General features: G+C 71.2%; 52 protein-coding genes and 1 pseudogene (2 of these 53 running past the window's edge). 31 read left to right on the forward strand and 22 right to left on the reverse strand.

What is annotated here, in order from left to right; translation table 11 throughout:
* Together OG385_RS18660 and OG385_RS18665 are read left to right on the forward strand one after the other, a co-directional pair.
* Window positions 1-552, forward strand: partial view of a transcriptional regulator gene (locus OG385_RS18660; protein ID WP_266855793.1) — the final stretch only. It extends 837 nt beyond the left edge of the window; 552 of the gene's 1,389 nt are visible here — the last part of the coding sequence; its start codon lies off the left edge, out of view; it ends in the stop codon at window positions 550-552.
* 400 nt (window positions 553-952) lie between these two features.
* Complete coding sequence (locus tag OG385_RS18665; RefSeq protein WP_266855795.1) at window positions 953-2,638, forward strand: hypothetical protein; 1,686 nt, start codon at window positions 953-955, stop codon at window positions 2,636-2,638.
* A gap of 75 nt (window positions 2,639-2,713) precedes the next feature.
* On the opposite strand, the gene OG385_RS18670 is transcribed toward OG385_RS18665, so the two are convergent.
* Entirely contained in the window at window positions 2,714-4,042 is a 1,329-nt protein-coding gene (locus tag OG385_RS18670) for an ABC transporter substrate-binding protein (RefSeq protein WP_266855797.1), read from the reverse strand.
* 170 nt (window positions 4,043-4,212) lie between these two features.
* On the opposite strand from OG385_RS18670, the gene OG385_RS18675 reads away from it, so the two are divergent.
* Window positions 4,213-4,659, forward strand: coding sequence for a hypothetical protein (locus OG385_RS18675; RefSeq protein ID WP_266860982.1), 447 nt, complete (start codon window positions 4,213-4,215; stop codon window positions 4,657-4,659).
* A gap of 28 nt (window positions 4,660-4,687) precedes the next feature.
* On the forward strand, window positions 4,688-5,539 hold the full coding sequence (gene purU, locus OG385_RS18680; protein WP_266855799.1) for a formyltetrahydrofolate deformylase: 852 nt from the start codon (window positions 4,688-4,690) through the stop codon (window positions 5,537-5,539).
* A gap of 16 nt (window positions 5,540-5,555) precedes the next feature.
* Here the strand turns inward: purU and OG385_RS18685 are convergent, their stop codons facing one another.
* Together OG385_RS18685 and OG385_RS18690 are read right to left on the reverse strand one after the other, a co-directional pair.
* Entirely contained in the window at window positions 5,556-6,722 is a 1,167-nt protein-coding gene (locus OG385_RS18685) for a zf-HC2 domain-containing protein (protein WP_266860983.1), read from the reverse strand.
* 53 nt (window positions 6,723-6,775) lie between these two features.
* Complete coding sequence (locus OG385_RS18690) at window positions 6,776-7,366, reverse strand: sigma-70 family RNA polymerase sigma factor (RefSeq protein WP_266855801.1); 591 nt, start codon at window positions 7,364-7,366, stop codon at window positions 6,776-6,778.
* Window positions 7,367-7,712: 346 nt separating this feature from the next.
* On the opposite strand from OG385_RS18690, the gene OG385_RS18695 reads away from it, so the two are divergent.
* Entirely contained in the window at window positions 7,713-8,108 is a 396-nt protein-coding gene (locus OG385_RS18695; protein ID WP_266855803.1) for an STAS domain-containing protein, read from the forward strand.
* Window positions 8,109-8,174: 66 nt separating this feature from the next.
* Here OG385_RS18695 and OG385_RS18700 read toward each other — a convergent pair whose 3' ends face one another.
* Entirely contained in the window at window positions 8,175-9,704 is a 1,530-nt protein-coding gene (locus tag OG385_RS18700; RefSeq protein WP_266855805.1) for a class I adenylate-forming enzyme family protein, read from the reverse strand.
* 215 nt (window positions 9,705-9,919) lie between these two features.
* Between OG385_RS18700 and OG385_RS18705 the strand changes: the two genes are divergently transcribed.
* From OG385_RS18705 to OG385_RS18715, 3 genes are all read left to right on the forward strand, one after another.
* Window positions 9,920-11,125 carry an acyl-CoA dehydrogenase family protein gene (locus OG385_RS18705; RefSeq protein ID WP_266855807.1) on the forward strand — a complete coding sequence of 402 codons (1,206 nt, stop codon included), beginning with the start codon at window positions 9,920-9,922 and terminating at the stop codon, window positions 11,123-11,125.
* The gene (locus OG385_RS18710) at window positions 11,125-12,006 is read left to right on the forward strand and encodes an acyl-CoA dehydrogenase family protein (RefSeq protein WP_266855809.1); all 882 of its coding nucleotides are present in this window, start codon (window positions 11,125-11,127) and stop codon (window positions 12,004-12,006) included. The genes OG385_RS18705 and OG385_RS18710 overlap by 1 nt, the downstream gene beginning before the upstream one ends.
* A 444-nt stretch (window positions 12,007-12,450) precedes the next feature.
* A complete protein-coding gene (locus OG385_RS18715; RefSeq protein ID WP_266855811.1) occupies window positions 12,451-13,047 on the forward strand; it encodes an ATP-binding protein in 597 nt (198 codons plus the stop codon).
* A 269-nt stretch (window positions 13,048-13,316) separates the two neighbouring features.
* On the opposite strand, the gene OG385_RS18720 is transcribed toward OG385_RS18715, so the two are convergent.
* Window positions 13,317-14,243, reverse strand: a complete 927-nt coding sequence (locus OG385_RS18720) for a cyclase family protein (protein WP_266855813.1) — start codon at window positions 14,241-14,243, stop codon at window positions 13,317-13,319.
* Between the two features lie 85 nt (window positions 14,244-14,328).
* On the opposite strand from OG385_RS18720, the gene OG385_RS18725 reads away from it, so the two are divergent.
* The 3 genes from OG385_RS18725 (at window position 14,329) to OG385_RS18735 (ending at window position 17,596) form a co-directional block, all read left to right on the forward strand.
* On the forward strand, window positions 14,329-15,243 hold the full coding sequence (locus OG385_RS18725; protein WP_266855815.1) for an SDR family oxidoreductase: 915 nt from the start codon (window positions 14,329-14,331) through the stop codon (window positions 15,241-15,243).
* 122 nt (window positions 15,244-15,365) lie between these two features.
* Entirely contained in the window at window positions 15,366-16,550 is a 1,185-nt protein-coding gene (locus OG385_RS18730) for an acyl-CoA dehydrogenase family protein (RefSeq protein ID WP_266855817.1), read from the forward strand.
* Window positions 16,547-17,596, forward strand: coding sequence for a Zn-dependent alcohol dehydrogenase (locus OG385_RS18735; protein ID WP_266855819.1), 1,050 nt, complete (start codon window positions 16,547-16,549; stop codon window positions 17,594-17,596). The genes OG385_RS18730 and OG385_RS18735 overlap by 4 nt, the downstream gene beginning before the upstream one ends.
* Window positions 17,597-17,656: 60 nt before the next feature.
* On the opposite strand, the gene OG385_RS18740 is transcribed toward OG385_RS18735, so the two are convergent.
* Complete coding sequence (locus OG385_RS18740; RefSeq protein WP_266855820.1) at window positions 17,657-19,192, reverse strand: MFS transporter; 1,536 nt, start codon at window positions 19,190-19,192, stop codon at window positions 17,657-17,659.
* A 296-nt stretch (window positions 19,193-19,488) separates the two neighbouring features.
* Here OG385_RS18740 and OG385_RS18745 point away from each other — a divergent pair, with 296 nt between their 5' ends.
* Window positions 19,489-21,102, forward strand: coding sequence for an alkaline phosphatase (locus OG385_RS18745; RefSeq protein ID WP_266855822.1), 1,614 nt, complete (start codon window positions 19,489-19,491; stop codon window positions 21,100-21,102).
* Window positions 21,103-21,185: 83 nt separating this feature from the next.
* Here OG385_RS18745 and OG385_RS18750 read toward each other — a convergent pair whose 3' ends face one another.
* Window positions 21,186-22,178: a GlxA family transcriptional regulator gene (locus OG385_RS18750; protein WP_266855824.1), complete on the reverse strand. Its 993-nt coding sequence runs from the start codon at window positions 22,176-22,178 to the stop codon at window positions 21,186-21,188.
* Window positions 22,179-22,401: 223 nt separating this feature from the next.
* Between OG385_RS18750 and OG385_RS18755 the strand changes: the two genes are divergently transcribed.
* A complete protein-coding gene (locus tag OG385_RS18755) occupies window positions 22,402-23,709 on the forward strand; it encodes an MFS transporter (RefSeq protein ID WP_266860984.1) in 1,308 nt (435 codons plus the stop codon).
* 69 nt (window positions 23,710-23,778) lie between these two features.
* On the opposite strand, the gene OG385_RS18760 is transcribed toward OG385_RS18755, so the two are convergent.
* The 5 genes from OG385_RS18760 to OG385_RS18780 all read right to left on the reverse strand — a co-directional run bounded on the left by OG385_RS18760 (window position 23,779) and on the right by OG385_RS18780 (window position 30,101).
* The gene (locus OG385_RS18760) at window positions 23,779-24,369 is read right to left on the reverse strand and encodes a flavin reductase family protein (RefSeq protein ID WP_266860986.1); all 591 of its coding nucleotides are present in this window, start codon (window positions 24,367-24,369) and stop codon (window positions 23,779-23,781) included.
* 125 nt (window positions 24,370-24,494) lie between these two features.
* Complete coding sequence (locus OG385_RS18765; RefSeq protein WP_266855826.1) at window positions 24,495-25,310, reverse strand: enoyl-CoA hydratase/isomerase family protein; 816 nt, start codon at window positions 25,308-25,310, stop codon at window positions 24,495-24,497.
* A 97-nt stretch (window positions 25,311-25,407) separates the two neighbouring features.
* Window positions 25,408-27,633, reverse strand: a complete 2,226-nt coding sequence (locus tag OG385_RS18770) for an acetate--CoA ligase family protein (protein ID WP_266855827.1) — start codon at window positions 27,631-27,633, stop codon at window positions 25,408-25,410.
* Between the two features lie 165 nt (window positions 27,634-27,798).
* Entirely contained in the window at window positions 27,799-29,202 is a 1,404-nt protein-coding gene (locus tag OG385_RS18775) for an MFS transporter (protein WP_266855829.1), read from the reverse strand.
* 236 nt (window positions 29,203-29,438) lie between these two features.
* On the reverse strand, window positions 29,439-30,101 hold the full coding sequence (locus OG385_RS18780; protein ID WP_266855831.1) for an O-methyltransferase: 663 nt from the start codon (window positions 30,099-30,101) through the stop codon (window positions 29,439-29,441).
* Window positions 30,102-30,173: 72 nt separating this feature from the next.
* On the opposite strand from OG385_RS18780, the gene OG385_RS18785 reads away from it, so the two are divergent.
* Window positions 30,174-30,803 (forward strand): TetR/AcrR family transcriptional regulator, encoded by a 630-nt coding sequence (locus OG385_RS18785; protein WP_266855833.1) that lies wholly within the window; start codon window positions 30,174-30,176, stop codon window positions 30,801-30,803.
* Window positions 30,804-30,942: 139 nt separating this feature from the next.
* Here OG385_RS18785 and OG385_RS18790 read toward each other — a convergent pair whose 3' ends face one another.
* On the reverse strand, window positions 30,943-32,082 hold the full coding sequence (locus OG385_RS18790; RefSeq protein WP_266855835.1) for an NAD(P)/FAD-dependent oxidoreductase: 1,140 nt from the start codon (window positions 32,080-32,082) through the stop codon (window positions 30,943-30,945).
* A 158-nt stretch (window positions 32,083-32,240) separates the two neighbouring features.
* On the opposite strand from OG385_RS18790, the gene OG385_RS18795 reads away from it, so the two are divergent.
* Complete coding sequence (locus tag OG385_RS18795; RefSeq protein WP_266855837.1) at window positions 32,241-32,690, forward strand: DoxX family protein; 450 nt, start codon at window positions 32,241-32,243, stop codon at window positions 32,688-32,690.
* Window positions 32,690-33,136 carry a Zn-ribbon domain-containing OB-fold protein gene (locus OG385_RS18800; RefSeq protein ID WP_266855839.1) on the forward strand — a complete coding sequence of 149 codons (447 nt, stop codon included), beginning with the start codon at window positions 32,690-32,692 and terminating at the stop codon, window positions 33,134-33,136. Before OG385_RS18795 ends, OG385_RS18800 begins: the two co-directional genes overlap by 1 nt.
* Window positions 33,137-33,143: 7 nt before the next feature.
* Here OG385_RS18800 and OG385_RS18805 read toward each other — a convergent pair whose 3' ends face one another.
* The gene (locus tag OG385_RS18805) at window positions 33,144-34,073 is read right to left on the reverse strand and encodes a LysR family transcriptional regulator (protein WP_266855841.1); all 930 of its coding nucleotides are present in this window, start codon (window positions 34,071-34,073) and stop codon (window positions 33,144-33,146) included.
* 119 nt (window positions 34,074-34,192) lie between these two features.
* Here OG385_RS18805 and OG385_RS18810 point away from each other — a divergent pair, with 119 nt between their 5' ends.
* The 4 genes from OG385_RS18810 to lepB all read left to right on the forward strand — a co-directional run bounded on the left by OG385_RS18810 (window position 34,193) and on the right by lepB (window position 37,573).
* A complete protein-coding gene (locus OG385_RS18810) occupies window positions 34,193-35,107 on the forward strand; it encodes an alpha/beta hydrolase (protein WP_266855843.1) in 915 nt (304 codons plus the stop codon).
* Between the two features lie 2 nt (window positions 35,108-35,109).
* The gene (locus tag OG385_RS18815) at window positions 35,110-36,054 is read left to right on the forward strand and encodes an NADP-dependent oxidoreductase (protein ID WP_266855845.1); all 945 of its coding nucleotides are present in this window, start codon (window positions 35,110-35,112) and stop codon (window positions 36,052-36,054) included.
* A gap of 170 nt (window positions 36,055-36,224) precedes the next feature.
* On the forward strand, window positions 36,225-36,812 hold the full coding sequence (locus tag OG385_RS18820) for a GNAT family N-acetyltransferase (RefSeq protein WP_266855847.1): 588 nt from the start codon (window positions 36,225-36,227) through the stop codon (window positions 36,810-36,812).
* A 137-nt stretch (window positions 36,813-36,949) separates the two neighbouring features.
* Window positions 36,950-37,573, forward strand: coding sequence for a signal peptidase I (gene lepB, locus OG385_RS18825; protein WP_266855849.1), 624 nt, complete (start codon window positions 36,950-36,952; stop codon window positions 37,571-37,573).
* On the opposite strand, the gene OG385_RS18830 is transcribed toward lepB, so the two are convergent.
* The gene (locus tag OG385_RS18830) at window positions 37,522-38,181 is read right to left on the reverse strand and encodes a pyridoxal 5'-phosphate synthase (protein WP_266855850.1); all 660 of its coding nucleotides are present in this window, start codon (window positions 38,179-38,181) and stop codon (window positions 37,522-37,524) included. The genes lepB and OG385_RS18830 overlap by 52 nt on opposite strands.
* Before the next feature lie 44 nt (window positions 38,182-38,225).
* Window positions 38,226-38,633: a hypothetical protein gene (locus OG385_RS18835; protein ID WP_266855852.1), complete on the reverse strand. Its 408-nt coding sequence runs from the start codon at window positions 38,631-38,633 to the stop codon at window positions 38,226-38,228.
* 108 nt (window positions 38,634-38,741) lie between these two features.
* Between OG385_RS18835 and OG385_RS18840 the strand changes: the two genes are divergently transcribed.
* Both OG385_RS18840 and OG385_RS18845 read left to right on the forward strand, forming a co-directional pair.
* On the forward strand, window positions 38,742-39,554 hold the full coding sequence (locus OG385_RS18840; RefSeq protein WP_266860988.1) for a helix-turn-helix transcriptional regulator: 813 nt from the start codon (window positions 38,742-38,744) through the stop codon (window positions 39,552-39,554).
* On the forward strand, window positions 39,551-39,790 hold the full coding sequence (locus OG385_RS18845) for a DUF397 domain-containing protein (RefSeq protein ID WP_266855854.1): 240 nt from the start codon (window positions 39,551-39,553) through the stop codon (window positions 39,788-39,790). The genes OG385_RS18840 and OG385_RS18845 overlap by 4 nt, the downstream gene beginning before the upstream one ends.
* A 60-nt stretch (window positions 39,791-39,850) precedes the next feature.
* Here the strand turns inward: OG385_RS18845 and OG385_RS18850 are convergent, their stop codons facing one another.
* Window positions 39,851-40,798, reverse strand: coding sequence for a LysR family transcriptional regulator (locus tag OG385_RS18850; protein ID WP_266855856.1), 948 nt, complete (start codon window positions 40,796-40,798; stop codon window positions 39,851-39,853).
* Window positions 40,799-40,901: 103 nt separating this feature from the next.
* Here OG385_RS18850 and OG385_RS18855 point away from each other — a divergent pair, with 103 nt between their 5' ends.
* From OG385_RS18855 to OG385_RS18865, 3 genes are all read left to right on the forward strand, one after another.
* Window positions 40,902-41,795, forward strand: a complete 894-nt coding sequence (locus OG385_RS18855) for an NAD(P)H-binding protein (RefSeq protein ID WP_266860990.1) — start codon at window positions 40,902-40,904, stop codon at window positions 41,793-41,795.
* 86 nt (window positions 41,796-41,881) lie between these two features.
* Entirely contained in the window at window positions 41,882-42,247 is a 366-nt protein-coding gene (locus OG385_RS18860) for a darcynin family protein (RefSeq protein ID WP_266855858.1), read from the forward strand.
* A 169-nt stretch (window positions 42,248-42,416) separates the two neighbouring features.
* Window positions 42,417-43,322 (forward strand): class I SAM-dependent methyltransferase, encoded by a 906-nt coding sequence (locus tag OG385_RS18865; protein WP_266855860.1) that lies wholly within the window; start codon window positions 42,417-42,419, stop codon window positions 43,320-43,322.
* Between the two features lie 187 nt (window positions 43,323-43,509).
* Here OG385_RS18865 and OG385_RS18870 read toward each other — a convergent pair whose 3' ends face one another.
* On the reverse strand, window positions 43,510-44,700 hold the full coding sequence (locus OG385_RS18870) for an acetyl-CoA acetyltransferase (RefSeq protein ID WP_266855862.1): 1,191 nt from the start codon (window positions 44,698-44,700) through the stop codon (window positions 43,510-43,512).
* Window positions 44,701-44,825: 125 nt separating this feature from the next.
* On the opposite strand from OG385_RS18870, the gene OG385_RS18875 reads away from it, so the two are divergent.
* Window positions 44,826-46,001: an acyl-CoA dehydrogenase family protein gene (locus OG385_RS18875; protein ID WP_266855864.1), complete on the forward strand. Its 1,176-nt coding sequence runs from the start codon at window positions 44,826-44,828 to the stop codon at window positions 45,999-46,001.
* Window positions 46,001-46,537 carry a nitroreductase family deazaflavin-dependent oxidoreductase gene (locus tag OG385_RS18880; protein WP_266855866.1) on the forward strand — a complete coding sequence of 179 codons (537 nt, stop codon included), beginning with the start codon at window positions 46,001-46,003 and terminating at the stop codon, window positions 46,535-46,537. Before OG385_RS18875 ends, OG385_RS18880 begins: the two co-directional genes overlap by 1 nt.
* Before the next feature lie 237 nt (window positions 46,538-46,774).
* On the opposite strand, the gene OG385_RS18885 is transcribed toward OG385_RS18880, so the two are convergent.
* Window positions 46,775-47,422: a TetR family transcriptional regulator gene (locus tag OG385_RS18885; RefSeq protein WP_266855868.1), complete on the reverse strand. Its 648-nt coding sequence runs from the start codon at window positions 47,420-47,422 to the stop codon at window positions 46,775-46,777.
* Window positions 47,423-47,918: 496 nt separating this feature from the next.
* On the opposite strand from OG385_RS18885, the gene OG385_RS18890 reads away from it, so the two are divergent.
* The gene (locus OG385_RS18890; RefSeq protein ID WP_266855870.1) at window positions 47,919-50,324 is read left to right on the forward strand and encodes a PQQ-binding-like beta-propeller repeat protein; all 2,406 of its coding nucleotides are present in this window, start codon (window positions 47,919-47,921) and stop codon (window positions 50,322-50,324) included.
* Window positions 50,325-50,339: 15 nt separating this feature from the next.
* On the opposite strand, the gene OG385_RS18895 is transcribed toward OG385_RS18890, so the two are convergent.
* Entirely contained in the window at window positions 50,340-51,041 is a 702-nt protein-coding gene (locus tag OG385_RS18895; protein ID WP_266860992.1) for a hypothetical protein, read from the reverse strand.
* A 109-nt stretch (window positions 51,042-51,150) separates the two neighbouring features.
* Here OG385_RS18895 and OG385_RS18900 point away from each other — a divergent pair, with 109 nt between their 5' ends.
* The gene (locus tag OG385_RS18900; RefSeq protein WP_266855872.1) at window positions 51,151-51,669 is read left to right on the forward strand and encodes a hypothetical protein; all 519 of its coding nucleotides are present in this window, start codon (window positions 51,151-51,153) and stop codon (window positions 51,667-51,669) included.
* A gap of 13 nt (window positions 51,670-51,682) precedes the next feature.
* Here the strand turns inward: OG385_RS18900 and OG385_RS18905 are convergent.
* Both OG385_RS18905 and OG385_RS18910 read right to left on the reverse strand, forming a co-directional pair.
* A pseudogene (locus OG385_RS18905) lies at window positions 51,683-52,012 on the reverse strand (enoyl-CoA hydratase/isomerase family protein); the annotation flags it as partial.
* The gene (locus OG385_RS18910) at window positions 52,009-52,182 is read right to left on the reverse strand and encodes a hypothetical protein (RefSeq protein ID WP_266861330.1); all 174 of its coding nucleotides are present in this window, start codon (window positions 52,180-52,182) and stop codon (window positions 52,009-52,011) included. The gene OG385_RS18910 and the pseudogene OG385_RS18905, both read right to left, overlap by 4 nt.
* Window positions 52,183-52,905: 723 nt before the next feature.
* On the opposite strand from OG385_RS18910, the gene OG385_RS18915 reads away from it, so the two are divergent.
* Window positions 52,906-53,079: a hypothetical protein gene (locus OG385_RS18915; RefSeq protein WP_266855874.1), complete on the forward strand. Its 174-nt coding sequence runs from the start codon at window positions 52,906-52,908 to the stop codon at window positions 53,077-53,079.
* 47 nt (window positions 53,080-53,126) lie between these two features.
* Window positions 53,127-55,985, forward strand: the 5' portion of a protein-coding gene (locus OG385_RS18920; RefSeq protein ID WP_266855876.1) for a hypothetical protein. The gene runs 1,443 nt beyond the window's last position; the window shows 2,859 of its 4,302 coding nt (coding positions 1-2,859); the start codon lies at window positions 53,127-53,129; its stop codon lies beyond the right edge, outside the window.

The raw sequence follows: 55,985 nt of genomic DNA on the forward strand, positions 1-55,985 counted from the left end.
ATCGCGCAGCTCGCGCGGGCGGCCCAGGAGGGCGCGCGCGGGCGGGTCACGCCGCGCGCCGAGTCGATGTTCTACGCGGCGGAGGCGCGCGGCCATGCGCTGATGGGCGACGCACGGGCCACGGAGGCGGTGGCGGGCCGGGCCCTGGCGGCGATGGACCGCGCGGAGTCCGGTACGGACGCGGGCGACGACCCGGAGTGGATCGCCCACTTCGACGGCGCGTATCTCGCGGACGAACTGGCGCACTGTCACCGCGACCTGGGCCAGGGCGCGGCGGGCGCGAGCCGCGCCGAGGAGGCCCTGGCGGGCCTTCCGGAGACGAAGGCCCGGCGCCGGGGGATCGGTCTGGTCCTGCTGGCCACGGCGCAGCTCCAGCAACGAGAGGTGGAACAGGCCTGCCGGACGGGGACCCGCGCGGTGGAGCTGCTGGGCACGGTGCGGTCGGGCCGGGGGGCGGACTATCTGGACGACCTGCGGGGGCGGTTGGAGCCGTTCGGGGAGGAGACGGCGGTCCGGGAGCTGGGTGCGCGGATGGACATCCTGGCGGCGTAGTGGCTCAGGCGCTGGAGGAACTCGGGCGCTGGAGGAAGGAAAGGAGGGGTGGTACGGGCCGGCCGGTGCCCAGGAAGGGGAAGGTGCGCGCCGGCCCGTACTGTCCCCGCGCATCCCGCATCCCGTATCCCGCAGTCCCCGTGCCTGCCCCGCCCCTGCCCGACCGTGTCCGTCCGTGTCCTGTGCGCGGGCTGTGGAGACCCGCGTACGGGCAGGGGCGGGAGGGGCGAGAACAAGCCACCCGGACCCGTACGTGTACCTCCGACGCCCCAAGAACAGCGCCGGGCACCCCACATGTGTTACATCGCACACCCCCATCCGCCGCCCCGTGGCAGACGCGTCCGTTCACCCGGTAGCGTGAACCGACGATTCCGTAGGTCCACGTGCAGTAGGAGTCCCGGTGACGCAGAACGGACAGGGCGACGAGCCGCAGCTTCCAGCTGTGCGGCGCGCGCACGAAGGTGTCGTACTGCCGTCCGACGGGAGTGGTCCGTGGATCCCGGAAGTCGCGGGCGAGCACACGATCCCGGCAGGTGGCCAGCCGTGGGGCCAGCCCTGGGGGCCGCAGGACGGCGGGCCCCAGCCGCCCCAGCAGCAGCCTCCGCACATACCGCAGCAGCCGCACCAGCAGCAGCTTCCGCAGCCGTACCAGCAGCAGACGCAGCAGCAACCGCACCAGCAGCAGTTCCAGCAGCCCATGCCGCCGCAGCAGTTGCCGTACCAGCAGCAGCCACCCGCGGCGCAGCCGCTGCCCCCCGCCGCGCAGTCGTCCGGGGGCGGTCACCGGCTCCCGCAGCACGGCGCGCCCGCCCCGCAGGCACAGCAGTATCCGTCGCACGGGCAGCCGCAGAACATGGCACAGCCCCCGGCGCAGATGCCGCAGCAGATGCCGCAGCAGAACTCCGTGCACCACCCCGCACACGGTGCACCCGGTTCATCGCAAACCCCTTCGTTCGCACAGCCGTTGCCCCCCGAGGCCGTTCCGGGCGCGGGCGACAGCGACGCGACGCAGTTCATCGCCCCCATCCCCGCGCAGCCCGAGAACCAGGCGGAGTCCACCCAGTACCTGGGCTACCACCAGCAGTCCGGGCCCGCCCCGGCCGCCCCCGGGTCCGACGCGGACCCCACGCAGTTCCTGCCGCCGGTCCCGCCCGCGCCCTCCGGTGCTCCGTACGGCATCAGACCCGGCGCCCCCGAGGACCGGCAGCCGCCCGCCGAGTTCGACAACCTCTTCCGTACGGACAACGCGGCCGGGCCGCAAGCTGCCGGTGAGACGCAGCAGTTGCCGCGCTTCGACTCGCAGCCCCCGTACGGCAACGCCCCGTACGGCGGCGGCGCCCCGCACAACGCCCCGCCCGGCAACGACCCGTACGGCCGGCCGCAGCAACCCGGCGCGCAGCCGCCGCAGTACGCCCCGGAGCCGGTCTCCCGGGCCGGCGCGGGGGCATCCCGGCGCAAGTCCCGTACGCCGGTCATCGCCGCTGTCGTCGTCGGCTGCGCCGTCATCGGCCTCGGCGCCGGCGCGCTGCTCAGCGGGGGCGGATCCGACAAGAAGGACGACCAGCAGCCCGCGGGCGCCACATCGACCGCCGGTTCGACCGCGCCCGAGGCGGCGAAGGCGGACCCCGCTCAGCCGCAGGCCGTGGCGCTCGACAAGCTGCTCGCCGACAGCAACAACAGCCGCTCGGCGGTGATCGCGGCGGTCGGCAGCATCCGCTCCTGCCAGAACCTGCCGAAGGCGGCGTCGGACCTGCGCGGCGCGGCCAAGCAGCGCCACGATCTGGTGACCAAGCTCGGCACGCTCTCGGTCGACAAGCTGCCGGACCACGCCAAGCTGACGTCCGCGCTGACCACGGCGTGGAACGCCTCGGCGACCGCCGACGAGCAGTACGCGGCCTGGGCCCACGCTGTCGCGGCCAACGGCAAGAAGGAGTGCAAGCACGGCCACGCCAAGCGGACTGCGGCGGCCGGCCGCGGGGACGCGGCCAGCGGCCAGGCCACCGCGGCGAAGAGAGAGGCGTCGACCTTGTGGAACGCCATCGCGGACAAGTACCACCTGACACAGCGCAGGGGCGACCAGCTCTGACGGCCGGGAGACGGCGGGAGACGCCAGGGTGGCCGGGCGGCAGCCGCAAGGCAGCCCTGCCGCCGCCCAGCTGTCTCACTCCGACCGTGACGCCTTCTCCAGCGTCGGCCCCACATCCACCGCACCCTTCCGCAGCGCCACCAGCCGCCCCCCGCGCACCACTTGGTAGGTCACCCGGTGGTTCACCAGCCGGGGGAAGTCCCGCGAGGCCAGCATGTCCTGGAAGCGCCACCGCAGGGTGGGGGTGAGCCCGCCGGTCCGTACGGCGAGCCCGCCGTCGAGCGTCCGGGTCAGGTCGTCCGCCGTGATGTGGTCCTTGCCGAGCGACTCGATGACCTCCTTCAGCGCGGTGTACGCGATCCAGGTGGTCTCCACGCCGGCGTCGGCCGGATCGATCCTGTTGTCGTTGAAGGCGTACGTGTCGATCACGTCACGCATCGGCCGCCAGCGCGGATCTCCCGCCACCGGGTACCAGCCGGTGACGTACGCGCCCTCGTACGGGCCGTCCTTGCCGCCCGTGCTGTCGACCAGCCCCTGCCCGACGCTGCCCAGCACCGAGGTGATCCGCACCTGCCGGCCCGGCCCCTCCGGCGGGCCGGCCCCCTCCTGCCGCCGGAACGAGTCGACGAACGTCTGCGTACGGTCACCGAGCACCGCACTCACGCACCCCGTGCCGCCGCCGTTCCCACTGCCGGAGGACAGCGCGCCCGGCGCCTCCGTCCCCGGACCCACGGCCCTGAGCGCCGCGGCGGCCTGCGCGCCGTACTCACTGGCGTCCTCGGTGGTCGGGATGTCGGTGGCCGGGCCCCGGCCGCCCTCGCCGAGACCGGCGTTGAGGAGGATCGGCAGCTCGTCGCCGTCGACGGTCTCGGGCCTGACCAGCGAGACCCGTTCGCAGTCCCGGGCGAGCTGCCGCCCGCTGCCCGCGAGCAGGGCCGCCTGGCCGCCGTTGACCGGGTAGGAGAGCGCGGAGTTGAACTCCTCGCTGGAGACGCCGTATCCGCCGATGTACGGGATGCCGGCCGCTTCGAGCGGCGGCATGAACGACTGCCCGTAGACGCTGTACGAGCCGACGACCGCGACCACGCCCTCCTTGACCGCCCGCTCGGCGCAGTTCCCGGCGCCGATCAGGTCGTTGTGGTCGTTGCAGGTGAGGACGCGGAGCCGGTGGCCGTCGATACCGCCCCTGGCGTTGACCCAGCGGGCATAGGCGGCGGCCATGGCGGGCATTCCCGGCATATTGGTCGCCCGGGTGGACTCGGGGGCCCAGGTCATGACGGTGACGGTGCCCCGGGACCCGCTCCGCTCCCCGGGCAGTGACCCGCAGCCGGCGACCAGCGATGAGGAGGCCCCGACGGCTGTGCAGAGCGCGAGGACGGTGAGGGGACGTCGCCAACCGGTCATGGTCAGGAACCCTGCCGCCCCGCGGGTAACGCGGCGGTGGTCCGTCCTCAACGCTGGGTGACGGCAGGGTGAATTACGGGGGTCCGGCAGACTCCGTCCGGCGGGAACGTACGATCGAAATCGTGCAAGGTTCCCCGAACGCTTCCCGCCGCGGCCGTCGCTCCACCACCATGGACGGCATGCCGTTGACTGACATGCCGTGGTGGCGCTGGCGCGCCAATGTGCGCTCCGCGCTGCATATGCTCTCCGATCCGGCCTTCCACCAGGAGTGCTGGCTGGCGGGCCGTGCGGAGTACGGGGACATCACCGACGCCGTGTACCGGCTGGTCGAGGACACCTGGCTCGACAACTGGTCCGCCGAGAAGTACGTCGGGACGGTCTTCCGGGACTCCGGGGAGGCCGCACTCGTCGACGTGGCCGTGCTCCGTGTGCTGCGCATCATGCATCAAGTCGGGGCAGATGCTCCCGTATCGGTCTATATGGAGCACCACGGCTGGCCGGAGGCGGTACGGGCCGCGCGCGAGGCCCATGTCCGGCTGGCGGCCGCCGACGGCGACGACCCGGATGTGGCACCGCGCACCCTGGAAGTGCTCCGCATCGTGACCAGGGCCGCCTGACCGCGGACGGTTGTGGCACCCTGCTGTCATGACCGACCAGTACGTCCTCACACTCTCCTGCCCGGACAAACAGGGCATTGTTCATGCCGTGTCGAGCTACCTGTTCATCACGGGGTGCAACATCGAGGACAGCCAGCAGTTCGGGGACCGGGACACCGGCCTCTTCTTCATGCGGGTGCACTTCGCAGCCGAGCAGCCGGTGTCCCTGGAGAAGCTGCGCGCGAGCTTCGCCGCCGTCGGTGACGCCTTCGACATGGACTGGCAGCTGCACCGCGCCGAGGACCGGATGCGGATCGTCCTGATGGTCAGCAAGTTCGGCCACTGCCTGAACGACCTGCTCTTCCGGTCCCGTACGGGCGCGCTCCCCGTCGAGATCGCCGCCGTGGTCTCCAACCACCCGGACTTCGCCGAACTGGCCGGGTCGTACGGCATCCCCTTCCACCACATCCCGGTGACCAAGGACAACAAGGCGGCGGCCGAGGCCGAACTGCTCGACCTGGTCCGCAGGGAGAACGTCGAGCTGGTGGTGCTCGCCCGCTATATGCAGGTCATCTCCGACGACCTCTGCAAGGCGCTGAACGGCCGGATCATCAACATCCACCACTCCTTCCTGCCGAGCTTCAAGGGCGCGAAGCCGTACCACCAGGCGCACGCACGGGGCGTGAAGGTGATCGGGGCGACGGCGCACTATGTGACGGCCGACCTCGACGAGGGCCCGATCATCGAGCAGGAGGTCGAGCGGGTGGGCCACGAGGTCACCCCCGACCAGCTGGTCGCGATCGGGCGCGACGTGGAGTGCCAGGCGCTCGCCCGGGCGGTGAAGTGGCATGCGGAGCACCGGATCCTGCTGAACGGGCGCCGCACGGTGGTGTTCACGTAGGCGCTCGGGAGCGCCGTTACATCCGGCTGAGCGACGCCGCGGCGAACAGCACGTCCCGGATCGCCTCGCGGTCGCCCTCCTGTCCGGCGACCGCCTCCTCCGGCTCCACGTGCCCCGCCGCCAGCTGGCAGAACTCCACGCCGTCCAGGGCGACATGTGCCACCGTGTGGTCCGGTGAGCCCTGCACGGCCGGCGAGTCCAGTGAGATGTACCAGTCGCCGCCGCCCGCGCCCTCGATCTCCAGCCGCAGCGAACGGCCCGGCGGGCCTTCCGGCACCGGTCCGCGGGCCGTGCTCGCCAGTCCGGAGCGGCGGCGGCCCGCCAGCGTGGCGGGCAGCGTCCGGGCCGCCAGGTCGATCATGAGGTGGAGATGGGCCGAGGTCGGCGGGTCGTACGGATAGTCCACGGCGTCCGCGATGTCCCCGGCGTGCACCCAGCACTCGAAGGCCCGGTCCAGGAGTGAGTCCCGCAGCGCCAGGCTGAAATCCCCGTACGGTACGGAGATCTCCGGGACGTCCTGGCCCGCGAAGGAGACCGTACGGATCAGGGTGTGGCTCTGGTCGCGCCACGGCTCGCGGATCGTACGGCCCGGGGGAGCGGCGAGCGCCCGCCAGTACTGCCGGGTGCGCTCCGTGGGGGAGGACGGCGGCTCGCTGCCCAGGATGCCGTCCAGCCCGTCATCGAGGCCGAGCGCGGTCGAGACCAGGCCGTCGACGGTCAGCAGATGCCCGATGACGCCGGCGACGGTCGTCCGCTGGGAGGTGGCGTGCTCCTCCTCGTACCACTTCAGCCGTACCGGGGCGTGCCACTCGGCGTGGCCGAAGTCGTTCAGCAGGGAGTCCAGCCTGGCGGTCTCCGCGTCGTACGGCGCCGCCCACTCCGGGACCGGGATCCGGGCCGGCCTGCGGCCCAGGCAGCCCTGGAGGACCCGGGACCGCAGCAGCGGGTCCAGGTCGAGGTTCCGCTCGGTGTGCAGCAGCGCCACGGCGTCCCGCAGCCGCAGCGCCTCGTCCGCACAGGGCGCGCAGTCGGTGAGGTGGTCCTCGACCGCCTCGGTCTCCTCGGGGGAGCAGGCCGACAGCGCCCAGGCGCCGAGCAGCGACTTCAGGACCTTGTGCGAGAGCTTCACCGGCGGCGCCGGAAGGAAGGCCAGGTCGTCGGCGGCCTCGCGCGGTCCCGGTATCCGCGCCGGAAAGTCCTCATCGGGGCAGCCGGCCGGCTCCCCGGCGGCCCCCGTCACAGGGCACGGCCGTATCCGGGCGGAGAGGCCCCTTCGGCGGGCCGGGTGTTGGCCGTGGAGAGCAGCTGGAGCCCGAGCCGGAGCCGCCGCCGGGCCTCGTCCTCGGTGACTCCGAGGTCGGCCGCGGTCTGCCGGTAGTCCCTGCGCTGGAAGTACGCGAGCTCCAGCGCGGCGCGCAGCGGTGCGGGCATGGAGGTCACGATGTAGTCGGCGCGGGCCGCCGCTGATGCCTTGCGCACCTTCTGCTCCAGCTCTTCCGTCTCCTCCGTGGTGGATTCACCCCGGGCGGCGAGGGACGCCGTCTCGGCCTGGCGCAGCCGCTTGACGGCCTGGCGGTGGGCGAGTGTGGCCACCCAGGACCGCATGGAACCGTGCTTCGGCTCGTACTCCTCCGGGTTCTCCCAGACGTGCACGAAGACCTCACGGGTGATGCGGTCGGCCGCGTCGTCGTCGTCCAGCACCCGGTGGGCCAGGCTGTGCACGAGGGAGGCGAACCGGTCGTACAGCTCGCCGAGCGCGGCTGCCTCACCCCGCGCGAGCCGCTGCTGCATCCTGCGGTCCCAGCGGGGTGGCGCGTCCTTCGGCATGAGTCCCCCAAACATCTGCCCCTCGTACCTTTCGACAGTAACCGCAGGGCCTGCCGAGTGCGCCTGTTTGCACCAAGTGCGGTCGCGGAGGGGGTGGGGGTGGTAGAGCGGTGCCAGGTCCGGCGCTCGGTTCGGCGCCTGGTCCGGCGCTCGGTTCGGCACTTGGCTTCACGCTGCTGATCCGGCCCCGATGTGATCTCTGATCTGATCTTTTCTGTGCGAAATCGTCCGGGTGTTTATGGTGGGGACGGTGTTTCATGAGGGATCGCTGGGGCAGCCGCCCGTGTGGAACGCAAACTTCCGGATCTTCCGGACCGGCAGACCGACAGCGGAGAGGTCCAGTCCCGTGATGCTGAACGTGATCGAAGCCGAACGCGGTGCATGGCTCGTCTTGCGCATATCGGGCGAAATGGACCTGGTGAGTTCCCCCGAGGTCCGGCAGCGGGTCCATGACGCGGTGGCTGTCGGCTGTCACGACGTGGTGCTCGACCTGTCGGACGTGGTGTTCTGCGATTCGAGCGGAGTCGGCGTCCTGATCGCGGCCCGCAGACTGATGCGCTCCTGCCAGGGCCGGCTGCGGCTGATCCTGCCGGGCAGCGGCGGAGTGGACGGCATGTCGGGCCAGGGCGGCGCCGCACACGTGAACAAGGTGCTGGCAGCGCTGGGCGTCCGGCGGCTCTTCGAGGTGTACGCGGACGTGTACGACGCCACGGCGGACGACGCGCAGCCGATCTCGGCCTAGGTCCTGTCCGGCCGTGACGCGGCAGCCACCGCCGCGCCCCGACGGTCACGACCGTCGCCGAGCCCCTCAGCCGTACAACTCCCGCAGCTTGTACTTGAGTACCTTCCGCAGCGCGTCGTTGCGCGGCAGGGCGTCCACCACCTCCAGCTGTTCCGGCAGCTTGTGTACGGAGAGGCCCTCGCCGCGCAGGAACGCCGACATGGCGGCCGGCGTGAGGTCGTCGGTGCCGGGCCGCCGCTCGATCACCGCGCACACCCGCTCGCCGCGCTCCTGGTCCGGGAGGCCGATGACCGCGGCGTCGGCGACCGCCGGATGCTGGTGCAGCAGGTCCTCGATCTCCTTGGCCGAAATGTTCTCGCCCTTGCGGATGATGATGTCCTTCATCCGCCCGGTCAGCACCAGATGGCCGGTCTCCCTGAGGTGGCCGACATCGCCGGTGACCAGGAAGCCCTCGGCGTCGAAGACGCCCGCCGCCTGGCCCGGGTCCGCGTACCCCTGGCAGACCGCCTCGCCGCGCAGCCGCACCTCGCCGTCGACCCCCGCGGGCACCGGCTTGCCCTCCGGGTCCACGATGCGGATCTCCATCCCGGCCGGTGGACGGCCCTCCGTGGTGGCGAGGTTCTCGGCCGTATCGTCGGGGGCGCCCATGGTGATCATGGGGACTTCGGTCATCCCGTAGCCGTGGGTGAGCTGGACGCCCATCTCCCGTACCACCGCGTGGTAGATCTCCGGCGGCTTCGGCGCACCGCCGCCGGCCAGCAGCCGCAGGGTGGGGACCAGCCGCTGTCCCGGCGCCTTGCGCTGCTCGGTGAGGAACATCGAGTAGAACGCGGTGGAGCCGCCCGCGACCGTCACCCCGTGCCTGCGGTACTCGGGCAGCGCCGTGTCCATCGCGAAGTGCTCGAACAGCACGGCCGGGAAGCCGTACAGGAGCAGCATCACCGTGTAGTCCGGGCCGCCGATGTGCGCGAAGGGGAAGGCCATCGAGCCGACATCGTCCGCCGTGAGGTGCAGGGCGTGGGCCAGGCAGGAGCCGCCCGCGATCAGTGAACGGTCGGTGTGCAGCACGCCCTTGGGGTCGGACGTGGTGCCGGACGTCCAGTAGATCCAGCGGACCGCCGTGCCGTCGGCGGGCGGCGGCGGGAGTACGGCGGGATCGCCGTCCGGGAGCGTTCCGTACGCCTCGAACACGCCCCGGGCGCCCAGCCGTTCGGCCATGGCGGTGTGGTCATGACCGCGCCAGGTGCCCGGTACGGCGAAGAAGTCCGCCCGGGACTCGCGCAGCGCGAAGCCGACCTCGCGGTCCCGGTAGAACGGGATCACCGGCGACTGGACGGCGCCGAGCCTGGCCAGGGCGAACGAGAGCAGCACCGTCTCGATCCGGGTCGGCAGCTGCCAGGCGACCACGCTGCCCGGCCGCACCCCCATCCCGTACAGACCGGCGGCGACGCGCTCGGCGCCGTCCCGCAGCTCTCCGAAGGTCAGGGTGCGGTCGCCCTGGAGCAGCACGGGCCGGTCCGGGGTCAGTCCGGCGCGGCGGTCGACCAGCTCCCACAGCGTGCGGGATGCGCCCAGTGCGTGTGCGGTCTCGTCCATGCCCCGAACTCCCTCATGCTCACGAGTGAGCTGTAGTCGGCGGGTGGTGGCTGACGTACCTGACGGTTAGTCAGATCGTGTCGAGAGCGTAGAGCCCAGCGCCTTGTCGGTCCAGAGGGTCGGGGCTAGCCTGGATTCTGACGGCCCATCAGATGTGCGTCGGATGCCTGTTCTGCCGGACATCGGGCCACCGGACAGCCGGAAGGGACACCCTGATGGACCTCAGGTACACGGAGGACGAGGAGGTCTTCCGCGGGCAGCTGAAGGAGTGGCTCGCGAAGGCCCTCCCGGCGCTGCCGCCCGCGCCGGACCCGCTGGACTGGCCGGGACGGCGCGCGTACGACACCGCGTGGCAGCGGATGCTGTACGAGGCCGGGTACGCGGGGCTGCACTGGCCGGCCGACGCGGGCGGGCGCGGCGCCACCCCCACCCAGCACCTGATCTTCCTGGAGGAGACGGAGCGGGCCGGGGCACCGTACGTCGGGGCGAACTTCGTCGGGCTGCTGCACGCGGGCCCGACCATCGCGGCCGAGGGGACGGCGGAGCAGCGGGCGCGCTGGCTGCCGCCGGTGCTGCGCGGGGACGAGATCTGGTGCCAGGGGTTCAGCGAGCCCGGCGCCGGTTCGGACCTGGCGTCGCTGCGGACCAGGGCGGTACGGGACGGCGATCACTATGTGGTCAGCGGATCCAAGATCTGGACCTCGCACGCCGAGGTCGCCGACTGGTGCGAGCTGCTCGTCCGTACGGAACCGGTCAGCGACACGGTGCCCAAACACCGCGGGATCACCTGGCTCGCGATGCGGATGGACGCCCCGGGTGTGACCGTACGGCCGCTGCGGACGCTCGCCGGGTCCACCGAGTTCGCCGAGATGTTCCTCGACGACGTGCGGATCCCGGTCACCGACCGGGTCGGCGCCGAGAACGACGGCTGGCGCGTCACGATGGTCACCCTCTCCTTCGAGCGCGGCACCGCCTTCGTCGGCGAGGTCGTCGCCTGCCGCCGCACCCTGGGCGAACTGGCCCGTACGGCACGGGACAACGGCCGCTGGGACGCCGACCCGGCGCTGCGCCGCAGACTGGGCCGGCTCGGCGCCGAGTTCGCCGCGCTGTGGCGGCTCACCCAGTGGAACGTGAGCGAGTCGCAGGGCGGGAGCAGCGGGGACAGCGGGAGCGGCGGAGGCGGGGGCGGTTTCGGGGTGCCGGGGATCGGCGGCTCGGTCTTCAAGCTCCGCTACTCGCAGGCCCGTCAGGAGCTGTACGAGACGGCCGCCGATGTGCTGGGCCCCGACGCCCTCGACCTCGCGCACCCCTGGAACCAGGACCGGCTGTCCTCGCTCTCGTACACGATCGCCGCGGGCACCTCGCAGATTCAGCAGAACATCGTCGCCGAGCGGATCCTCGGCCTCCCCAAGGAGCGCTGATGGAGTTCCGGCTCACCGATGACCAACTGGCCCTGCGTACCGGCTTCCGCGCCCTGCTGGACGGCCGCTTCGGCCGGGACGAGCTGCGGGCAGCCGTGGAGCGGCCCGTCATCGACCGCGCCCTGTGGCGGGAGCTGGGCGACGCCGGGCTCTTCTCGCTCCGGCTGCCCGAGGCGGACGGCGGGGTGGGGCTCGGGCTGCCCGAGGCCGTCCTCGTCTTCGAGGAGGCGGGGCGGGCACTGCTGCCGGGCCCGCTGATCGCCACGCATCTCGCGGCGGGCACGGTGCCGGGCGCCGACACCGGGCGGACCGTCGTCGCGGCATCGGACGGGGCGCTGGTCGAGTGGCTGGCGGAGGCCGACGAGGTGGTGGGCGAGGCCGGCGACGCCCGCCCCGTACGGTCGGTGGACCCGCTGACACCGCTGCACCGGGTGTCCGGCGAACGCGCCGACCGCCCCGCCGCCGCCCTGCTCACGGCGGCTCTCCAGCTCGGCAGCGCGGCGCGCACCACCGAACTGGCCGTCCAGTACGCGAAGGAGCGGGAGCAGTTCGGCCGGCCGATCGGAGCCTTCCAGGCCGTCAAGCACCTCTGCGCCCGGATGCTCGTACGGACCGAGCTCGCCAGGGTCGCGGTGTACGCGGCGGCGGTGACAGCCGAGGGAGGGGACGGCGTGAGGGCGCCGGATACCGATGTCGCGGGGGCCAAGCTGCTCGCCGACGACGCGGCCGTCCGTAACGCCCGGGACTGTATCCAGGTACACGGCGGCATGGGATTCACCTGGGAGTCAGATGTTCATCTTCATCTGAAACGGGCCTGGGTGAGGGCCAACCAGTGGATCACCGAGGCCGAGGCCGAAGAGCTGATCGCCGCCGCGCTGTGAGAGCTGCTGTGCGGCCTGCCGCTGGGGTCACCGGGGTGTCACCGAGCGTTGATACCTGGTTGTGTCCTTCGACAGGGCCGTCACGGGCCGGAGTCGGCGTCGCGCTCCGGTACGCTCCGTGAGATGCGAATGACCGTGTTGCGCGGATGCCCCGTTGGCACCTCTGAGGTGACAGCGGGCCGGGGAATGCGCGCCGTTCGCACCGTACGTGGGTGCGAGAGGCGCCTTCGTTCGACTGTCCGCAGCAGGCGTCGCACAGTATGCACCACGCCTACTCCTTCGCGCTGGAATATGCCTGAAGCGCTTGTTGCGGTGACTGTACGTCAACCATGCTGTCTCTCAAGGGAATCACGTTCCGTGACCCCTGAGAGGCGCTAGGCGATGTTCCCCCGGTGCTTGGAAAGCCCTGGGGGGTACCCCCGGCCGGTTCGGATGGTGTGAGCGGTGCAGGTGCTTCAGGTTCAGCTGGAGGTCGGACCCGATCCCGCGGAGGTGGGGCGGGCCCGCAGATGGGCGCGGTCCAGGCTCGTGGGATCCGGGATAAGGGTTGACGAACCACTCGCCGAGACGCTGATTCTGCTGATCTCGGAACTGGTGACCAACGCCGTGGTGCACACCGGGTGTCCGGCGGTGCTGCGGATGCTGTTCGGCCCGTCCGACGACGCCGGCACGGTCCGGGTGGAGGTGGCCGACACCAGCGCCTGCCCGCCCCGGCCCCGGCACGCGGAGGGCGAGGACACCAACGGCCGTGGTCTCGAACTGGTTGACGGGCTCGCCGACCGTTGGGGCTGGCAGCCCGAGGGGCACGGCAAGTCCATCTGGTGCGAGGTCGACCGGGGTGCGTGTCCGGCCGATCAGGGCGGGTGCGAGGCCGGACTGGGGGCGTGCGAGGGCGATGCGGGTGTGCGCGAGACGGACCGGGGCGTGCGCCAGAGGGAACGGGGTGTGCGCGAGATCGCCGGAAGTGCGCCGGAGCGCATGGAGGTTGTTCGCGAGACCGGGGCATATGACCCCTCGCGCGCCGTCACATTTCGGGTGTAACTCGCAAAGCCCTGCCCTGGTGTTGACGCGGAGTGGTGACCTGATCACTCTTGCAGGAGCGGTCCACCTGTCGGGGGACGGGACACCGAGGATGCCGGGGGGTGTGGGGGCTCGGATCTCGGTGCGTACGGATCGCGTTCGGCGCCGGCCTCTCTCGGGCAGGGAGGGGCGGGCGCCCAGGCCGTTCCGGGTGGCGGCTGCCGTGACGCCGCCACCCGGAACTCAGGCCCTGGCCCGGCGGGGTGGCCGGGCGAGCGCGCGGGCTCGGTTCAGAGAAGCGCCACCGGTGCGACCGGCGCCCCCGTGCCACCCGTGAAGGGCTCGGGGGTCGCGGAGAGCAGGAAGCTGTACCGGTCCGCTTCCGCACAGGCTGTGGACAACTCCTCAAGATTCCAGTTCTGCCCCTGCGGCATCCCCATCTCGACCAGATGCAGGGCGTGTACGGGCATCCACAGATCCTCGTTCTCGGGCGGGAAGATCTCGAAGGTCACCGTGTCGTTGGCGACCGCCGCCACATCCCTGGCGTGGAACCACTCCGGGGTGCGGATCGAGAGCCCGGGTGACGGATAGGTGTAGCCGTTCCGGTCGCCGCTGAGGTACACCTGGATCTGCCCGGTCCGTACGAGCACGATGTCCCCGGCGCGCACCTCCGTCCCCGCGAGTTCCTGTGCCGCCTCCAGGTCCTCCGGTGTCACCGCCCGGTCGCTCTCCAGCCGGTCCACGCCCCTGGCGCGCGCCACGTCGAGCAGCACCCCCCGCGACACGATGTGCCGCACCGTGCCGATCCCGCTGAACTCCGCTCCGCCGTGGGCCGTGATCGAATCCGCCGGGCGGCCGTTGTAGAGCTTCCCGGAGTGCGACGCGTGGGTGAGCGCGTCCCAGTGGGTGCCCGTCTGCAAGCTCATGGTCACGATGTCGTCGCTGGTGGCCACCGTGCCCGGACCGAAGAGCTCCTGGTTGATCTGCACCATCGCGTGCAGCGGATTCACCCGCCCCGGGATCATCCCGGTCTGTACGCCGTCCTGTTTCAGGGCTATCGCCAGCGGGATGCGGCGGCCGCTCCGCACCGTCGCCGCGGCCTCCCGTACGACCTCGTCGGTGATGAGGTTCAGGGTGCCGATCTCGTCGTCGGCGCCCCAGCGGCCCCAGTTGTTCACGCGTGTGGCGATGTCGTGGAATGCGGCCGGCAGTGACATCGGGCCCTCCGGGGGTCTTGTGCTCGGCTGTCTGACTACCCGTAAAATCTAACGGACCGTCAGAAACCGCGGGAAGGGGCCGGACATGGGGAACTTCTTGGCAGGCAAAGTCATCGCTGTGACAGGCGCGGGGCGTGGCATCGGCAGGGCGGTCGCCCTCGCGGCCGCGGCCGAGGGCGCCCGGGTCGTCGTCAACGACTACGGCGTACCCATCGAAGGCGGTGAACCGGAGAGCGAAGTCGCGGCGTCCGTCGTCAAGGAGATCGTCGCGGCGGGCGGCCAGGCGGTCGCGGTCGCCGACGACATCTCGACGATGGCGGGCGGACAGCGGATCGTCGATGTCGCGCTGGCGCAGTACGGGCGGATCGACGGGGTCGTCTGTGTCGCCGGGATCCTCCGGGAGCGGATGCTCTTCAATATGTCCGAGGAGGAGTGGGACCCGGTGGTCGCCACCCATCTGAAGGGCACCTTCACCGTCTTCCGGGCGGCGTCGGCCGTGATGCGCAAACAGGGCAGCGGCACACTGATCGGCTTCACCAGCGGCAACCATCAGGGCAGCGTCGCGCAGGCCAACTACAGCGCGGCCAAGGGCGGCATCATCTCGCTGGTGCGCAGCGCCGCGCTCGGCCTCAACAAGTACGGCGTGACGGCGAACGCGGTGGCCCCGGTGGCCAGGACCCGGATGTCGGCGAACGTCCCCATGGAGCTGAAGGAGATCGGCGAACCGGAGGATGTGGCCGCGCTCGTCACGTACCTGCTCTCCGACCGAGCCCGCGCGGAGAAGATCACCGGCCAGGTGTACACGATCGCGGGCCCGAAGATCGCGGTCTGGGCCCAGCCGAGGGAGCTGCGCGCCGGGTACGCGGAGGGCGCGGCGTGGACACCCGAGCGGATCGCCGACTTCCTGCCGGGGACGGTGGGGGTCGACCCGATGCCGATGCTCGCGCAGCTGGAGGCGATGGCGCGGGCGGCGGCGGCCAAGGAGCGGCCCAATGGGTGACGGCCGGTGTGCAGTTGGCGCTGCCCGTCCCGGCCCCGGCCCTCAGGTGGCCGCCCGTCCCGGCCCCGGCCCTCAGGTGGCCGCCCGTCCCGGCCCCGTCCCTCACGCAGGGGAGGCGCGGCGTGGATTTTTCCCCCGGGCCTGACGACGCCGCGTTCCGGGCCGAGGCGCGGGACTGGCTGGCGGAGCACTTCACCGGCGAGTTCGCCACCGCCGGAGCCACCGGCGGCCCCGGCAGCGAGCACGAGGGCGCGGAGCTGCGCCGGGCCTGGGAGCGGGAGCTGGGCAGCGGCGGCTGGATCGGCATCGGCTGGCAGGGCGACTTCGGCAACCGCCGGGCCACCCTGACCCAGCAGGTCGTCTGGGCCGAGGAGTACGCGGCGGCCCGCGCCCCCGGCCGGGTCGGCCACATCGGCGAGAACCTCCTCGCGCCCACCCTCATCGCCTTCGGCGACGACGAGCAGCAGGCCCGCTTCCTGCCGCCGATCGCGCGCGGCGAAGCGCTCTGGTGCCAGGGGTACAGCGAGCCGGGCGCCGGCTCCGACCTGGCGGCGGTGCGTACCGCCGCCGTCCGCGACAGCGACGGCACATACAGCGTCACCGGCCAGAAGATCTGGACCTCGCTGGCGAAGGAGGCCGACTGGTGCTTCGTGCTGGCCCGTACGGAGCCGGGCACGCGCGGCCACCACGGGCTGTCCTTCCTGCTGGTCCCGATGGACCAGCCGGGCCGGATCGACGTACGGCCGATCCGGCAGATGTCGGGCACCAGCGAGTTCAACGAGGTCTTCTTCGACGGCGCGCGGGCGGAGTGCGTGGTCGGCGGCGAAGGCAACGGCTGGCAGGTCGCCATGGGCCTGCTCGCCCTGGAGCGCGGGGTGTCGACCCTGGTCCAGCAGATCGGCTTCGCAAGGGAGTTGAAGGAGGTCGTGAACGCGGCGGTCGCGTCGGGCGCCACCGGCGACCCGGTGCTGCGCGACCGGCTGGTACGCCAGTGGGCCGAGCTGCGCACCATGCGGTGGAACGCGCTGCGCACCCTGGGGCGTACGGACGACGCGGGCGCCCCGAGCGTCGCCAAACTGCTCTGGGGCGGCTGGCACCAGCGGCTCGGAGAGCTGGCGGTGCAGGTGCGCGGGGCGGGCGGCGCCGTCGGGCCTTCCGGCTGGACGCCCGGGAGTCCGTACGAACTCGACGCACAGCAGCGGCAGTTCCTGTTCAGCCGGGCCGACACGATCTACGGCGGCTCCGACGAGATCCAGCGCACCATCATCGCCGAGCGGGTGCTCGGCCTACCGAGGGAGCCGAGATGAGGGGTGTCGTCTTCGACGGCAAGCAGGCCCAGGTGGTCGACGACCTGGAGATACGTGATCCGGGACCGGGCGAGGTCCTGGTGGACGTCGCGGCGGCCGGTCTCTGCCACAGCGACCTGTCGGTGATCGACGGGACGATTCCGTTCCCCGTCCCGGTGGTGCTCGGCCACGAGGGCGCGGGTGTGGTCGAGGCAGTGGGGGCGGGGGTGAAGCATGTGGCCCCCGGTGACCATGTGGCGCTCTCCACGCTCGCCAACTGCGGGGCGTGCGCCGACTGCGACCGTGGCAGGCCCACCATGTGCCGCAAGGCGATCGGGATGCCGGGTCGGCCGTTCTCACGGGGCGGGAATCCGCTCTACCAGTTCGCGTCCAACTCGGCATTCGCCGAACGCACCGTCGTCAAGGCGGTGCAGGCCGTGAAGATCCCCGCCGGCATCCCGCTCACCTCGGCTGCGCTGATCGGGTGCGGGGTGCTGACGGGGGTCGGAGCGGTACTGAACCGGGCGAAGGTCGACCGCGGCGACTCGGTGGTCGTCATCGGCACCGGCGGTATCGGCCTCAACGTCCTGCAAGGCGCGCGGATCGCCGGTGCGGCGGTGATCGTGGCGGTGGACGCGAACCCGGAGAAGGAGGCGGTGGCCCGGCAGTTCGGGGCGACCCACTTCCTCACGTCGGCGGAGGGCGTCCGGGACATCCTCCCGAAGGGCGCCGACCACGCCTTCGAGTGCGTGGGCCGGGTGGAGCTGATCCGCCAGGCCATCGACCTCCTGGACCGCCACGGCCAGGCCGTCCTGCTGGGCACCCCGCCCGCGACGGCGGAGGCGTCGTTCCTGGTGTCGTCGATGTTCCTGGACAAGTCCATCCTGGGTTGCCGGTACGGGGCTTCGCGGCCGCAACGGGACATTCCGCTGTACGCGGGGCTGTACGAGCGGGGGGCGCTGCTGCTGGACGAACTGGTGACGCGGACGTATCCGGTGGAGGACTTCGCGGGGGCGGTGGCCGACGCGGAAGGGGGGAAGGTGGCGCGGGGGGTGCTGACGTTCTGAACGGTGACGCACCGTTCCACGGGGCTCCGCCGGAGTGCTGGGCGGAGCCCCCGCGAACGGTCAGCCGTCCTCGACCGGCGCGCGCAGCGTCCGTACCTGGGGCGACAGCAGCGCCCCGAACGTGGCCAGCACCGTAGCCCCCGCGCACCCCGCAAGCGCTGCCCTGGTGCCCACGGCCGCCGCGATCGGACCCGCCACCAGGAGTCCCAGCGGCGCCAGGGCGAGGGAGCCGAACCAGTCGTAGGAGCTGACCCGGGACAGGACCGCCTCGGGGATCTCCCGCTGCATCGTGGTCTCCCAGAGCGCCCCGAACACATCGGTGGACAGGCCCGAGCAGAACATCGCCAGGCAGATCACCCAGACCGGCGCATGGGCGGCGAGCAGCGCCATCGGCACCGCCACCGGGAAGATCGCGACCACGGCGACGAGAAGGGGGCGGCGCACCCGGATCCGTACCGCGAAGGACGCCCCGGCGACCGTACCCACCGCCTGCGCGGCGACGATCGCGGACCAGGCACCGGCCCCGCCGAGGTGCTCCTTCGCCTCCAGCGGTCCGAGCACCCCGGACGTCGAGGCGACCGCGGCCACCATGACCGCTGCCTGGCAGACCACGGCCCACAGCCACTGCCGGGAGATGAACTCCTTCCAGCCATCGCGGAGATCGGCCCAGCCGGATGACGCCGCCCGCACAGCTGTCGTCAGCCGCAGCCCCCTGATGAGACCCGCGCTCACCACGAAGGACGCGGCGTTCAGGGCGAGCGCCCAGCCCGCGCCGAACGTCGCGACGGTCACGCCGGAGAGCGCGAGCCCGAGCACCATCGAACCGTTCATACCGACTCGCAGCAGGGCGTTGGCCTGCTGGAACTGCGCGGCGGGGACGATCTGCGGGACGACGCCCGACATCGCGGGGGCGAACAGCGCGCTGGCTGTTCCGGCCACCACCGTCAGCAGGCACATCGCCGTCAGCGGCGCGTGCCCGGTGAGCACCATCGCGGCGAGGACCCCGTACGCGGCGGCCCCCAGACAGTCCGAGATCATCATCAGCCGGGAGCGGGACATCCGGTCGGCGATCACTCCGCCGACCAGGATGAGCACCAGCTGCGGCAGCGCCTGGCAGGCGAGCACCAGCGACAGCCGCCCGGGGGTGGCGCCCGGCAGCGAGAGCACCGCGAACGCCAGCGCCACCCGGGCGAAGCCGTTGCCCAGGACCGAGATGGTCCGCGCGGACGCGAGCAGCACGAACCGCCGGTCGTGCCAGAGCGACGGCAGCGGTGCGGCCCCGGGCGGGGCAGCCGCAGGGCCGGGCGTGGGTCCGGTGCCGGCGTCGGTGCCGGTTTCGGAACCGGCTCCGGAGTCCGCGCGGGTGGGGGCCGGGATCGTGCCGGAACCAGCCGCGCCGGAGGCCGGGACGCCGGCAGCGCCGGGGGCCGCGGCAGCGGCAGCGACCGGGCCCGCGGGGGATTCGGCAGCGGAGCCCGCGGGGGGTCCCGAAGCCGCGCCGGCAGCCGAACCCGCAGGGGGCCCCGAAGCCGCGCCCGCCGGAGACTGCGCGGTCGGGTCCGCGGTGGTTCTGGAAGGGTCAGAGGGAAGCGCCATGGGCGGTCACCTTACGAGAGCCGGGCGGCCGGGGCGGCCCTTCCCGCTGCCCATTCGGGCCAACTTTCCCTCTCGTACGGAGCAGTCGCGATCCGGCCGGAATTCAGCTGGCCGCCACCGTCCGGATCCCGTACAAGCCAGCTGCCCCAAGGGCTCTGGCGCTTCCCGGCGCTGACGGTCCGACGCTTTCGGCAACTGTCATGCGCACGATGCGTGGCGTTCAGCCCCACGGCCACCTCGCCCTGTGAACCTCAAGCGCGACAAGAGACCCCATAGGAGCCAGGGAGTCAATCCGTATGTCCGCAGACGACGCAGCACGCTCCGCTCTCACCGGCCGCCGCAGGTTCCTCGCAGGATCGGCCGCCGCGCTCGGCGTGGCCGCCGCCGCCCAGCTTCCGCTCTCCGGCAGCGCGTCCGCCGCAACGCCCGCCCCGGCCCGCACCGCCGTGTTCACCGGATCCGCCGCGGCCCCGAAACTTCCTGCCGGACTCTTCAGACTCGGCGTCGGATCGGGCGATCCGCTGCCCGACGCGGTCGTGCTGTGGACCCGCCTCGCGCCCGACCCGCTGAACGGCGGGGGTATGCCCGACGCCCCCGTCACCGTCGAGTGGCAGGTCGCCGACGACGCGAAGTTCACCAAAATCGTCCGGAGCGGCACCGAGCAGGCCGTGCCCGCACTGGCCCACAGCGTGCACGCCGACGCCAAGGGCCTGCAGCCCGGCCGCAAGTACTGGTACCGCTTCCGCTGCGATGGCCAGATCTCGCCCGTCGGCCGCACCCACACCGCGCCGTCGCCGCTCTCGGCCGGCGGCACCCTGCGTATCGCGCTCGCCTCCTGCCAGAACTGGCAGCACGGCTATTTCACCCCGTACGCCGACATGCGCGCGCAGGACCCCGACCTGGTCCTCTTCGTCGGCGACTACATCTACGAGTCCGCTCCGGCGGCCGGCTCCGTGCGGCTCCACACCGGCAAGGGCGAGCCGTACACACTGGACGAGTACCGCAACCGCTACGCCCAGTACCGCACCGACCCGGACCTCCAGGCCATGCAGGCGTACGCGCCCTGGGTGGTGACCTTCGACGACCACGAGGTCGACAACGACTTCGCGGGCGAGGTGCCGCAGGACCCGGCGAAGCAGTCGCACACCGCGTTCGTCGCCCGGCTGACCGCCGCGTACCAGGCGTACTACGAGCACATGCCGGTCCGGGCCACGGCGGTGCCGCACGGCCCGCACATCCAGATGTACCGGCGCTTCGACTACGGCGGGCTCGTCCGGCTGAACGTCCTGGACACCCGCCAGTTCCGCACCGACCAGGCGGCGACGCAGGCGGGCGCCGAGGACCCGTCCCGCACGATGCTGGGCGCGGCCCAGAAGGAGTGGCTGCTGAAGGGGCTGACCCGGTCACCGGCCCGCTGGAACGTCATCGCCTCCCAGATCATGATGGCCGAGACCGATCTCATGCCCGGCAAGGGCAAGCTCTGGTACTACGACGCGTGGGACGGCTACCAGGTCGAACGGAACGCGCTCATGCGGCAGTTCCAGTCGGTGCGCAACCCGCTGGTGCTCTCCGGTGACCGCCATCTGACGATGATCAGTGACCTGAAGAAGGACTTCGCCGATCCGAAGTCCGCCGTGGTGGGGGCGGAGTTCGTGGGTACGTCGATCTCCAGCAACGGGGACCAGGACCAGACCGTGTTCCACGAGCAGTGGGACCCGCTGAAGAAGGACAACCCGCACTGGAAGGTCATCGACGCGCACCGCGGCTACCACCTCTTCGACATCGGGGAGTCGTCGGTGGACGCCCAGGTCCGGGTGGTGGACACGGTCCTCAGCAAGAAGGCGAAAGCCAGCACGCTCGCCCGGCTCCAAGTGCGGTCGGAGCGGCCGGGGGTGCAGGTGGTGAGTTAGGGCCTTCCGTTCGGGTCAGGCCGGATCAGGGAGCGGGGGCGATGTCCGGTGGCGCGCGGGGCCGTCCGGTCCGCCCCGGCGCGTCACACGGTGGTCCGTGCCCGGAACGTACGCCGGTAGACCGTCGGGGGAACCCCCAGTGCCGCCGTCAGGTGCTGGCGCATGGACTGGGCCGTACCGAAACCGGCGTCCCTGGCCACCTGGTCGACCGACAGGTCCGATGACTCCAGCAGGTACCTGGCCCGCTCGACCCGTTGCCGGGTGAGCCACTGGCCGGGGCTGATGCCGGCCTCCTCGCGGAAGCGGCGGGTGAAGGTGCGTACGGACATCGACTCCTGCTCGGCCATGTCCCGCAGCTGAATCGGCTCGTGCAGCCGGGCGAGCGCCCAGGCACGGGCGGCGGTCGTCGTCGCCGACCGGTCCTCGGGCAGCGGCCGTTCGATGTACTGGGCCTGGCCACCGTCCCGGTGCGGCGGTACGACCGTCTTGCGCGCCACGTCGTTCGCCACCGCCGTTCCGTGGTCGCGGCGCACGATGTGCAGGCAGAGGTCGATTCCCGCCGCCACGCCCGCCGATGTGAGGACGTCCCCGTCGTCGATGAACAGCACGTCCGGGTCGACCAGGACAGCCGGGAACAGCTGCTGGAAGTGCGCGGCGGACGCCCAGTGCGTGGTGGCGGGCCGCCCGTCCAGATATCCGGCGGCGGCCAGCACATAGCCGCCGGTGCAGATGGAGACCAGCCGGGTGCCGGGCCGGATGCGGGCGAGCGCGGTGGCCAGTTCGTCCGTCAGCCTGCCTTCCTCGTACACCGGGCCCAGTTCGTACGAGGCGGGGACGACGACGGTGTCCGCGGTGGCCAGTGCCTCCGGGCCGTACTCGGCGACGATCGAGAAGTCGGCGTCCGTACGGACCGGGCCCGGCGGGCGCACCGAGCAGGTCACCACCTCGTACAGCGGGCGGCCCGCCGGGTCGCGGGGACGGCTGAAGATGCGGTGCGGAATGCCGAGTTCGAAGGGGAGCAGCCCGTCCAGGGCGAGCACGACGACGCGGTGCGGGCGCGGGTTGGGGCGGGGCACGGGGTCCTCCCTGGGACAGAACGGGCGGCACTGGCCTGTCCGGCCTCTCCGGACGGGGCGGTGGCCCGATCATAGCGAAGGCTGTCCTCCGGGCCACTCGTACGACCGGTGCTGCCCCGGTGATGCTGGCGGAGTGACACAGACATCGGAACCACTGGGCCCTGTCCCGCAGCCCGTGCAGCAGGAGCAGCGGTCGCAGCCCGTGCAGCAGGAGCAACGGCCTGTGCCGCAGGCGGGGTTGGCGCCGTCATCGCTGCCCGGCGGGCGCCGGCCGCGCCTGCACCGCGCCTGGTTCGTGGCCGCGGTCACCTTCGTGACGATCATCGGCGCCGCGGCCTTCGCCTCGCTGCCGGGCCTGCTGATCGACCCGCTGCACGAGGAGTTCCACTGGTCGCGCGGCACGATCGGCCTGGCGATCTCGGTGAACCTCGCGCTGTACGGGCTGACGGCGCCGTTCGCGGCGGCGCTGATGGACCGCTTCGGGATCCGCCGCGTGGTGGCCGTCGCGCTCACCGTCATCTCGGTGGGCTCGTTGCTCACGGTGTGGATGACCACCGCGTGGCAACTGGTCCTCTACTGGGGCGTGCTGGTCGGCATGGGCAGCGGCTCGATGGCGCTGGCCTTCGCGGCGACGGTGACCAACCGCTGGTTCGTCGCCAAGCGGGGGCTGGTCACCGGCGTCCTCACGGCGGCGAGCGCCTCGGGCCAGCTGGTCTTCCTGCCGGTCCTCTCCTGGCTCGTCGTGCACCATGGCTGGCGCCCCGCGGCGGTCACGGTGGCGCTCGCGGCGCTGGCCGTGGTGCCGCTGGTGTGGCTGCTGCTGCGTGACCATCCGGCGGACGTGGGCCAGTCGGCTTACGGGGCAGCGGAGTTCGTACCGAAGCCGCCCCCGCTGACCGGCGCGGCCCGGCGGGCGGTCGGGGTGCTCGCCAGGGCTGTCAGGACGGGCCCGTTCTGGCTGCTCGCAGGGACGTTCGCGATCTGCGGCGCATCCACCAACGGCCTGGTGAAGACCCACTTCGTCCCGGCGGAGCACGACCACGGGATGCCGGTCACGGCCGCTGCCTCGCTGCTCGCGGTGATCGGGATCTTCGACATCGTGGGCACGATCGCGTCCGGCTGGTTCACGGACCGCTTCGATCCCCGCCGCCTGCTGGCGGTCTACTACACGCTGCGCGGCATCTCACTGCTCTTCCTGCCGATGCTGCTCGCGCCGTCCGTCCATCCGCCGATGGTCCTGTTCATCGTCTTCTACGGCCTGGACTGGGTCGCCACGGTCCCCCCGACGATCGCCCTGTGCCGCGAGCACTACGGCGAGGACAGCGCCATCGTCTTCGGCTGGGTACTCGCCTCCCACCAGGTGGGCGCGGCGCTGGTCGCGTACCTGGGCGGCGTGGTGCGGGACGTCTTCGGCTCGTACGACGTGATCTGGTACGCGTCGGGTGCGATGTGCGCGGCGGCGGCACTGATGGCCCTGGTGCTGAGGCCCCGGGCGGCGGGAGTCGTGCGGGTGGCGGGCGCCGGGGGCTGAGCAGCCGGTTGCGGCGGTCCCGGCCGGATGAACACACGTGTCCTGTGCGGGAGATGCCCCCGGGGTTGCTCAGGCCGTGAACCGGCCGAACGCTCCCCGGTGGAACAGCAGCGGTGCGCCATCGGCCGAACCGCCCAGCGTCTCCACCCGGCCGACCACGATCAGGTGGTCGCCGCCCGTATGGACGGCGTGGATGCGGCAGTCGATCCAGGCCGGTACGCCGGTGAGCAGCGGCGCACCGGTCGCGGGGGCCGGTTCATGGGTCACCCCCGCGAACTTGTCGGCGCCGCTCACCGCGAAGGCGCGGCACAGCCCGCCCTGGTCCGCGCCGAGGATGTTGACGCAGAAGGCCCCGGCGCGGGCGATGCGCGGCCAGGTCGTCGACGTACGGGCCACCATGAACACGACGAGCGGCGGCTCCAGTGAGAGCGAGGCGAAGGACTGGCAGGCGAAGCCGGCCGGGCCCTCTTCGTCGTGCGCGGTGACGATGGTGACGCCGCTCGCGAAGTGGCCGAGTACGCGGCGGAATTCGCCCGGGTCGACGGGCATCCGTTCGTCGTCGCCCACCGCCCGCAGATCCGGGCGCGGGAGTGGATCGACCGGCCCGGTGGCCGTCGGGGCGCCTACCGACCTGAGGTATCGGACGGCGGTGGCCGCCATCCCTGCGTGTCCCATCATCACCCCATTGAAGCTGACGGAGCGTCAGATAGGAAGGGTGTCACCACCTTCTTCCGGCCTGGCCTGCCGCCCTCGGCGCTCCCGCATACCGCCCCCGGCACTCCGGCCTACCGCCCCCGGTACTCCGGCGTCCGGCGCTCCACGAAGGCCGCCACGCCCTCGTTCGCGTCGGCCGTCGTCATGTTGATCTCCTGGGCGGCGGCCTCGGCCGCGAAGGCGGTGCTGCGGTCCGACTCCAGTGAGGCGTTCACCAGTTGCTTGGTGAGGGCCAGGGCCCGGGTGGGGCCCTGGGCCAGCCGGGCGGCCCACTCGTGGGCCGTCTTCAGCAGGTCCTCGTCCGGGACCACCCGGTTGATCAGGCCGATGCGTTCGGCTTCCGGCGCGGGGAGCGCGTCGCCGAAGAACATCAGCTCCTTGGCGCGGTGCGGGCCGATCAGGCGGGGCAGCAGATACGCGCCGCCGCCGTCGGGGACGAGGCCGCGGCGGGCGAAGACCTCGATGAACCTGGCCGATTCCGCGGCCAGTACGAGGTCGCAGGCGAGGGCGAGCTGCGCGCCCAGGCCGGCGGCGGTGCCGTTGACCGCGGCGATCACCGGCTTCTCGCAGTCGAGGACGGCCGCGATGAGGCGCTGCGCGCCGAGCCGGATCGTACGGGCCACGTCGCCGGTGACGCGCTCGGCCGGGGCCTGCGGGCCGCCGCCCCGGAGGTCGGCGCCCGCGCAGAAGCCGCGGCCGGTGGCGGTGAGGACGACCGCGCGGATGTCGGGGTCGGCGGACGCGGCGGCCAGGAGGCCGATGACCTGTTCGCGCTGGTCCCAGGTGAGGGCGTTCATCGCGGCCGGGCGGTTGAGGGTGATCGTGGAGACGCCGTCGGTGGTGGTATGGAGGATCGCGTCTTCTTCGGCTTCGGGCGAAGGGGTCATGGGGTCGCCTTTCGGAGCTGAGGAGGCTCTCAAGCCCCTGCTGGGGGTCCCCCGGACGAGGTCCGGGGGGAGTTTGAGGAGCGGGGGTCCGGGGGGCTCAGCGGCAGACCGCCAGTGCGTCCAGGGCCACCGCGCCCTGCCCGCGGCCCAGGACCATCAGGGGGTTCACATCCAGTTCGGCCAGCTGGTCGCCCAGTTCCAGGGCCATCCGCTGGATCCGCAGCACCACCTCCACCAGCGCGTCCACATCCGCCGGCGGCGCGCCCCTGACGCCGCCCTCCAGCAGGGCGTGGCCCCGGAGTTCGGTCAGCATGTCGCGGGCCTGGTCCTCGCCGAAGGGCGGGACCCGTACGGCCGTGTCGTCCAGCAGCTCCACCAGGACGCCGCCGAGCCCCACCGTCACCGTCGGGCCGAAGAGCGCGTCGGTGGTGACGCCGACGACCATCTCCACGCCCCGCTCCACCATCTGGCAGACCAGGATGCCGTCCAGGTCGACCGATTCGTACCGGGCGATGTCGGTCAGCTCCCGGTACGCGTCCCGCACCTGGCTCGCCGAGGTCAGGCCGACCTTCACCAGGCCCAGTTCGGTCTTGTGGCCGAGCTGGGCGCCGGACGCCTTCATGACGACCGGGTAGCCGACCTGCCCCGCCGCCCGGACCGCCGCTGCCGCGCTGGTCACCAGCTGTTCGCGCGGGACGCGGATCCCGTACGCCCGCAGCAGCTGCTTCGCCGCGTGCTCGCTCAGCTGCTGGTGCGGGCGCATCAGGGCCTGGGCCTTGCGGAACGAAGGGGACGGGGTCCGGGGGGCCTCGTCGAAGGGGGAGCGGTAGCCGGTGGTGAAGCGGTGGTGGTCCAGGTACGCCTTGACCGCTGTGACGCAGTTGCCGAACGTACGGAAGGTCGCCACCCGTTGCGAGCCGAGCAGCGTCGTGCGGTACGCCTCCTCCGTGCCCACCGGCGACCCCCACACCACGCACACCAGCTTGTCCGTGGCCTCCGCCGCGTCCACCAGGTCCTGGGCCAGCTTGTCGCTCATCGGCGGGAAGGGGCCGGTGATCGGACAGATCAGGACCCCCACACCGGGATCCGCCAGAATCGCGTCGATGATCTTGCGGCCGCGCCAGTCGCCCACCGGGTGACCGCCGTTGTCGACCGGGTTCGCGACGTTGAGGTACTCCGGTATCCAGGTGTGCAGTTCGGCCTGTTTCGCCTCCGAGAGGACCGGAAGGCCGATCCCGGCCGCCGTCGCCAGGTCCGCGAAGTGCGCCCCCGTGCCGCCGGAGATCGAGTACACCACCACGCCGTCGGCCTGCGGCTTCTTCGCCCGGGCCAACAGGGCCGAGGTGTCCTGGAGTTCGTCCAGGCCGTTCACCCGGATCACCCCGTACTGCCGCATGGCCGCGTCGACCACCTGGTCCGCGCCGGTGAGCTTCCCGGTGTGCGAGGCGGCCGACCTGGCCCCCGTCTCCGTACGGCCCACTTTCACCGCCACGACCGGCACCCCGGCCCGCGCCGCACGGTCCGCGGCCAGCAGGAAGGACCGGCCGTCCTTGAGGCCCTCGACATAGCAGGCGATCGCGCCGACCTCGGGGCGCCCGGCGAAGTACGAGATGAAGTCGGAGGTCTCCAGGTCGGCCTCGTTGCCCGTGGGGGCCCAGTGCGACAGCCGGATGCCCAGTTCCTGCATGGCGAAGACCGGGCGGCCCTGGTGTCCGGACTGGGTGATCAGGGCGACCGCCGGGCCCTCCAGGTCGTCGCGGAACTTCTCGAAGGCGTTCAGGTTGGTGTTGGGGCCGAGCATCCGCAGCCCGGAGCGTTCGACCGCCGCCGTCAGCCGGGTCTGGGCGTCGGCGCCCTGCTCGCCCGTCTCGGCGAAGCCCGATGCGAAGGCCACCGCGAACTTCACCTTGGCATCGGCCAGTTGGGGGATCAGCGGCAGCGGATCCGCGACCAGGAGTACGGCGAGGTCGACCGGTTCGGGCAGGTCGGCCACGGTGGGGGAGCAGGGGAGGCCGAAGACGGCCGTACGGGTCGGATGCACCGGGTGCAGGGTCGCGCCGACCCGCTCCGACCAGGCGATCAGCTGACGGGTGATCCCGGTGTTCGGGCGGCCCTCGGCGTCGGACGCGCCGATGACGGCCACCGAGCCGGGCCGGAAGAACCGGTCGAGATCCGGCACGGAGGCGTATACCGGGCGTCCGCTGACGTCCAGATCGCCTTCCGCTGCCGCTGTGCCGTGAACGGCGGCGGGTGGCTGCTCCCCGCAGGCCACCACGCGCGCATGGAAGTCGGTGGTGAGGGTGCCGTGAGTCGATCCAAGCATCGTTTCCGCCCGCTCCTGCTCGATGGCCGAAGTACCTGACACCTAGTCAGATTACTGAACTGACGGCCCGTCAGGAACACTGCTGCAAGCAAAGACTCGCGATACGGCACTTCCCACCGCGTCACCGGCCGATACCGCCGCAGGGCGCTGTCGGCCGGTTCTCGCCTACCCGGCGTCGGCCGGAGCCGCCCGCCGGTGCCCGCGCAGGGCGTGCAGGCCGGCCAGGACGGTGCCGACGCAGAGAGCGGTGGCGCTGAACCCCAGGGACGCGTGGACGCCGATGGCGGCGCCCAGCAGACCGACGGTGAAACCGCTGCCCGCGCGCAGTCCGTTGGCGGACATCCCGTACACCCCGAGGACCCGGCCGCGGTCGGCGGCGGGGGCGAGCAACTGCACGACCGTCTGGCCGATCGACATCGACGCGAGGTTGGCGACGCCGCCGACGAGCAGCAGCCCGAGCGCCAGCGGATAGCTGGTGGTGAGGGCGAAGAACAGGCTGGTCACGCCGTAGATCGCCGTACTGATGACGGCGGCGGGCACATGCGGTTTGACCCACCCGGTGGCCTCCAGCACGATGCCGCCGACGACCCCGCCCGCGCCGTTGGCGAACAGCAGGACCCCGTACGCGGTCCCGGCGCCGCCCGCGCCGAGGTCATGGGCGAAGATCGGCATCGAGGACTGGAGCGAGGAGCCGACGAAGAACGAGCCGAGGCCGCCCAGGATGATCATGCTGACCAGGGTGCGGTTGGAACCGATCTCCCGCAGGACGCGCAGCGACTCCAGCACCCCCACCCGTGGCCTGCTGTGGCGGTCGCGGGTGTGGCCGGTGAACCGGGTACGGAAGAGGAAGAGCGTCAGCGGCAGGTAGAAGGCGACGTTGGCGAAAATACCCGCCGTGGGGCCGAGCCCCAGCAGCAGCGCGGACCCGACCACGGGGCCGAAGAGGACGCCCAGACTGCGGAAGGTGGCGTTCAGGCGTACGGCGCTGGGCAGTTCGGCCGGTCCGACGAAGTCGTGCAGCATCAGCTGCTCGCCGGGGCCCCACAGTGACCCGGCAAGGCCGTGCAGGACGAGCAGGACGCACGCCTCCCACATGTGCAGCGAGTCGGTGAGGAACAGGACGCCCCAGGTCACGGAGACGGCCATGAACAGGACCTGCGCGGCCTGGATGATGCGGCGGCAGTCGTAACGGTCCGCCAGGGAGCCGAACCACATCGAGAGCAGCAGGAACGGCACCCAGTGGCTGATGACCTGGAAGCCGGTCAGGGCCGGGGAGTGGAACGTCTGCCACAACACCCAGTAGGTGATGACGTGTTCGATGTTGTCGGCCATCATCGCCAGGGCCGCACCGAACAGGTACGGGCGGCAGTCGCGATTGCGCAGCGCGGCGAACCTCGGAGGCGGCGGGGCGACGGGCGGGCCGCCGGACGTCTCTGGAGCAGCGCCGGCGGAAGGGCCGGTGGGTGGGGTGGTGGTTGGGACGGTGGCCGGGGTCGCGGGCTGCGCCTCGGCGGGCGCGAACGCTTCAGCGTCGGCCAGGTGGGTGGGTATGCCGCAGGCTGCGCACATCCTTGATCTCCCCCTCTTCGGTACGGTCGCCGGGCCGGGGGTTCCGGCTCGGGGAGAACCCCGGCCCCCGGCCCGTGCGGTGAGCTGTGAGTCCGTGCGGTGAGCCGTGACTCCGTGCGGTGAGCCATGGCCCCGACCACGGCAGTGTGCACCGTGAGCCACGTGGCTGAGGACTCAGGTGGTCGTGACTCGGGTGGCGACGCGCGTCGTGACGTAGATCGTGACGCGGGTCGTGCTCAGAGGCGGCAGCTGATCTCCATGCCGTCCTCGACGGGGAAGGGCACGCTCCGGTAGCCGTTCGCCGGGGTGCGTACGTACTCCAGGTACGGGCGCAGGCTGCTGAGGTTCACGTCGTCGGCGACCACGAGTGTGCCCGGCGCCAAGTGCGGTTCGAGCAGGCGCAGTACGGGCAGGCACAGGTCCTTCCAGCCGTCGAGCAGGACGAAGTCCGCGGGGGCGTCGAGGCTGCCGAGTGTCTCCCGGGCGTCCCCCTCCAGCACGGTGATCACATCGTCCAGGCCGGTCTCGGCGAAGGTGCGACGGGCCGCGGCCGCCTTGTCCCTGTTCAGTTCCGTGGTGACGACGCGCCCGGCGCCGTTGTCCCGCACGGCGGCGGCCAGATACAGGGTCGAGATGCCGAAGGACATGCCGAACTCCACGACGGTGGCGGGCCGGGTGGCCCGCACCAGGTTGTAGAGCAACTCGCCGCCCGCTGCGGAGATCGGCATGTAGATCTCGGCGGTGGCGTCGGCGAGTTCCTGCGGTGTCGTCGGCTCGGGGCGGTCGGGGTGCTCGGCCCGGGTGCGCGCCGAGGTGGCTTCGTCGAGCGCGGCGAGGTCGAACATCCGGCTGAGTGCGGTCTCGACCCTGGGGTCGGCGAGCGTGTGGGTGAAGGTCATGCCGTTTAGAGTAGACGCACCGTTGCGTTTAGTCTAGAACGGCTGACTATCCTGGGGGCAGAGGGAGGCACCATGGGAGCTGAGGCAGGAACCGCTGAGGAAGGGGCCGTCGGCGCGCCGGGCCGACGGCACCACGGCAACCGGCACGGGCGCAGCGAAATCGCCCGGTTCGCGGTGCTGGAGGCGGCCGACGATCTGCTCGCCGAGAAGGGCTTCACGGGCGTCACGATGGAAGGCATCGCGGCGCGGGCCGGTGTCGCCAAGCAGACCATCTACCGCTGGTGGAGCACGAAGACCGACGTCCTGATGGATGCCTTCCTGCAGGACGTGGCCGAGGAGCCGCCCTCGCCCGATCACGGCGATGTGGCGCGCGACCTGAGCGACCACCTGGGCCGCCTGGGCCAGTTCCTCAGTGGGTCGGACCCCGGAGCCGTCTTCAAGGCGCTGATGGCCCAGACCCAGCACGATCCGGCGTTCGCCGAGGACTTCCGGGCCAGGTTCCTCGACGAGCAGCGCCGCCGCGACCAGTTGCCGCTGGAGCGTGCCGTGCGGCGGGGAGAACTGCCCGCGGACCTGGACGTGGCGGCCGAGACCGACCAGATCGTGGGTCCGCTCTACTACCGGGTGCTGGTGACGGGCGAGCCGATCGGCCGGGACTTCACCGACCGGCTGGTGCGGTCCTTCGTGAGCCGCCTGGGCTGACGCCGCCGGGGGGTCGCCGCGCGCGGCGGCCGGTGGCTCCGTGCGATCGCCGCGTCCACCCTCGCGGTCAGCGCCCCGCTGGCTTCCCTGCTCAGCACACTGCTCACTGCCCTGCTCGCTGCCGTGCTCAGCACACTGCTCACTGCCGTGCGATGACCGCGGCGATCTTGCGTGCGTCGATCGCCAGCTCGCGGAACATCCCGCTGATGGGGTTGGTGAAGCCCGTGAAGAACAGTCCGGGCGCCTGTGCGGGGGTTCGGCCGCCGTGCACCACGGGTTTGCCCCGCGCGTCCAGGACGTCCAGGTGTCCCACCAGCGGCTCCAGCGCCCGCCGGTACCCCGTCGCCGCGATCACCGCGTCCGGTGAGATCCGGGTGCCGTCGGCCAGGACGACCTTGCCGTCGTCGAAGGAGTCCACCGCCGCGACCGGCTCGACCCGGCCGGTGCGGACCGCGTCGATCAGACCCACGTCCTGTACGGGGATCGCGCCCTCGCGCACCCGGGAGTAGAGGCCCGTGTCGGGGCGCGGCAGGCCCTGCACGGAGAGGTCGGGCACGGAGATCTTGCACAGCGCCTCACCGGCCCGGTCCACCAGCCGGGTCGGCAGTCTGCGGACCAGGATGCCGGTGCGCTGCGCGGGCCAGCCCGCGGTGGAGCGCCGGATGATGTGCGGGACGGTGCGGATGGCGATGCGTACCCGCCCGGCGCCGCCCTCGACCAGGTCGACGGCTATCTCGGCGCCGGTGTTGCCGGCCCCGACCACGAGCACGTCCCGGCCCGCATACGGCGAGGCGTCGCGGTACGCGCCCGCGTGCACCAGGTCCCCGTGGAAGGTGTCCGTACCGGCCCAGTCGGGCAGCCTGGGCGTGTGGTTGTACCCCGTGGCCACGACCACCGCGCTGCCGGTCAGCTCCCGCCCGCCGGTCGCGTGCAGCAGCCAACCCGGGCCGTCGGCGCGGGCGATCCGGGTGACCTCGACCCCGGTGACGATCTCCAGGCCGTGGTACTCCGCGTACTTCTCCAGATACCGCACGACGTTGTCCCGCGACACCCAGCGCCCGAAGGAGCGCGGCATCGGCAGCCCCGGCAGCCCCGAGAGACGCCGGGTGGTGTGCAGATGCAGACGGTCGTAGTGGTGGCGCCAGGAGGTGCCGACGTCGTTGGACTTCTCCAGGATGACGGCCCGTACGCCCCGCTCACGCAGCGCGGCGGCAGCGGCCAGTCCGCCCGGTCCCGCACCGATGACGTAGACGGGCCGGTCGTCCTTCGTGTCGTCCATGGAACGGAGCGTAATGGCCCGTTCGCTTGATAGGTCTCGGTCAAGGCCAGAAGCGATTGCGAATTGATCACGCCTGCACACCTCTTGCGCACAGTGGCTTCCATCCGCTGAACTGACGTACCGTCAGAAACCTATGGGGCAACGAGCGAGGGGACCCGATGCATTCGATCTGGCTCAGTGGCGCCGAGTGGCTCGCCGTCCTCCGAATCGGACTCGGCCTGTGGTGGCTGGAGAGCTGGCGCCACAAGGACAAGAAGGCCTGGTTCGAGCGCGGTACGGGCATCACCTGGGCGGCGGACGTGGCGGGCAAGCACAAGTGGCCGGTGGTGAAGCGCGGCTTCGAGCGCTTCGTGGCGCCCCGGCCCCGGCTCATGGCCCATGTCGTCGTCTACGCCGAACTCGCCCTCGGTCTTGGCCTGGTGGTCGGATTTCTGACCCCGGTGGCGCTGGTCGCCGGGTTCCTGCTCAACCTCCTCTACTTCGTGCTGATGATCCACGACTGGGCCGAGCAGGGGCAGAACGCGATGATGGCGCTGATTTCCCTGGCCGCCTTCGGCGCGATGGCCTGGCAGACCTGGTCACTCGACCACGCGATCGGACTCTTCTGATGACAGATCCCGCACCCGTCACTGCTGCCCCTGCCGCATCCCCGAGGTTCGATCTGCCGGAACCGGATGCCTTCACCGCGCCCTACTGGGCGGCCGCCGCCGAGGGCCGGCTGCTGATCAGGCGCTGCGGCGGGTGCGGAAAGCCGCACCACTACCCGCGCGAGTTCTGCCCGCACTGCTGGAGCGACGACGTCACCTGGGAGCAGGCGAGCGGCCGGGCCACGCTCTACACCTGGTCGGTGGTGCACCGGAACGACCTGCCGCCCTTCGGGAAGCGTGTCCCGTACGTCGCGGCGGTGGTGGATCTGGCCGAAGGGCCGCGCCTGATGACGGAGATCGTCGACTGCCCGGCGGACGGGCTCCGTATCGGGATGGCGCTCGGCGTCACGTTCCGCGAACTGACCCCGGGAGTCAGCGTGCCGGTGTTCCGCGCCGACAGGCCCTAGGGCCGGGTCACAGGCGGAAGTCCGGGGACACCTCCGGTAGTTCAGCGGTGACGGCGCGGATGGTGTCCCGGAGCCAGCGCTGTCCCAGGTCGCCGTCCAGCCGGGGGTGCCAGGCCATCTGGTAGTGCAGCGGGCGGATCTCCTCGGGGGCGGGCAGGATCCGGATCCCGGGGTCCGGGCGCTGCTCCGCGAGCAGCCGCGCGGGCAGCGTGAGGATCAGCCGGGTGCCCAGGACCGAGAGCGCGGCCAGCGAGTGGTAGGGCACGGTCAGTCCGGCCCGGCGGGGCGTTCCGAAGTCCTCCAGGCGCCCCTCGATCGCGGTCTGGCGCTCGTCGGTGGTGCCGACGATCACGTGGGTGGCGTCCAGGTACTCCTCCAGAGCGATCTCCGGACGCCCGGCCAGCGGGTGGTCGGCGGAGAGCACACACATGAACCGGTCGTCGAAGAGATGCTCGGTGTGCAGCGCGGTGACCGGCTCCGACCTGGCGTAGAACATCAGGTCGACGACGCCCCGGTCGAGGTCCTCGTGGATGGCGTCGTGCCAGGTGCGGAAGTGCACCGTGGAGCGGGGCGACTCCCGGAAGACGCGCTGGAAGACCGCGGGGGCGAACACCCGGGCGTAGTCCGTCCCGGCAACCCGGAAGGCCTCGGCGGCCTCCGCGGGGTCGAACTCCTCCGGGGCGAACAGGCCCTCCAGCCGCGGCAGGACCGCCCGCAGCTGGCGCTGGACGCGCTCGGCCCGCGGGGTGAGCCGGTATCCGCGCGGCGTGCGCACCAGCAGTTCGTCGCCGAGCGTGTCCCGCAGCCGCTGCAGCGCCCGGCTCATCGCCGGCTGGCTCATCCCGGCGACTTCGGCGGCGTGCGAGACATGCCGCTCCTCCAGCAGCGCGGCCAGCGGGGCGAGCAGATTGAGGTCGACCCGTTCAATATGCGCCATGTGGATAACCTAGATAGTTGTGATGCATTAGACAAATAATCACACGCGGCGGAGGGTTGATCCCGTCGCCGGGCGGACCGCCCGCGAACTCGCCCACCGCACCCGATCGGAAATCCCCCATGACCCGCCGCCAGCTGGACGCCGTATCCGACCTGTTGCTGAACTCGCCTCTGGACCTGGGCGGCGACGTCGAGAAGATGCGCCGCGTCTTCGACGAGATGCTCGGCGGCGCGCCGCTGCCCGCCGACGTCCGCACCCGGACCACCGAGCTGGGCGGGGTGCCCGCCGTGGAGGTGCGCGCCGGCGCCGCCGAGCCGACGGGCCGCACCGTGCTGTACTTCCACGGCGGCGCCTACGCGATCGGCTCGGCCGCCGCCAGTGTCGGCCTGGCCTCCGAGATCGCCCGGCGCACCGCGGCCGACACCTTCTCCGTCGACTACCGGCTCGCCCCCGAGCACCCCTTCCCGGCTGCCGTGGACGACGCCCTCGCCGCCTACCGTGCGCTGCTCGACCGAGGCGTCCCGGCCGGATCGGTCGCCGTCACCGGCGAGTCGGCCGGCGGCGGTCTCGCTCTCGCCCTGCTGCTGGCGATCCGGGACGCGGGGCTGCCGCAGCCGACGTCCGCGACCGTCCTGTCCCCGTGGACGGACCTCACCCAGTCCGGTTCCACCATGACTACCCGGGCCGACGAGGACCCGGCGCTCACCCGCCGGGCCCTGGAGACCCGGGCCGCCGACTACCTGGCCGGGGCGGATCCGCGTACCCCGCTGGCCAGCCCGCTCCACGCCGATCTGCGCGGACTGCCGCCGCTGCTGATCCAGGCCGGCGGCCGGGAAATCCTGCTCGACGACGCCCTGCGGCTGGCCGCGCGGGCCGCACGCGCCGACGTCCCGGTCACCCTGCAGACCTTCCCCGGGGCGCCGCACGTCTTCCAGGGTTTCGCCCCGGCCGTGGACGAGGCCGCGCAGGCCCTGGACCACGTCGCCGCCTTCATCAACAGCCTCATCAACAGCCATGTCCAGCAGGAGGGTTGACCATGAAAGCCGTACGCTTCCACCGCTACGGAGACATCGACGTACTCGGTGTCGAGGACGTAGAACCGCGCCCGCTCGGCCCGCAGGACGTCCTGGTCCGGGTGCGGGCCGCCGGGATCAACCCGGGCGAGGCCAAGATCCGCACCGGGGCCCTGCACGGGCAGTTCCCGGCGACCTTCCCGTCCGGACAGGGCAGCGACCTCGCCGGCACCGTCACCGCGACCGGGGCCGCGGTTGCGGGCTGGGTGCCCGGAGACCCCGTAATCGGCTGGTCCTGGGAGCGGTCCAGCCACGCCGAGTACGTCGTCGTCCCGGAGGACCAGCTCGTCCGCAAGCCCGACGGGCTCCCCTGGGCCGCCGCAGGCGCCCTCTACGTCGCGGGCAGTACCGCATCAGCGGCGGTCGCCGCGGTCGCCCCTCGGGCCGGCGAGACGGTCGTGGTCAGCGGGGCCACCGGCGGGGTCGGCACCCTCACCGTCCAACTCCTGCGCCGGCGCCGGGTGAACGTGGTCGCGGTCGCCTCCGCGCGGCACCAGGACTGGCTGGGGTCCCAGGGCGCCGCCCTCGTCGGCTACGGGAGCGGGGTCGCCGAACGCCTCCGCCGGGCGGTCGAAGGCGACGCGGGCGGCACCGCGCACGCCTTCCTCGACTTCCACGGCGGCGACTACCCGCGGATCGCACTCTCCCTGGGGGTGCCGCCCCGCCGGGTCAACACGCTCGACCACGGTGCCGCCGCCGCGCTCGGCACCCGGTCGCAGGGCAGTGCCGAGGGCACCGACCGGGCAGTGCTGACCGAGCTGGCCGAGCTGGCGGCGGCCGGCCGGATCGAGGTGCCGATCAGCCGGACCCACCCGCTGGTCGAGGTCCGGGCGGCCTTCGCCCACCTGGAACACGACCACCCGTTGGGCAAGGTCGTCCTCCTCCCGGACGCCGCCCCCGCGCGCTGAACCGGCCGACGGCCCGACCGTCCCGCCGTGCGGAGCGGGCGGATCGCCATGCGGCGCCCCGCCCGCGGACGCACCCAGCGGGTCAACGGGCGCCGCGCCCACCCCTTGAGCGCGACCGCCGAGCCGCCCCCTCGGCAGCTCCCCGACCCCCCCGCGTGTTGAATAGCCGCATGACCGACATACGGACCCAGCCGGAGGTGCACGGCCTCGGCCTGAGCCTGCGCCCCTGGGATGCGGCGGACGCCGAGGTGCTGCTGCGCGGTGTCACCGACCCCGAATATCTGCGCTGGAACACTCCGCTGAGGGCCGTCACCGACCTGGCGGACGCCCGCGCCACGATCAGGAACCGCAGTGCCGGGTGGCTGCGCGGGGAGCTGGTCCAGTACGCCGTCACCGAGGACGGCGAGATCGTCGGCGGCGTCGGACTCTCCGGCATCAACCGCCACATGTGCCAGGCGGCCGTGGGTTACTGGGTGCTGCCCGGACTGCGCGGCCGGGGCATCGCCACCCGCGCGGTGGAGCTCTGCACCCGCTGGGCCTTCGAGCAGGAGGGCATCCACCGCATCGAGCTGCGCCATGCCGTGGACCACACCGCGTCCTGCCGCGTCGCGGAGCGCTGCGGTTACGCGTACGAGGGCACCCGGCGCGACGGTATGCACCGGGCCCAGCGGCCCGGCACCTACCGTGACGCCCATCAGCACGCCCGGCTGGCCACCGACCCGTACCCCGACCCCAGTCCCGATCCCACCCCACGGTGACGGGACGACGGCAGCCCGTGCCCGTCGGGTAACGAACCCGGGGGCTCGTACGCAGGAAAAGATGACGAAGGAGGTCCGCTATGGGCGCTGGGCGTGGACTGACGGTAACTGGGTGGGTATTGGGCAGTCTGGGCGTCGTGCTCCTGGCCGCCGGCGCCCTCTGGGGTTTCCGTGGGTACGAGTCGGTCAGCGTGAACGACGACTCGATGGTCCCGGCGTACGCCAAGGGCGACCGGGTGGCCATCGAGAAGAGCGACGGCGGCGGCCTGCACCACGGTGAGGTGGTGCTCTACCGCACCCCGGACCGCTACGACGGCGCCGATGCCCTCCAGCGCGTCATCGCGCTCGGCGGCGACCACCTCGTCTTCGACGGGAAGCAGCTGGTGCTCAACGGCGAACCGCTGGACGAGCCGTATCTCGACGACGGTGACGAGGGCGCGTCGGACGCGTACGACGTCCTCGTGCCGCACGGCCGGATGTTCACCCTCGGCGACAACCGCGCCGACGCGCTGGACTCCCGGAACTTCCTGGCCGTCCAGTCGGGCACCCTGCCGGTGAAGGCGGTCCGGGGGCGGCTCATCGACAACCCGGCGATGCCGCTGCTGCTCGCCGTGAGCGTCCTCGCCGGCACGCTGCTGGCGCTGGCGGGCGCCGGGTTCGGGCTGGCGGGCCGCGTGGTCCGCCGCCGCCGGCTGGCCGCGCTCACGCCCTACGGCCAGAGCAGTTCACGCGCCCAGTCCCGGCTCTCCGTACGCCGGTAGCGCAGCCGGACATGACGGCGGCGCGTGTCGCCCTGGAAGAACTCCACCTCGTCCGGGTCCAGCACATAGCGCGTCCAGCTCGGCACGGGTGCCTCCGGATCGGCCTGCGCACGCTCCCACGCGGCGGCCGACGCCTCCTCCAGCTCGCCCAGTGAACCCAGCACTTCACTCATCCGCCCGGTGAGCGCGGCCGCCAGCGCCCCGGTCGAGCGGGCGTGCAGATCGGCCTGCCCCTCGGCGGCGGGCGCGGCGGTCACCGGCCCGCGCAGCCGGACCTGCCGAGCCTGCGCGGGCCAGTAGAACCCGAGCGCCGCCTCCGGACGCCCGGCCAGCTGGCGGCCCTTGGCGCTCCCGGAGTGCGAGGCGAAGTGCCAGCCGCGCGCATCGGCGCCGTGCAGCATCAGCGTCCGTACGTCGGGGCGCCCGGCGGCATCGGCGGTGGCGAGCGTCATGGCGTGCGGCTCGGGCTGCCCGGCGGCCGCCGCGGAGCGCAGCCACTCCCGGAAGAGGGGGAGGGGATCCGCGGGCGCGGTGTCCGGGTCGAACTCCGGCAGTTCGGGCAGGTCCCAGACCCGCAGGGTGTGCAGGAACTCGGTGAAGTCGTCCATGCGGACCATTGTCGGCTGCGTCCAGGCCCCCACCGCCCCCACGCCTACTCCGGCTCGCGGCAGAGCTGCGCCGTGACCACCGCATGCAGCAGTTCCGGGTCGACGAACTTGCCCTCCACGGGCGGATCGCAGCGCCAGTGCAGCGGATACGTGTTGCCGTCCGGCGCGGGAATCCCGACGTACTGGTCCCGTGCGGACGGCCCGTAACAGGTCACCCCCGGCGGCCAGTCGAACTCGTGCGACGCCCCCGGCGGGATCAGGAAGTACGTCCACCTCCCCCCGGCCACCTCCCGTACGACGGGCCCCGGCAGCCCGTCGGTGAGCGTGGCGAGATGGTGCAGTACGGCCTCGCCGCGCACCCCTCGGACGCGGATGGCATCGAAGTGCACTCCGGTGAGACGGAGTTGGTGGCCCGATGCCGGTACCCAATCGGGGAGGTTTTCAGTCGTCATGCCTACGAGCATCGGCATGATTGCGTAGCGTGACCAGAGGAATGGGGTGCACATCGGGACGATGTGGAAAGGCAGGGCGATCTTGTGGCAACCAGTAAGCCGAGCGAAGTGAACGCGGCGCAGCCGTCACCGGCACGGCGGCACGTAGGGGACCTGATCAGGAACTTCCGCTCACGGGCAGGCCTGACGAGACAGGACATGGGTGATCGGCTGCTCATCTCGGAGTCGCTGGCCGGGGCGTACGAACGGGGCGAGCGCATCCCGACGACCAGTTTCCTCAAGGACGCCGACGGGGTGCTGGACGCGCGGGGCGCGCTCAAGTCGTGCATCCCGCTGATGGAGGACGAGAAGTACCCGCGGACTTTTGTGGGGTGGGTGCGGCTGGAGAAGATCGCTTCCAGCGTCAGTGCGTACGAGAACATGTTCTTCCCGGGGCTGCTCCAGACCGAGGAGTACATCCAGGCGCTGTACGAGGAGCGCGTCCCGCAGTTCTCGGAGGCGGAGATCCAGAAGCACGTCGAGGCGCGGCTGGAACGGCAGGCGGTACTCAGCCGGGACCCGCTGCCGATCGTGGCGTACGTCATCGAGGAGTCGGTGCTGCAACGGCCCATCGGCGGGAAGTCCGTGCTGCGCAACCAGATGCTGCATCTGCTGAAGTGCACGCAGACGATGAATCATCTGATGGTGCAGGTGATGCCGACGGTGAGGACTGCGCACGCGGGGATGCAAGGTGCGTTCGCGTTGGCGAGCACTCCGGACGGTCGCAACTGGGGCTACGAAGAGGGGCAGTGCGAAGGTACGTTGATCTCCAAGCCGCAGCAGGTCAACCAGCTCATCGACCGCTTCGGGATGTTGCGGGCGCAGGCGCTCACCCCCTGGGAGTCCGCAGAACTCATCGAAAGGATGGCGGACCAGCTATGAGCAGCGAACTCGCGTGGTTCAAGAGCAGCTACAGCAACAACGAGGGTGGCGCCTGTCTCGAAGTCTCCTACGACTGGCGCAAGTCGAGCTACAGCGGCAATGAGGGTGGCAACTGCGTAGAGGTGGCAGCCCACCCCCGCGCCGTCCACATCCGTGACTCCAAGGTCCCCGAGGGCCCGACCTTCACAGTCGCCCCGGCCACCTGGACGACCTTCCTGGAGCAACTGCCGGTCTGACCCTCGTCGCACGCATGTTGTAGGGCGCCGCCCAGTCCAGGCGGCGCCCTTCGGCGTTCCTCAGGCGGTCCCGGGCGGGCGAAGGGTCCGGCGGACGGCGTCGCGGAGCCAGTGGTGGGCTCCGTCGGCGGCGTGGCGGGGGTGCCAGGCCATGCCGATGGCCAACGGCGGCAGTGGCAGGGGGATGTCGAGGAGGCGCAGGCCGAGGGTGGTCGCGGCGTCGGTGAGGGGCGAGGGAGCCGCGCCGGGGAGTGCCGTGGGGACGAGGCAGACGACGTCGCTGCGGGCGGCGAGGGTCATCGCGGCCAGATGGCTGGGGAGGACGGCCGTGACCCTCCGGCGGAGGTTGTGCTCGGCCAGGGCGGTGTCCAGGGGCCCGGTGAAACGGCCGCGGCGGCTGACCGTGACGTGCTCGGCGGCAGCGAGCCGGGCCGGGGTCAGGCTCTTCTCGGTCAGCGGATGGCCCGGCCGGACAGCCGCCGCCATCCGGAGGGCGACCAGTTCCTCGACGTGGGTTTCGGGGTCGACATGGTCGATGGACCCGATCTCCAGGTCGATCCGGCCGTCTCGCAGGGCCGGTCCTGCCTCCAGCTCCTCGGCCCGGAACCGCAGCGAGATCCCCGGCGCGTCCTCCCGGGCCAGTCGCAGCAGTTCCGGGGCCAGCGCCGCACCGACCAGGTCGGCCGCCTGGAGGGTGAGGGTCGCGCGCAGGGTGGCGAGTTCGGCGCCGGTTCCCGGAGCGAGCAGCGCGCCCAAGTGACGTACCACTGCGGCGACTTCCTCACGGAGGGCCTGAGCCCGGGGAGTGGGGACCATGACCTGCCCGGCCCGCACCAGGAGGGGGTCCTGAAGGGTACGGCGGAGACGGGCGAGGGTGCGGCTCATGGCGGCGGGGGAGGTGTGCAGGCGCGCGGCGGCGCGGGTGACGCTCTGCTCGGCCAGCAGGGCGTCCAGTGCGACGGCGAGATTGGCGTCGATGGGCGGGGTCGGACTGTTCACCAGCGTCATTCCATTTCAGGCAATGATCCCTTGCCGAAGTTCCTCTTGTGGCAACTCCGTGGTCCTCCGCAGGATGACAGACGTACTCATCCGCCACACCCACGAGGACCTCATGATCGTCATCACTGCGCCCACCGGGAACATCGGCCGCCAACTGCTGCCCCTGCTGCTGGAGTCCGCCCCTGCCCACGGTGAGGAACTGCGCGTCATCGTGCGTGACCCCGCCCGGCTTCCCGACGCGGTGCGCGAGTGCGTCGAGGTGGTCACCGGCTCGCACGGCGACGCCGACGTGGTCGAGCGGGCCTTCGAAGGCGCGGACGCCGTGTTCTGGCTCGTGCCCCCGGACTCCTCGCTCACTCCGGAGGAGGCGTACACCGGCTTCACCCGGCCCGCTCTCAAGGCGCTCGCCGCGCACGGCGTCGGCCATGTCGTGGGCGTTTCGGCGCTCGGCCGCGGCACCTCGGTGGCCGCCCACGCCGGACTCGTCACCGCGTCCCTCGCCATGGACGACCTCCTCGCGGGAAGTGGCGCCGCCTATCGCGCCCTGGCCAACCCCTCCTTCTTCGACAACCTCCTGGAGGAGGCCGACTCGATCCGCGAGAAGGGTGTCTTCACCGACGCCGTCGCCGCCGACCGCAAGGCCCCGCTCGTCGCCGTCGCCGACATCGCGGCCGTCGCCGCAGGTCTGCTCCTCGACCGCTCGTGGTCCGGCGCCGGCAACGTCCCGGTCCTCGGGCCGGAGGACCTGTCACCCAGCGACTTGGCCCGCATCATGACCGAGCAGCTCGGCCGCCCTGTCCGCTACGAACGGCAGCCGCTCGGCGAGCTGTCCACCACGCTCGTCGGCTACGGACTCAACGAGGCGTTCGTCCGGGGCATCGTCGACATGAAGCAGGCCAAGGACAACGGCCTGGACGCAGGTGTCGCCCGTACCCCGGAGACCGCCACGCCGACCACCTTCGAGCAGTGGTGCGCCCGCACCCTCAAGCCCGCCGTCCTGCGGTGAACGACCGCCCGTCACCGCGATTTCCGACACTCACCGCACCGACACCCACCGCGCCGAGACCACCTGCCACCGTGGAGGCACCTGTCATGTCCGCTGAGGAAACCGCACCGCCGGTCACCGCCTTCATGCTCATCAAGACCATGCCCGAGTGGCTGGCCATGACCCCTGAAGAACGGGTGAACGCCTTCGTCACCGAGGTCGTGCCCGCGATCAAGGCCAAGACCACCGGTGTCCGCTCGCGCTTCTACGACACGGAGTTCTACTCCACCCGCGTCACCGATGTCTGGGTCTGGGAGGCCGACGACCACGCGGCCTACCAGCTCCTCATCGACGCACTGCGCGAAACCCCGTTCTGGGACCGGTACTTCGAGGTCGTCGACCTCCTCGTCGGCACTGAGAACGGCTACTCCCGCACCTACGGCACCGAGGCCGTCACCACCATCAGCACCTGAGAAACCGACCGACCCGCAGGAGGCCGAAGACCTCCGGCGCCCAGCAGCCGGAGGGCACGGACCGGGAGCGCCACCGGCCACGTGTCGCGACGGTGGCAGCCGTCAGGCTGAGCGGAGGCATTCCTCGGGCGGGCTCGGGAAGGGCAGGGCTGGTGTTGAATACGGCTTCATGAGCAAGAGTGCACGTGGCGCCAGCAGGACAGCGGTGCTGGTCTGCCAGGGGCGGGCAGCCGCGGACGGCAGGGCTGCTGCCGGCCGGTTCGCGGATCCGGTGGCAGCCCGGCTGCTGAGCGTCGCGGAGCGTGCGCCGGTGGACGAGGTGCACTCGGGCACTCCGCCGCAGGGCTGGCGGGCACGCACCACGTACGAGAGTGTGCGGGCGTGCGCCGAGGTGGTCGTGCCACGGACGGTTGCGATCGATGAGGCTCTGCGCGCCCGCGTGACCGGCCAGCTCGTCATCCTCGGCGCCGGTCTGGACACGCGTGCATGGCGTCTGCCCGAACTCTCCCGGACAGATGTCTGGGAGGTCGACCATCCGGCCTCTCAGCAGGACAAGTGCGCCCGCCTCGACGAGGCCGCGCGGGTGGCCGGGGGGCCGGAGGAAGAGGCCGGACTGCCGGCGCTCGCCCGGTCCGTGCGGTTCGCGCCGGTCGACTTCGCCGTCGACGACCTCGGTGCGGTGCTGGACGCCGCCGGGCACGACCCCGCCGCGCCGACGACATGGCTGTGGGAGGGCGTCGTCCCGTACCTCACACGCGACGAAGTGCGCGCCACGGTGGCCGCGTTCGCCGCCCGGACGGTCCCGGGAAGCACGCTCATCGTCAACTATCAGGCGCCGTCGGTGAAAGCGGCCGCAGGACGGCTGCTGACACGCGTGCTCGGCAGTTCCATCATGGCGGCCGAGCCGTGGCGCTCGCTGTGGAAGCCGCAGACGATGGGCGCACTGCTCGCGGAGTACGGCCTGCGGGTGGTGTCGGACGACACCCTCCTCGCCCTTACGCACACGCTCGCCGGCCCTTCGGGGGGACGGGCATCGCTGCGGTCGGGCCGGGTAGCGATCGCTGAGAGCCACTGACGCGAGGCAGGCCCCAGGGCCTGTCGTCAAAGTGCCGCCTGCCGCGCGGCGTCTGGCACGCACGCTCGCGGTGTTGCCGAAATGCCCTAGTAGCTCCGCTACGAGAACATTCCGGCGCCTTGCGAGCGCACGCACCAGACGCCGCGCGGCCGCCCTTCGGGCAACGACGGCACTTTGACGACAGGCCCTACCCCCGCCCCAGCACCACCGTCCCCGACGAGCAGAACCATCCGCCCGTCCCCGAAGCGACCGCCAGTTCCGGCAGTCGGCCGCCCGCCTTGTGCACCTGGCGGCCGTCGCCCGCCTCGCCGCGCAGCTGACGTACCGCCTCGACCAGCAGGAACAGACCGCGCATCCCGGGGTGGCAGGCGGAGAGTCCGCCGCCGTCGGTGTTGACGGGGAGTTCGCCGTCGCGCAGCAGCCGTCCCTTCTCCACGAACGCGCCGCCCTCGCCCTTCGCGCAGAACCCCAGATCCTCCAGCGTCACCAGCGTCATATAGGTGAAGGCGTCGTAGATCTCGGCGAGGTCGATCTCCGCCGGGCTGACCCCCGCCCGCTCGAAGGCGAGCCGGCCGCTGACCGCCGCAGGGGAGACCGTGAAGTCGTCCCACTCCGACATCGTGGTGTGCGAGACGTGCTCTCCGGCGCCCAGCACCCACACGGGAGCCTTCGCGCAGTCCGGTACGTAATCCTCGGCCACCAGCAGCACCGCGCAGCCGCCGTCGCTGCGGATGCAGCAGTGCAGTTTGGTGAACGGGTCCGCGATCATCGGCCCGCCCAGCACCTCGTCCACGGTGACCGGATCGCGGTACAGGGCATCGGGGTTGCTCGCCGCGTTCGCCCGCGCCTGCACCGCCACCGAGGCGAGCTGCTCCAGTGTCGTGCCGTACTCGTGCATGTGGCGGCGGGCGGCCATCGCGTACTTGGCGATGAGCGAGTGGCCGTACGGGACCTCGAACTGGAGCGGTCCGCGTGCGCCGAAGGAGAGGTTCGACGTACGGCGCCGCGCCTTGATGTCGGCGCGGGCCGTGGAGCCGTACACCAGCAGTACGGCGTTGGCGTGGCCCGCCGCGATGGCGTCGGCGGCGTGGGCGGCCATGACCTCCCAGGTGGAGCCGCCGACGGAGGTGGAGTCCACCCAGGTGGGTTTCAGGCCCAGGTACTCGGCGACCTCGACCGGGGCCAGGGTGCCGAGGCCCGCCGATCCGAAGCCGTCGATCACCTCGCGGCCGAGGCCCGAGTCCGCCAGCGCGCGGCGCGCGGCCTGGGCGTGCAGGGCGTACGGGGTGGCGTCGTCGACCTTGCCGCAGTCCGACAGGGCGACACCGGCGACGGCGACCCGCCGCCGCGGCCGGGCAGATATGACAGAGGATGACATGAATCTGACGGTACATCAGATCGGTTGCATGGCAATGGCGTCGCACGTCTCCCGTACCGGCTCTGTGCATCTGGATCTGCGCGCTCTACTATGACGCGCCGTCAGATCAGGAGAGGGGCCCGCCCATGGATGCCGCCTTCACAGCGGAGCAGGACGAGATCCGCCGTACCCTGCGCGAACTGCTGACCAAACGCTGCGGCCCGGACGGGGTCAGGGCCGCAGCGGCCACCCCGGCCGGGTACGACCACGAGCTCTGGCGCACCCTCGCCGGACAGCTCGGGCTGCCCGGCCTCGCGATCCCCGCGGAGTACGGGGGTGTGGGGTGCGGCCCCGCCGAGCTGGTGCTCGCCTGCGAGGAGACGGGGCGGGCGCTGCTGCCGTCCCCGCTGTTCGCGACGGCGGCGCTCGCCGCGCCGCTGATCACCGCACTCGGCACGGAGGCTCAGCGCGCGGAGCTGCTCCCGGGCATCGCCCGCGGCGAGCTGACCGCCACGCTGGCGGCGCCGCTGGGGCCCGCGCTCGGGCTGCTCGGTGACAACGCGGGCGACTGGGCGGGCGGCGGCCGGGCCGGTGGTGTCCAGGCGCGGCCCACCGACGAGGGATGGCGGCTGTACGGGCAGGCCGACCAGGTGCTCGACGGCCACAGCGCCGGGGTGCTGCTGGTCGCCGCGCACACCGGGGGGTTCGCCCGGAGCCGCACGCTGCTCTTTCTCGTACGGGCCGACGCCGCCGGGATGTCCCGGGTGCGGCAGACCGCGCTGGACGCGACCCGGCCGCAGGCCCGTATCGAACTGCGCGACACCGCGGCGGAGTTGCTCGGCGACAGTGCTGAAGAGGGGACTGACGTGCCGGGGGCGCTGGCCCGTACCGGGTGCGCGGCGGCTGCCGTGCTGGCCGCCGAGGCGGTCGGCGCGGCGGACCGGGCGCTGGAGCGGACGGTCGAACATGTGCGGCAGCGCGAACAGTTCGGGCGCCCCATCGGCTCGTTCCAGGCCGTGAAGCACCGCCTCGCCGAGCTCTATGTGCAGGTGCAGGCGGCCAGGTCGGCGGCGTACTACGCGGCCTGGGACCCGGCTGCGGGCGGGCTCGCGCTGGCGCAGGGCCTGGAGGCGCTGCGCAGCGCCGCGTCCGAGGCGGTCCAGCTGCACGGCGGGATCGGCTTCACCTGGGAGCACGACATCCAGCTGTACTTCAAGCGGGCGTCGTCGGACGAGCTGCTGTTCGGGCCGGTGCACGGGCTGCGCGCGCACGCGGCGGAGCGCGCGGGGCTCTTCACCGGGCGAGCGGCGGTCGCGGTCTGATGGTGCCCGGAACACGACTGGTGCAGAGGGTGTCGTCCACCCGTACGTTCGCCAGGATCGCGCCGCACGTCATACCGGCGATGGACCGTACGGTCCACCGGCTGACCCGGGGGAGGGTGCTGCTCAGCGCGCAGATGCTGCCCGGGGTGATCCTCACGGCGAAGGGCGCGAGAAGCGGTCTGCCGCGCGTTACGCCATTGGCGTGTATGCCGGAGATGACGGAGGGGGCGCGGCCGGACGGTGAAGGGGGGCGGGGGCCCGTTGGCGGCGGGTCCGGGCCGTGGCCGCGCAGCTGGATCCTCGTCGGGTCGAACTTCGGGCGGCCGGGCCATCCCGCGTGGACGGCCAACCTGCTGGCGCACCCGGACGTCGAGGTGAACTGGAAGGGCCAGGACATCCAGGTCAGGGCGCGGCTCCTGGAGGGAGCGGAGCGGGCGGGTGTGTGGGCCACGGCGCTGGGGTTCTGGCCGCCGTACGCCGCGTACCAGGCGAGGGTGGACCGGGAGATCCGGCTGTTCCGCCTGGAGCGCCGCTGACGCGCGCACCGGGCCGGACGGGCCGGGCTGGGCTGAACCGGGCTGGGCTGCGCCGGCAGGCGTGTGCCGTGCGGGGGCCGTGCCGGTCGTGCGTGCTGTGGGTGCCGTTGCGGGGGCCGTGCTCGTGCGTGCTGTGCGCCGTGCTCCGCGATCCGCGCTGCGGGTACGCGGACGGCGGACCACCTCGGTGGTCCGCCGTCTGCGCGACAGGACGAAGGACGTGGTGGCGCCCCGCGGTTACTTTGTCGGCTTCTTGCCCGTGATGCCCATGTGGACCAAAAGGGCGAGGTTCGGCCGGAGTTCGGCCTGTTTGACGCCCCAGGTCTGGAAGCCCTTCTGGTGCGCGGCCACCGCGGCCAGCATGGCGACCAGAGAGCCGGCCATCGCCGCAGGGCTGACGTCCTTGTCGACCCTGCCCTTCGCCTGTAGCTCCTTGACCGAATCGGTCAGGGAGTTGGTGACGGAGGTGAGGATCTTCATGCGGATCTTGTAGAACCGCTTGTCGCCCTCCGCGGCGCCGAGGTCGACGACGCGGAGAATCGCGTCGTGCCTGCGCCAGAAGTCGAGGAATCCCTCGACGAGTTCTTCGGCCGTCTGCCAGCCGGCCTTTCCGGTCCAGGGGCGTGCGGAGACCAACTCGGTGAGCCCCGCACCCTCCTTGGCCATTTCCTCGGCGATTTCGAGGACCGCGCCCTCGACGTCCGGGAAGTACTGGTAGAAGGTCGCGGGCGAAGTCCCGGCCTTCCGGGCCACGTCGATGACCTTGACGTCCCGGTACGGCGAGGAGCTGAGCATCTCGCTGAGGCAGTCGAGCAGCTTCTGCCGCGTCGCCTGGCCTCGTCGACCGGCCACGCGGCCGTCGACGGTGCGCACTTGTCCTGTCATGCCGTCAGCTTACCGAGGGGTGATCGGAGCGCGATTCGGCCGACTGCAAATGGGGTCCGGGCTGGTAATGGAGCGGCTCGCCGGGCGCGGAAGAGCGACGAAGAGTGAGGAGGTGCTGGAGGGCGGGATTGATATTGTTATCAACAGGCTGTGGATAACTTCCGTGGACAACTCGTCCAAACAACTTTCGGCTGTGATGGGCGCCACATCCGGCCGCGTCTCACCGTACAAGAGCGGCCGTTCCGGCCCGCGCGGCCCGCAGGCCCCGCGCGGGCACCGGGTCCGGCCCCTGTGCGGGCCGCGTATCAGGCCCCGCATGGGCGCCATGTCCGGATCGCGGTGAGACACCCCGATCCGCCCCCGGGTTCGCAACGAGCACGCCAGCCAGGAAGAATCGGGGTGCGCACCGCCGGGTGGTGCCCAGTGGTGAGACGCTGAACTCAGCTGTATTTCGCGGACCCCCTTCCCCGGGGCCCGACGGGGAGGTGGCAGGCGCGTGGTGGAGCAGCTGACGCAGCACGATCCGAGGCGGATCGGCCCGTTCGAGGTGCTCGGGCGGCTCGGGGCCGGCGGTATGGGGCTTGTCTATCTGGCGCGTTCGGCCTCGGGCCGGCGCGTGGCGATCAAGACCGTACGGACCGAACTCGCCGAGGACCAGCTGTTCCGTGTCCGCTTCTCCCGTGAGGTGGAGGCCGCCCGGGCCGTCAGCGGCTTCTACACCGCCGCCGTGGTCGACGCCGACGCCCGCGCCGCCGTGCCGTGGCTGGCCACCGCGTACGTTCCCGCGCCCTCTCTCGAAGAAATAGTGAATGAGTGCGGGCCGATGCCGGCCCAGGCGGTGCGCTGGCTGGCCGCCGGTATCGCCGAGGCCCTCCAGTCGATCCACGGTGCCGGTCTGGTCCACCGGGACCTCAAGCCGTCCAATGTGCTGGTGGTGGAGGACGGGCCGCGCGTCATCGACTTCGGTATCGCGTCCGGGGTCTCCAACACCCGGCTGACCATGACGAACGTCGCCGTGGGCACCCCCGCGTACATGTCACCCGAACAGGCCAAGGACTCGCGCAATGTGAAGGGCGCGAGCGATGTGTTCTCGCTCGGGTCGACGCTGGTCTTCGCGGCGACCGGCCATCCGCCGTTCCACGGGGCGAACCCGGTCGAGACGGTGTTCATGCTGCTGCGCGAGGGCCCCAACCTGACGGGCCTGCCCGATGAACTGCGGCCGCTGATCGACGCGTGTATGCAGCAGGAGTTCACCCAGCGGCCCAGCCCGGAGGACCTCCAGGCGCAGCTGGCACCGCACCTCTTCGCGTCGGGCGGCGACGACAGCGGCACCGCGTCCGCCTGGCTGCCGGCCAGGGCCACCGCGATGATCGAGACCCGGCGCGGCGGCCGCCCGCCCGCGGTGCCGAGGCCCGCGAACCCCTCGCCGCCGCCGAGACCGGCCTATGAACCGCCGCAGCCGCCGCCCCAGCAGCCCCGGGCCCAGCCGCAGCCCCTCCACCAGCAGCCGCAGCAGGCCCCGGCGCAGCAGAGCCAGGCTCAGCCGCATCCCCAGCCGCAGGCGCAGTCCGGGTGGCGGGACGGTGCCGTGCGGCTGCCCGGCGCCCAGGTGCCGATCGGCCCCGGGCCGCGGGTCGCGGAGGCTCGCGCCCACGCCGCCGCTCCCGCCGGGCCCGCGACGGGCTGGGTACGCGCCCCGGGGGGCCGGCAAGCGGCGGAGGCGGCGCCCCCGGTGGCCGCGCCGCCCGCTCCCCGGGCCCCCGATGAGGCCGTCCGCTGGCGCCCCTGGCGTTTCCGTATGTCGAACGACGTCTGGGGGACCCCGGCTGTCGACGGCGATCTGCTGTACGTCACCTCGTTCGAGGTGCACGCGCTCGATGTGGGCAGCGGGCGGCGCCAGTTCAAGACCAAGGACGTGGCGTGGGCGATGGCCGTCTCGGGCGGCCGGATCCACGCGTCCGACGGGCCGACGCTGTACGCGCTGGACGGCACCGACGGCACCGACCGGTGGCGGCTGTCCACCGAGGCGTGGGTCTACTCGCTGCAAGCCGAGCGCGGCACGGTCGTCACGGGCACGCGGGGCGGCGGCGTCCAGGCGTGGGAGGCGTCCAACGGCGAGAAGCTGTGGGAGCTGAGCGGGGCCCAGACGGATTTCGAGACGCCGGAGTCCGGGCCCGCGATCCACGGGGACACCGTGTACGTCTGGAAGGACGCCCGCCTCTTCGCGCTCGATCCCCGGACCGGCGCCGAGCGCTGGTCGTACCCGGTGGGCGACGCGGCCGCGTGCGGGGGAGTGCCCGTCCGGGTGACATCGGCCGACGACGGCCGTGTGTACATCGCGGCCGGGACCCGCGTCCTGTCCATCGACCGCACGACCGGCCTGGTCCACTGGCACTTCGAGGCTCCCGCGGTCTTCCTGTCGGCCCCGGCCTTCGCCCCCGGTCCCGCGGTGGCCGGAGGGGGTGTCTACCTCGCCGACTACCTCGGCACGGTGTACGCCATCGACTCCACGACCGGTAAGGACCGCTGGCGCATCGCCACCGAGTCCCGGCAGTCCCTCCACCCGCTCCTTGTCGCACAGGGCAACATCCATGTGGGCAGCGGGAGCGCGCTCTACACGCTGGACGCGGTGACGGGCACCCCCAAGTGGCGCTTCGCGGCGGCCGGCGAGGTGGTCGGGGCGCCGGTGGTGGCGGACGGCAGAATCCACTTCGGCTCGGCGGACCACTGCCTCTACACGCTGGACGCGGTCGGCGGCCAGCTCCGCTGGAAGCTGGCCACGGGCGGCGAGATCACCGGATCCCCGGTGGTCCGCGGTGGAGTCGTCTACGCATGCAGCAAGGACCGCTGCGTGTACGCCCTGGACGCCATCAAGGGCACAGGCACGGGCCGGGCAGGCTGAGCCCCCGAGAGGCGGTCACTCACCAGAAGGCCGGGCCCGCGTGGCCCCGCCCCGCTCCCCCGGCTCCTCGGGAGCTGTCAGCTCCGCGGGCAGATCAGCCGTACTGAAGGACAACGTGTCGTGCTCGGCCCCCGGCTCGTACGGCTGGTCGATCGGCGGCCCGTACGAACCCGGGGCAGGGTGCTCGTACGCCGGCGCGGCCGCATGTGCTCCCGTACCCCACGCCTCGGGTGCATATCCGGGCCCGGGAGGCCCCGGCACCGGCTCGGCCTGAGGCACGGACGCAGGCGCAACCGGCCGCCTCCGCCGCCCCCACATCAGCCCCGCCCCCAGCAGCATCAGCACCCCGCCGATCAGCGCGTACCCGACACCGGGCCCCAGCCCCGTGCCGTCGGAGCCGATCGTCAGGCTGTGTTCCGCCATGCCGACGCGGACCATCCACAGCACGGTGAAGCCGATGGTGATCAGGCCCGCCAGCGTCACCAGCAGGCGTGAGCGCAGCAGAATGCCGATCAGGGTGATGAGGGCCGCGAAGGCCAGCGGGATCAGGACGGATCCGCCCGCGTCGCCCGGCTTGGTCGCCGTGATGCCGTTGAACAGGTCCTGGATGCGGTACTCGCTGCCGTGGCGGCCGTCGTACCAGTTACGGAAGGGGCTGTATACGGCGGCCGCCGCTCCGACGAGAGCGACGAGGGAGCCAAGGACATTGCGGATAATCATCGGTTCCTCCGACGGATCTCGCCTTCGACGCTACGCCGGGGCCCAGGCACCTGCCACCACAGCGCCGTGCCTGCTGTTACCGTGTCCGCCGAATGGGGGAGATGACATGATCATGCGACGTCTGAGGTTCGGAGCCGTTCTGGTGGGGGTGGTCCTCGCGCTGACGGGCTTCTCGCGCCACAGCAGCCACAGCCACAGCCACAGTTCCAGCGGTGGCGGCTGCTCCAGCAGCAAGAGCCACAGCAGCTCGACCACGAGCCACCACCACTACTACAACGACAACAACAACAGCTACGGGTCGTCGAGCGGTTCCACGACAGGCTCCACGAGCGGTTCACGCAGCAGCACGGCCGCGCCCACCGCCACCGGCACCGTGGTGACCTGTGCGAAGAAGGGCGCGACCGCCGCCACCGTACGGGTGTCGGCCAGGGCGGCGAGCGGCAGCCACAGCTACCGGGTCACCATGAGCTTCCTCGACGCGGGCGGCTCCGTCGTCGACACGGGCAGCGCGGCCGTCCAGGTGTACGGCAGCTCCAGCGCGACGGTGAAGGTGCCGATGTCGGCGCCGTCCGACGTCGGCACGGTCACGCGGTGCCGAGTCGACTCGGTGCGGCCCCAGAGCTGAGGCCGACCACACCCGCACTGCCGCACGCCATCCCGCGCACCGCCGCGATCACCGGCTTCCAGAGGTCGTTGGCCTTCGGGCCGATCGCGATCAGCGGGTCGTCGACGGAGTAGGGGGACTCCGGCTGCGGCACCTCGGCCGAGCGGTCGATCCCGGTGCAGAAGGCCCGGGTCCCCGCGCCGGTGACGACGACCGCCCGTACGGAGGTGTCGAAGCGGAACTCCCGCCAGGCGGCGGACAGTTCACCGGCGGTGTCCAGATCGACGGCGTTCAGCCGGTCGGGCCGGTCGAGGGTGACGACCGCGACGCCGGTCTGCCGGTTCCTCTCGACGCGCAGGCTCATGGCCGCTCCAGCAGCCAGCGCGGCACGGTCATCCCGTCGTCCTCGGTGAAGGCGACCTGCACCCGGGCGCCGATCCGCAGCCGCTCGGGGGCCACCGAGTTCAGCGGCGCGTCCGGCGCGGCGACCACATTGCCGACGAGCCGGATGTGCGGGGCGTCGGCCAGCTCCACCACCGCGACACTGCGCAGCCTGTAGGTGCGGAACCGGGGCCTACAGGCTGCGTACGCAACCGACCTGCGTCCCCCTGACACCCTGACAGTGACGTGTCTCACATGCTATTACCTTCCGCTGAAGGCCCATCAGGGCGAATCGGGCAAATGTCAAATAAAAGCACGCCGCTTGCTACCTGAGGTAACCGGAGTGTCGAACGGTAAAAATAATCCCTACCAAACTGTGTTCTCCATGTGATTAACTTGTGCACTGCACGTGGTGGAGTCGTTTTTATTTGACGCAGGGGGGTCTTGCTTGTCCACCTTCGACGGACGCGAGACCGCATCTTTCGCGGGAAGTGGGAAGTTCATGAGGGGGCAGCCTGAATTCCATTAGTTTATTTATTTCCTTGTGTTTCCGAGACCTGCAGGCTCAAAGTCATCGGTGACAACTTTGAGCACGCCTGCAGGAAATTGCTAAAAGGTGATATAACCACGAAGTTGTCGATTTACCCTACGGGGGGTGGATTCTTCCATTATTGATTAGTGGGGGATTTAAGAGCGTTAACGGGTAATTCTGCGATCGGCGCCGCCCACAATCCGGGCAAGTTTTGACACTTCGAAGGACATTGAATTCTACGTTGCCGCCGGGAGGTGTCCTTCCAAATAAAGTTCCTACGTAGCTAAAGCGCACCCCGATGCAAACTTCTTCGCAGTCCTTTGTCGGATAGTGAAGGTGTGCGCGTGAAGGAGGCCATCATCGTCTTTGAAGTCCGTCTCGGGAGCCCGCCCTCCCTCAAGAGGCCCGGTCTTTCCCGCCCGATCTCCGCTCAGCTCAGTTCGGCACCGGAGAAGAAGCGGGCCAAGAGGTGTCCGAAGGTACCCATCACCGAAGAGAAACGGGAACACTTTCTGTGAGACCCAAAAGACGAACCCGCGCACGGCTTGCTGCCAGCTTGGCCTGCATGGCTGTGGCTGGGATTATGCCGGCGGCCGTGCCGGCCGTCGCCGCACCCAGCGCCAAACCCTCCCCGCAGCAGCGTGAAGCCCCACTTACTCCCGGACAAATCTCTAATCCGGACGCAAAGCTGGGCACGGGCTGGAAGACCAGCACCGACCGCGCGGTAGCCACCGCCGCGGACACTGACGGTTTGAGTGTCCTCGTCGCCGACCGCGCTAAGGCGTACGCGTGGAAGTCCGCAGCCGTGCTGAGCGAGCCGGGCCTGCCTGCGGACTCCTGGATCGGTAACCAGTGCACCATGGACCACGATCATGCCGCCGTGGTCTACGCTCCTCGGACATTCACGAACAAGCCTGACCTGATGCAGGGCGGTGCGTTCACCGCAATTGTCGACCTGAACACCGGCCGTGTGACAAAGCTACCGTTCACCGCTTCTCTTGCATACTTCGATCCTTCCTGTAATCCGCAAACACACACCGCTGCCTTCACAGCATTCCGTGACATGAATGCCCCTGTAGACACCAAAAGCCGGGTCGTGACTGTGAGCACTGCGGGCAAGACACTCACCAAGGCGGCTGCAAAGGGCGAGATCACCAGTGCCGTTCCGACTCAGCACGGCACCGTCGCCGCGCTCGGCCGGAACTTGATCAGCCTCAGCGCCTCCGGCAAGGTCAAGAAGTTGGTCGCAGCCGCTGGCACCCCGTTCGACATCCAGCCGGTCGAAGGCGGGGGCGTGGCCTTCATGGAGCGCCAGAGCTCAACCAAGGTGCGAGCGCGGATGTGGCACGGGAAAGACGAATCTGTCACGATCGCCACAGGGAAGATCGGTGACTTGGAGCTGAAGCGAGGTGGCTCTAGCAAAGTGTTCCTCACCGGCCACCCCTTTGGCACGCCTGGAAACCAGAGCACGGGTGTAACCCGCATCCAAGCAGATGCCGACGCCGATGTCTCCAGTCAGGGAAAACTCGCAGTCAATCCCGTTCTGACGCCGGGAATACGCTCGGGCCTCGCGCACATCGGGAACGCGGGCAAGAAGTTCAGCAAGTCCCAGCCCACGCCACAGTATGACGGTGCCGAAACTGCTGAAGCCAACGCACCAACGACAGTGACCTCGACAGTTATAGGTACGGGTGCGGCCATCAGGCAAACGCTCACCAGCCCCAGGAATTCTGCTGGGCAGAGCACCCTCTCCCCAGCACTCGGCGGTGGCCATAGGTCGGCTCCCGCACCGGGCAAACGACCCCGGGCCACACTGACTGCGACGGATAGTGCGCACGATCCCACCGATCCCGACCGCTGGTGCGCGGTCTCTCGCAACGACGTTAAGGCTCAAGCGCTGCAGCCCACCCCCAATCAGGTTGAGTGGGCAGTCGACATGGCTGTCCGTGGCGACCTGCATGCCCAATATCTTCGGCAAGGCGGTTACCGTGACCAGGCTGGGTTGGGCACGATCGACCCCCAGGGACTCTTCCCACCCCCGTCGCTGACAGGAGGCGGCAGGATTCCCGCGAACGTGATGCTGGGCATCATGGCTCAGGAATCCAACCTGTGGCAGGCCGAGTCCGGCGCAATTCCAGGCCAGATGGGCAGCCCGCTTGCGGCCGTAGATGGCTACTACGGACACCAGATCGATCCTGGCAACCCGGACGCCTACTGGAACATCAACTGGGACAAGTCAGACTGTGGCTACGGGGTCGGTCAGGTGACCGATGGTATGCGTATGGCGGGCCACGAGAAGAAGGGGGAAACCAGCCTGTCCCCCTCCGTGCAGAAGGCAGTGGCAATCGACTACGCGACCAACATCGCCGCGTCCATGAAGATTCTTGCGGACAAGTGGAACGAGGTTCACACAGCCGGCCAGAAGGTCACCGTCAACAATGACGACCCCTCCCGCGTGGAGAACTGGTTCAGTGCCGTGTGGAACTACAACCTCGGATTTAACCCGCCCTCCGACGCGTCGAAGAATGACGGGCACTGGGGGCTCGGCTGGTACAACAACCCGGCCAACCCGATCTACAAGAAGAGCTGGGGTCATCCGTTCATGGACACGGATGTGGATGGCACCGAAGCTAATCACGACGCCGCACACCCGCAGGACTGGCCCTACGAGGAGAAAGTGATGGGCTGGGCGGCCTGGTCCATAGACACCGGCTACTCCTACAGCACTGACGGGCGTCAGGACTGGAAGGGAGAATCCGGATTCTCCTCGGCCGGTTTCAGGCCGGCCTGGTGGACCAGCACCGGCCAGCGGAGCCAGGTGTCGCCGCCGCTGAGCGCCTTCTGTAACAGCGACAACAACTGCGACCCGGACACGCCGCCCAACTGTGGGACGGAAGCCTGCTACACGCAGTACTGGTGGAACAAGCCCAACACCACCTGGAAAACGAACTGCGACAACGACTGCGGACACGAACTCATTAAGTACGAGACGCTGGTCCCGGAGCCGGGACGCGGCTACCGCCTCAAGAACGGGACCCCTGTCTGTTCCGGAGCTCCCGCTGGTTCCCACGTCGTAGCCTCCGTGCCCAACGGCACCGAAACATGGGGTGAATGCGGGCAGACCACCTCGTCGGGCAGCTTCCAGTTCACTTTCAATTCAGACACACTGGGCACCCACTATGAAGCGAAGGCGGACCTTCACCAGATCGGTGGCGGCTACGGCGGACATTTCTGGTACACCCATACCCGCAACGAAGATCATCTGGGTGGCGACGGTGGACTGATGACCATCGACGGCACCTGGACACTCGGCGAGAGCATGGACCTGGCCCAGGTGTGGGTTCACATCCCAGACACCGGAGCACAGGCCAAGGACGCACACTACGTGATTCGTGGCGCCCTCGGCGGGCCGTACGACCGGTAC

Source organism: Streptomyces sp. NBC_01306, from assembly GCF_026340465.1.
In the GTDB taxonomy this organism is placed as follows: domain Bacteria; phylum Actinomycetota; class Actinomycetes; order Streptomycetales; family Streptomycetaceae; genus Streptomyces.

Bases quoted from the DNA above. Each gene is read 5' to 3' on its own strand.
- OG385_RS18740 (WP_266855820.1), bottom strand. From the start codon at position 19,192: ATGGCGCTTCCCTCTGACCCTTCCAGAACCACCGCGGACCCGACCGCG.
- OG385_RS18705 (WP_266855807.1), top strand. From the start codon at position 9,920: ATGGACCTCAGGTACACGGAGGACGAGGAGGTCTTCCGCGGGCAGCTG.
- OG385_RS18775 (WP_266855829.1), bottom strand. From the start codon at position 29,202: ATGTGCGCAGCCTGCGGCATACCCACCCACCTGGCCGACGCTGAAGCG.
- OG385_RS18700 (WP_266855805.1), bottom strand. From the start codon at position 9,704: ATGGACGAGACCGCACACGCACTGGGCGCATCCCGCACGCTGTGGGAG.
- OG385_RS18785 (WP_266855833.1), top strand. From the start codon at position 30,174: ATGGGAGCTGAGGCAGGAACCGCTGAGGAAGGGGCCGTCGGCGCGCCG.
- OG385_RS18725 (WP_266855815.1), top strand. From the start codon at position 14,329: ATGGGGAACTTCTTGGCAGGCAAAGTCATCGCTGTGACAGGCGCGGGG.
- OG385_RS18780 (WP_266855831.1), bottom strand. From the start codon at position 30,101: ATGACCTTCACCCACACGCTCGCCGACCCCAGGGTCGAGACCGCACTC.
- OG385_RS18690 (WP_266855801.1), bottom strand. From the start codon at position 7,366: ATGCCGAAGGACGCGCCACCCCGCTGGGACCGCAGGATGCAGCAGCGG.
- OG385_RS18855 (WP_266860990.1), top strand. From the start codon at position 40,902: ATGATCGTCATCACTGCGCCCACCGGGAACATCGGCCGCCAACTGCTG.
- OG385_RS18805 (WP_266855841.1), bottom strand. From the start codon at position 34,073: ATGGCGCATATTGAACGGGTCGACCTCAATCTGCTCGCCCCGCTGGCC.
- OG385_RS18790 (WP_266855835.1), bottom strand. From the start codon at position 32,082: ATGGACGACACGAAGGACGACCGGCCCGTCTACGTCATCGGTGCGGGA.
- OG385_RS18900 (WP_266855872.1), top strand. From the start codon at position 51,151: ATGATCATGCGACGTCTGAGGTTCGGAGCCGTTCTGGTGGGGGTGGTC.
- OG385_RS18735 (WP_266855819.1), top strand. From the start codon at position 16,547: ATGAGGGGTGTCGTCTTCGACGGCAAGCAGGCCCAGGTGGTCGACGAC.
- OG385_RS18745 (WP_266855822.1), top strand. From the start codon at position 19,489: ATGTCCGCAGACGACGCAGCACGCTCCGCTCTCACCGGCCGCCGCAGG.
- OG385_RS18810 (WP_266855843.1), top strand. From the start codon at position 34,193: ATGACCCGCCGCCAGCTGGACGCCGTATCCGACCTGTTGCTGAACTCG.
- OG385_RS18860 (WP_266855858.1), top strand. From the start codon at position 41,882: ATGTCCGCTGAGGAAACCGCACCGCCGGTCACCGCCTTCATGCTCATC.
- OG385_RS18795 (WP_266855837.1), top strand. From the start codon at position 32,241: ATGCATTCGATCTGGCTCAGTGGCGCCGAGTGGCTCGCCGTCCTCCGA.
- OG385_RS18675 (WP_266860982.1), top strand. From the start codon at position 4,213: ATGGACGGCATGCCGTTGACTGACATGCCGTGGTGGCGCTGGCGCGCC.
- OG385_RS18760 (WP_266860986.1), bottom strand. From the start codon at position 24,369: ATGGCGGCCACCGCCGTCCGATACCTCAGGTCGGTAGGCGCCCCGACG.
- OG385_RS18720 (WP_266855813.1), bottom strand. From the start codon at position 14,243: ATGTCACTGCCGGCCGCATTCCACGACATCGCCACACGCGTGAACAAC.
- OG385_RS18875 (WP_266855864.1), top strand. From the start codon at position 44,826: ATGGATGCCGCCTTCACAGCGGAGCAGGACGAGATCCGCCGTACCCTG.
- OG385_RS18845 (WP_266855854.1), top strand. From the start codon at position 39,551: ATGAGCAGCGAACTCGCGTGGTTCAAGAGCAGCTACAGCAACAACGAG.
- OG385_RS18865 (WP_266855860.1), top strand. From the start codon at position 42,417: ATGAGCAAGAGTGCACGTGGCGCCAGCAGGACAGCGGTGCTGGTCTGC.
- purU (WP_266855799.1), top strand. From the start codon at position 4,688: ATGACCGACCAGTACGTCCTCACACTCTCCTGCCCGGACAAACAGGGC.
- OG385_RS18885 (WP_266855868.1), bottom strand. From the start codon at position 47,422: ATGACAGGACAAGTGCGCACCGTCGACGGCCGCGTGGCCGGTCGACGA.
- OG385_RS18880 (WP_266855866.1), top strand. From the start codon at position 46,001: ATGGTGCCCGGAACACGACTGGTGCAGAGGGTGTCGTCCACCCGTACG.
- OG385_RS18830 (WP_266855850.1), bottom strand. From the start codon at position 38,181: ATGGACGACTTCACCGAGTTCCTGCACACCCTGCGGGTCTGGGACCTG.
- OG385_RS18765 (WP_266855826.1), bottom strand. From the start codon at position 25,310: ATGACCCCTTCGCCCGAAGCCGAAGAAGACGCGATCCTCCATACCACC.
- OG385_RS18815 (WP_266855845.1), top strand. From the start codon at position 35,110: ATGAAAGCCGTACGCTTCCACCGCTACGGAGACATCGACGTACTCGGT.
- OG385_RS18800 (WP_266855839.1), top strand. From the start codon at position 32,690: ATGACAGATCCCGCACCCGTCACTGCTGCCCCTGCCGCATCCCCGAGG.
- OG385_RS18850 (WP_266855856.1), bottom strand. From the start codon at position 40,798: ATGACGCTGGTGAACAGTCCGACCCCGCCCATCGACGCCAATCTCGCC.
- OG385_RS18670 (WP_266855797.1), bottom strand. From the start codon at position 4,042: ATGACCGGTTGGCGACGTCCCCTCACCGTCCTCGCGCTCTGCACAGCC.
- OG385_RS18770 (WP_266855827.1), bottom strand. From the start codon at position 27,633: ATGCTTGGATCGACTCACGGCACCCTCACCACCGACTTCCATGCGCGC.
- OG385_RS18820 (WP_266855847.1), top strand. From the start codon at position 36,225: ATGACCGACATACGGACCCAGCCGGAGGTGCACGGCCTCGGCCTGAGC.
- OG385_RS18710 (WP_266855809.1), top strand. From the start codon at position 11,125: ATGGAGTTCCGGCTCACCGATGACCAACTGGCCCTGCGTACCGGCTTC.
- OG385_RS18835 (WP_266855852.1), bottom strand. From the start codon at position 38,633: ATGACGACTGAAAACCTCCCCGATTGGGTACCGGCATCGGGCCACCAA.
- OG385_RS18870 (WP_266855862.1), bottom strand. From the start codon at position 44,700: ATGTCATCCTCTGTCATATCTGCCCGGCCGCGGCGGCGGGTCGCCGTC.